This window comes from Planobispora longispora, from assembly GCF_016863135.1.
Classification (GTDB): Bacteria; Actinomycetota; Actinomycetes; order Streptosporangiales; family Streptosporangiaceae; genus Planobispora; species Planobispora longispora.
Map to the genome: position 1 here is coordinate 1 of NZ_BOOH01000068.1, position 57,179 is coordinate 57,179.

A 57,179-nucleotide genomic window follows, 5' to 3' on the forward strand; every position below is an offset into this window, starting at 1 on the left:
ATCTCTCCGCTGGAGGTCGACGACCTGCTCCGGGTCACCCCGTGGCCGCAGGCCGTCTGACCGTCCGCTCCCGGGGCCGCCCGATCAGGGGCGGAACGCTCCGGCGTGCTCCGCGGCCCACTGCGCGAAGCTGCGCGCCTCCCGGCCGGTGATCTCCTTCACGGTCGGGACCACCGTGTAGCCGGCCTCCGGCGTGTCGCCCAGGGCGCCGACGAGGAACTCGACGGTCTCCTCGCCCATGCCGTCGGCACGCCACTTGGCCCGAGCCTCGTCCACGCTCAGCTCCACGAACCGCACCTCCCTGCCGACGGCGGCGCTCAAGATCGCGATCTTCTCCCTGAGCGTGATCGCCTCGGGGCCGGTCAGCGTGTACGTCCTGCCTCCGTGTCCCCCCTCGGCCAGCACGGTCGCGGCCACGGCGGCGATGTCGCGCTCGTGCACCAGCGCGCTCAGCCGGTCGCCGAACGGCTCCTTGATGACGCCTTCCGTCTTGATCGTCTGAGACCACCAGCGCAGCGTGTTGGACATGAACTCGACCGGCTCCAGCAGCGTCCACTCGACGTCCGCGGCGGCGAGCGCCTGCTCCAGATCGCCCTCGGCGCGTCCGCCGAGCACCGTGACCCGGCGCACGCCCGCCTCGGTGATCAGCTTCACCAGACCGGCGCCGTCCGGCAGGGGCCGGTAGTCGTCACCGGCGAAGTTGATGAGGTGCGCGGCCTCGACGCCGTCGAAGACCCCGGCCAGCGAGTCGAGCCGGGCGAGGTCGCCGGCGACGACCTCGACGCCCTCGGGCAGGCCCGCCTCGGCGGGGTTCCTGGTCAGGGCCCGCACCGGCCGTCCGGCGGCGAGGAGCTCCTCGACGACGAGACGGCCGACGGTCCCGGTGGCACCGGTGACGAGGAAGGTCATGGCGAACCCCTTATCTGTTCGGAACGGAACGTTCTGATCTCAGAGTATCAGAACAGAATGCTTCATTCCACTTATTTCACGGACGAATCGGGGGCCGTCTCCGAACGGTGATCGCAAACGTTAACCGCGGCCTCACCCCGGCCGCGCTAGGAAGGAGGCATGCGGATTCTGGTGGCCGAGGACGAGCGGGTCCTCGCGGACCTCATCGGCGAAGGGCTCCGGCGCGAGTCGATGGTGGTCGACGTGGTCTACGACGGCGGGGCGGCCCTGGAACGGCTCGCGGCCGACGAGTACGAGGTGCTCGTGCTGGACCGCGACCTGCCGGTGGTCCACGGCGACGACGTCTGCCGGGAACTGGCGGAGCGGGAGATTCCGGTGCGCATCCTCATGCTGACGGCGGCGGTCACGGTCGGCGACCGGGTCGCCGGCCTGGGCCTGGGCGCCGACGACTACCTCACCAAACCCTTCGCCAGCGCCGAGCTGATCGCGCGGGTCATGGCGCTCGGACGGCGCACCGCCCCGCGGCTGCCACCGGTGCTCGAACGCCACGGCGTCGTGCTCGACACCCCGTACCGGCAGGCGTTCCGCGACGGCGTCCGCCTGTCGCTCTCCCGCAAGGAGTACGCGGTGCTGGAGGTGCTCATGCGCGCCAGAGGCGCCGTCGTCACCACCGAGGAACTGCTGGACCGGGCATGGGACGAGCAGACCGACCCGTTCACCACCGTGGTCAAGGTGACGGTGAGCAAGCTGCGGGTCAAGCTCGGCGACCCGCCCCTGATCAGGACCGTGCCGGGCGGGTACGCGCTGTGATGCGCATGACGATCCGGACCCGGCTGACGCTGGTGTTCGGCGGGCTCTTCCTGCTCACCTCCGCCATCGTGCTGATCGCCGCGGACTACATGGTGGAGCGGGCCTTCGATGGGAGCGTCACCATGCGGTCGGGAGAGCTTCGTGACACCTCCCGGTCGTCCGCGCAGCCGCCCGAACGGACAGGGCCCAAGCAACCGACTGAACAGACAGGACCCGAGCAACCGGCCGAGCGGACAGGACCCGAGCAACCGGCCGAGCGGTCCGCGGTCGCTCCGCGCCTCCCGCCCGACGGCGACGCCCCCCACCCCGACGTACCCGCCGAGGTCATCGTGAGAGGTCTGCGCGCGGACGTTCTCAGCTCGCAGTGGCGGACCACCCTGGCCTCGATCGCGGTCATGGGAACGGCCGCGTTCGCCCTGTGCTGGTGGTTGTCGGGCCGGGTGATGCGCCCCGTCCACCGGATCACCGACACGGCGCGGCGGTTGTCCCTGTCCAATCTCGACCAGCGCATCGGCATGAAGGGGCCCCGCGACGAGCTCAAGGAGCTCGCCGACACCTTCGACGCCATGCTGGAGCGGCTCGCCCGCGCCGCCGACGACCAGCGCCGCTTCGTCGCCAACGCCTCGCACGAGCTGCGGACGCCCCTGGCCGTGCAGAGGGCCGCGATCGAGATCGGCCTGGCCGACCCGTCGCCGGAGCGCGTCGCCGCCATGCGCGCCGAGCTGCTCCGCATCACCGAACGCTCCCAGCGGCTCATCGACGGCCTGCTGGCCCTCGCCCAGGGCGAGCGGGGCCCGCAGTCGCGGGTCCCGGTCGACCTCGCCGCGGTGGTGCGCCGCTCGGCCGACCCGCACGCCTCCCCCGACATCACCCTCGACCTGGACGTGCGTCCGGTCACGGTCCTCGGTGACGAGGTGCTGCTGGCCCGCCTCGTCGAGAACCTGATCGAGAACGCGGTCCGCCACAACCGCCCCGGCGGCCGTGTCACCGTACGGCTGGCGCCGCGCACCGGCCTGGTCGTCTCCAACACCGGGCCGCCCGTCGATCCGGAGCGGGTGGACGAGCTGTTCCAGCCGTTCCGCCGCCTGTCCCCCGACCGGACCGGCTCCGCGGCGGGCGCCGGTCTCGGCCTGTCCATCGTCGCCGCGATCGCCCGCGCCCACGACCTCGAGGTCTCCGCCGCCGCCAATCCCGACGGCGGGCTCACGGTACGGCTGGCGCTGTGAGCCCCGGTTCGCGGACCCGGCGGGCGGTTCGCGGACCCGGTGGGCGAACCCCCGGCCCGGTGGACGGGGCGACCGACACGATGGACGAGGCCGCCGACACGGTGGACGGGGTCACCGGCACAGCGAACGAGGGCACCGGAACGGCAGAGGTCAGAGGTCCAGCGCCGAGCGGCCGAAGCGGTCCCGCAGGAAGTGTCCCTGGTCGCGCAGGGCCTGCTCGTCGCCCCGGTGGACGGCCTGGGCGACCTGCCGCATGCCGGCCTCCAGCAGGTCGAGCTGGGCCAGGAGCTCCTCGTGGGCGCTGCGCTCGCGGTCGCCGCGCCGGGCGATCGCGTAGGCGCGGGGAAGGTTGGCGTAGGCCTCCAGGCTGACCGGCAGGTAGTCGCGGATCGTCTGGGAGACGACGTGCAGGTGGTCCGGGGAGGCCGCCAGCACCTCCGCCCGCTCCAGCACTCCCCCGATCACCTCGGACAGGGCGGTCACCCGTGCCACCACGTCGTCGGGGAAGCGCCGGGAGTCCCGCACCCGGCGCAGCAGCGCGTCGAGGTCCTCCCGGAGCGGGCCCGCCTCGATCTCGGCGTGCGAGACGGCCAGCCGGACCCGGTCCGGCGGGGACAGCAGCGCGCCCACGCCGTACAGCCCCGCCACGACCACCGGCCAGAGCGTGCCCGCCAGACCGAGGAAGTGGGCCAGGAGACCGGCCAGGGCCAGCGCGCAGCCGACGATGTTCCTGGTCGAGCCGAGGTAGCGGAGCACCGGCCCCGCCGTGCCCGCCTCCCCGGCCGGGACCGGGGACCGCCGGCGCCGCGGGCCCGGCCCGTCACTGGTAGCCACGGATCTCCTTGAACGCCGCGGCCAGCGAACTGTCGCGGGCGTCGAAGACGGCGCCCCCGGTCAGCTCGGCGACCTTGTTCATCTCCGCCACGTCGCTCTCCCCGAACAGCACGACGAACGCGCGGGGGCGGATGTCCGCCGGCAGCATCTCGTAGAGCCGCCGGAAGTCCTCGAACGAGGCCCCGTCGGTGTTCTCGCCGTCGGTCATGAGCACGACCGAGGTGTAGTGCTCCGGATCGGCCCGGAGACTCTCGCTGTAGGCGGCCCGCAGCCCGTCGTAGATCGCGGTCCCGCCGTTGGCGTCGAGCCCCTCGGCGTATCCCTTGATCTGCTCCAGCACCGGTCCGGGGTCGCCCTCGGGCAGTTTGAAGGTGCGCGGCGTCCCGACGCCGTCGCTGAACGGGACCATGGTCACGGTCTCGCGGCTGCGGAACCGGGAGAACGTCCCGGAGGCCGAGCGGTCGGCGCCGGTCAGCATGACCAGGGCCTCGCGCAGCGCCTCGATCCGATCGCCGCGCATCGAGCCGGAGGTGTCCAGCACGAACAGGGCGTGCGCGGGCACGCGCGCCTCGTCGAGGTAGGCGGTGATCAGCTGGTCGGCGGCGGCCCTGCGGTTGGGGAAGGGCAGCTCCAGCAGCGGCGCCGAACCGAACTCCGGCCCCGGCCTGACCTCGGGGACGACGGGCCGCCGGTGGGTCGTGGTCATGATCTCCCGCTGGGTGTCCGGCGTGCGCAGCCAGGCGGTCAGCTTTCCGTACAGCTCCCGCTTCTCCGGCGGCGCGGAGGCCAGCAGGGTCAGCGGGTAGTCGGCGGTGATCACGCCGTCGCCCGGGTAGACGAGCGTCAGGTCCTTCATGCCCAGCAGCACCGACTCGTAGTTCACGATGCCGTCCACGCCGCCCTGCCGGGCGTAGACGTCGGCCAGCCAGCCCGACGACCCGGCGGTCAGCCGCTGGGCGGAGAAGAACTCCTTCAGCTCCGGCGTGACCGCCGACACCTGCGCGGCGTCCAGCGCCTCCCCGGCGTCCGACAGCGCGGCGGCCACGCCGACCAGCGCGGAGAAGCCCGAGTTGGAGGAGGCCGGGTTCGCCATGCCGAAGGTGAACTTCCCCTCCCGGGCGGCGGTGGCGATCTGCTTCCAGGTGGCCTTCCCGTCCTGCCAGCCGAGCTCCCGGGCCTTGGCGCCGCTCAGGCCGAGCAGCACGGGAGAGACCATGATCTTGGTCTGGGTGGACAGCCGGGCGGACGCCCCGTCGATCAGCGACAGGTAGCGGTTGGAGGAGAACCAGACGGCGTCGTACTCGCCGTCGGCGCTGCCCCCGGCCACCTGCTCGGCCCCGTCCAGGGTGCCGGTGTAGGAGATCTTCACCTTGACCCCGGAGCGGGCCAGCATCGGCTCGAGGTCCTTGACCTCGCTCCCGGCCAGGATCCGCAGGGTGTCGGGGTCGTCGGCGACGTCCTCGCCGGGCCCGCACCCGGCCAGGCCGAGCACGAGGGCCAGGGCCAGCACCGGCGCCAGGACCGCCCGCAGGACCGGCCCCGGCGGCCGGGCGGCCGCCGTCGCGGGAAGGAGCCCGCAAGGCGGGGCGGTCACCGGCCCGCCTCCGCGGCCCGGTCCAGGTAGGTCTTGGCGTGCTCCAGCTCGCCGCTGAGGCTCTGGACGGTGACGGCCATGCTCTCCACGGCCTGGGCGCGGAAGGAGTCGATCATGTCCATGGTGGCGTAGACGTTGTCGAAGGCCCTGCGCAGGGCGTCCATGTCCACCGTGGTCGAGGCCGCCTGGTTCTGGATGACGCCCGCCTGGGTGCGCAGCATCTCACTGGTGGCCAGGATCAGGTCGCTCGTCGTGGCGTTGAGCGCGCTGATCTGGTCGAGCACCAGCTTCTGGTTGGCCAGCGCCTGCGCCACCGTGACCGCGGTGCGCAGCGCGGCGACCGTCGTGGTGGTCGCCCGGTCCACACCCTTGCTGAGCTCCATGTTGTTCTTGCGGACCAGGTCCAGGGCGAGGTAGCTCTGGGCGGAGACGGCCAGCTGGGTGAGGATGTCCTGGTGCTTCTGCCGTACGGTGAACAGGGCGTCGGAGCGCAGCGCGGTCGCCTTGTCCGGGTCGGCCGCGTCCAGGTGGAGCAGGCGGTCCTCGATCGCGGCGTCGAGCGCGGCGGCCATCACCGCGTACTCCTGCAGGCGGGTCATCGCCTCCCACAGGTTCGCCTTCTCGCCCTCGATCGCGGCGTTGTCCTTCAGCAGCTCGTCCTGGCCGGACTTCAGCGCCCGGATGATGTCGTCGATGTGCTTCTGCGCGCTCCGGTACTTGGCGAAGTAGTCGCGGAGCCGGTCGCCGAACGGGATCAGCCCGAGCAGCTTGCGCGTCCCGGCGGCGGCCTGCTTCGGATCGAGGTCCACCACCGTACGGCGCAGCGCCACCAGCTGCCCGGCCACCCGGCCCTGGGCGTCGGCCGCCTCCCCCTTGGCCGAGGCCAGCGCGGCGACGGGGCGTTTGAGCATGCGGTTGGCCACCTGGGAGGCGGCGCGGATCTCCGAGTCGCCCATCGAGGAGATGTCGTGGACCCTCCGGGTGAACTCCGGCGCCCGCGGGTCCAGGCCGGTCAGCTCCGCGGCGAAGTCCCGCGCCTTGGCGGCCAGCTCCTCGGCGCGGCCCTCGGGCAGCGGCAGCATGGTCGCGGCGCGCTCGGCGGGTACGGCGGTCACCGGGGCCGGCGGGGTGAGCGTCAGGGAGGGCGGGGTGAGCGTCAGGTCGCCGCCGGTCGTGCTCCCGGCCGGGTTCCCCGCCGCGCCGCCGCTCGCGCGCCCCGTCATGTCTCCGGTCGCGTTTCCGGCCGTGTCGTGGGCCACGGTCAGGATCCTCCTTCGGCCTGCGGTACGGAACCGTCGGCGTAGAGCCGTTCGATGGTGGTGATCAGCTGCTCCAGGCGGTCGTAGGCGGGCGGCTCGACCACGTCCACCAGATCGCGGGCGATCGGCGCGCCGGTCTTGGCGGCCAGGTCGGTGAAGGCCGCCGGATCCGCCGTGCGGAAGCCGTGCCGGGCGGCCAGGGCGCGCAGCTCGGGGTCCTCGGTCAGCAACCGCCCGACCTCTCCCGCCTGCTCGGTGAAGGGCACCAGCGTGTGCTTGCTGAGCACCGTCGGCGCGGGGTAGAGCAGGCGCATCTCGGGAGTGATCGAGCCGTCCCGGGCGAACAGGCGCGACAGGTACTGGGCCTCGTAGACGATCACCATCGGCGTCTTGCCCGAGCCCATCACCAGGTAGTCCTCGAAGGGGGCCTCGGTCGAGGACTGCGAGTAGCCCTGGTCGAGGAAGACCGGCGCGACCTTCCCGGCCGCCTCCGGCACCTGACCGGCGGCGGTGACCACGTCCTCGCCGTTGGCGACGTAGCTGGTCATCGCCAGGTACATGGCGGCGGAGTTGGAGGTCCTGACGTCGGTGGTGGTCAGCAGCACCCGCTTGCGCGCCGGGTAGGCGGTGTTGCCGGGCAGCTCGTCCCACCGGGTCCCCTTGGCCACCAGCTCCATGTACGCGGCGACGTCCAGCACCTGGTAGCCGCGGCCGGAGTCGCGCACCAGCCCGGCCTCGGCCAGCACGCCGGCGATCGGCTCGAAGGTGGCCACCGCCATGGGCGAGTAGAACGGGGAGAAGACCCGGGTGACCCCCCGGTCCTTCCTGATCTTCTCCGCCGCGGGGACGCTGGAGGGGAAAGCGAAGGCGTAGCCGTCGAGGTCCACCTCGGTGGCGATCTGCCGGGATCCGGCGGTGTCCACCTCGACGCGCAGTCCGTGCTTTTCGAAGGCCGCACGCACCCGGGGGTCGTCGAAGAACGGTTTCTTCTCCGAACCGATCACGCCCCGCACGACCGTGGGTCCGCCGGCCCCGTTGCCGAGCACGACCGCCACCACGACCGCGGCGCCGAGCAGCAGCGCCAGGGCGATGCCGATCGACCGTCTCATCACACCCCTTTTCATGGAATAACTCCTTTAACCGGGATTATGTGAGGTTGAGAAAAGGGGTGCGTGCCTCATATGGGGGTACATCGGAGAATTCAGCGGCTGTTCACTCTCTCGTCATTCTTCGACATATAAGTGCCTTTGTAGCGGTTACAGGGCTTTATGGGGGTTTTCTGCTGGCACCCGGCCCCCGCGCCGCGGGGTGCGGCCCCCCGGGCTCCCGACCCGGGAAGCCCGGCGCACAAGGGGTTCGCGGGATGCCGGCAAGGCTTTGTCTTGCGGGGGGACGCCGCGGCCCCCAGGGTGGGAGGAGGCCGCCGGATGATCCGCCGGCCGATGCGTGGCGTACGGCCTCGCGTGACATGGGGCCGTGCGTGACGTGAGGTCGACGCCCGGCCGCGAGGCGGGAGAAGGGACGACGATGCGCGCCGTACGGATGACCGCATGGCAGAGCGAGCCGGAGATCCTCGACGTCCCGGTGCCGGAGCCGGGCCCCGGCCAGGTGCTGATCAAGGTGGCGGGAGCCGGCGTCTGCCACTCCGACCTGCACATCATGGACCTGCCGGAGGGGCTGCTCCCGTACGAGCTGCCCTTCACCCTCGGGCACGAGGCCACCGGGTGGATCGAGCGGACCGGGCCCGGCGTGCGGGACTGGACCGCCGGGGAGGCGGTGGCCGTGTACGGCGCCTGGGGCTGCGGGCGCTGCCACCGCTGCGCCCAGGGCATCGAGAACTACTGCGAGAAGGCGTCCCAGGTCAGCCCCTCCGGGGGCGGGCTCGGCCTGGACGGCGGGATGGCCGAGTACATGCTCGTTCCCTCGGCCCGCTTCCTCGTCCCGCTGGGCGATCTCGACCCGCGTGCGGCCGCCCCGCTCACCGACGCCGGCCTGACCTCCTACCACGCGATCAAGCGCTCCCTGCACCGGCTGGTCCCCGGGAGCACGGCGCTGGTCATCGGAGTCGGCGGCCTCGGGCACATGGCGGTGGAGCTGCTCAAGGCGCTCAGCCCGGCCACCGTGATCGCGATCGACGTCGCGGCCGACAAGCTGGACCTGGCCAAGCGGCTCGGCGCCGACCACGTGCTCCCCGGCGAGCAGGGCGTCGCGTTCCAGGTCCGCGACCTGACCGGCGGCCGGGGCGCCGACCTCGTGCTGGACTTCGTGGGCGAGCAGCAGACCCTCGCCCTGGCCGCGGCCGGCGCCGCCACGCTCGGCGAGGTGGCCGTCGTCGGCATGGGCGGCGGCGAACTCCCGGTGGGCGTGGGCCGGCTGCCCTTCGCGTGCTCCGTCAGCATGCTGTACTGGGGATCGCGTCCCGAGCTGATGGAGCTCGTCACGCTGGCACGGCAGCGCCGCATCACGCCCCGGGTCGAGACCTTCCCCCTGGAGCAGGCGGCGGAGGTCTACCGCAGGCTGCGCGAGGGGCGGCTCACCGGCCGGGCCGTGCTCCTGCCGCACGGCTGACGCCGCGTCCGGCCCCGCGCGGCGGCGCGACCGGCGCCACGCGGAGGGCGCCAGGACGCGAGGCGGGTCAGGGCCGCGGCCGGAACGCGCCGCCGTACATCGGCAGCTCGATCCGGTCGCCGTACCGCTCCAGCTGGGCCCAGGGGCGGTTGATGCCCGAGGAGCCGTAGGCGCGGACCCGGGTGACGGCGTCGAGGTCCAGGACGTCGACCAGGATCTCCTCTCCCGGGCCCGCCTGCTGGCGGACGATGCCCTCCGGGTCGACGATCGCGCTCGCGCCCACACCGGCCGGATCGGCGGCGTTGAGGTTGACCACGTACACCTGGTTCGTCCAGGCGTTGGCCCGCGCGCAGATCAGCTCCATCTCGCGGTCGCGGGTGGTGGTCAGCGTCGGCTGGATGACCACCTCGGCGCCGAGCCAGGCCAGCTGGCGCACGGTCTCCGGGAAGGAGCCGTCGTAGCAGATCGCCAGGCCCGCGCGGCCGATGCCGGGCAGGTCGAACACGACGAACTCGCGGCCGGGCTCGGTCCTCTCGTACGGCTGCCAGGGGAAGACCTTGCGGTAGGCCGCGACGATCCGCCCCTCTGGCGAGACGGCGATCGCGGTGTTGTAGATCAGCCCGTCACCGGCCCGCTCGTACAGGGTGCCCGGCACCAGCCACAGGCCGAGCTCGCGCGCGAGCGCGCAGACGCGGTCGGTCAGCGGCCCGGGAACGGTGACGGCGACCTGCTCCATCCAGTCCGGGCGCGCCGCCAGGAGCGGGGCCTCGGCGGCCAGCATCAGCTCGGGCGCGATCACGAGCTGCACGTGCGGGAAGGTGTCGCGCACCGCGCGCACCTGGGAGGCATAGCGCTGCCAGGTGGCTTCGAGATCGTGCGGGACGGGGGTGGTCTGCACGGCGGCGACGGCGAGTGTGCGCACGGGGCTGCTCCGGGGGTGGCTCGAATCATTTGAACGGGATTCAAATCATGCCACCGGCCCGCCTCCCGATCGATCCCCGCGCATGCCGCCGTCCGGCTCCCGCGCATGCCGAGGCCGGCTCCCGGCCCGGAAGACGGTTTCCGGGCCGGGAACCGGCCGCCGTACGCGATCAGGCTCGCGGCCCGGTCAGTTCGTCAGCGGGCCGAACTCCTTACGGGTGTCGATCACCTCGCCGAAGAGCTCCCACCGCTCGCCCTTGAACCTCATGAGCTGCATCGACTCGATGGGGAAGCCGTCGTCCGCCCCCGTGGTCATCGTCACCCCCGGCAGCAGCATGCCGATCTCGACGTTGTTCAGCGAGCGCACGGCGTCGCGCAGCCCCTCGCGCGTCGGGCACTTCACCGCCTCCATCGCCTTGTGGAAGCTGCTGGCCACCGCCCAGCCGAAGGTGTGGTACGGAACGGCCGGGTCGGCCTCGGGGACGTACTGCTTCATCTTCTCGAAGTAGAGCTTCATCTCCGGGTCGTCCTTCCACTGCGGGTCGTTGGGGTCCTTGTAGTACGCGGCGGACACCACGCCCTGCACGTTCTCGAAGCCGACCGGCTTGAGGACGGTGATCGAGGAAGAGACGTTGTTGACGATGTGCAGCGGGTTCCACGCCCCGTTCCTGGCGTCGGACGCCAGCGCCTGGGAGCCGAACTTGGGCGTCGTGATGTTGAGGAGCACATCGGCCCCGGACTCGGCGAGGTTGCGCATCTGGGGGTCGATGCTCGGATCGGTGACCTCGTAGCTCTGCTCGGCGACGATCTTGATCTGGCTGCCGTCGACGGCCCGCTGGAACCCGCCGAACAGGTCCTTGCCGAAGTCGTCGTTCTGGTACAGCACCGCCACCTTGGCGTCGGGGCGCTCCTGCTTGAGGTACTGCGCGTAGACCCGGGCCTCGGAGACGTAGTTCGGCTGCCAGCCGATGGTCCACGGGTGCGCGGTGTCGGTGCCCCACTTCGAGGCGCCGGTCGCGACGAAGATCTGGGGCACCTTGCGCTGGTTGGCGTAGTCCCAGGTCGCCGTCGTCGAGGGCGTGCCCAGCGTCTGGAAGAGCGCGAACACCTGCTCCTGCTCGACGAGCCGGCGCGCCTCCTCCACGGCCTTGGGCGGCTGGTAGCCGTCGTCGCGCACCACGAACTCGACCTTGCGCCCGCCGATGCCGCCCTTCTCGGCGTTGACGTAGTCGAAGTACGCCTTGATGCCCTTGGGGATGTCGCCGTAGGCGGAGGCTGGTCCCGACAGCGGGTAGATGCCGCCGAGCTTGATGCTCGTGTCCGTGATGCCGGTGGTCTGCTGGCCCGGGCACTGGCCCGCGGCCGTCGTCGCGCCCGTCCCGGCCTCCTCGCGTCCCCCGCAGGCCGCCGTGGCCAGCAGCAGGGTCGCCGTCACGGCCGCACAGCCGATCGGAGATAGCCGCATTTCCCTTACTCCTTCCGGAGGATGTTCTTGGTCGAGCGCGTCACGCGCCCCGCCAGCCCGGCCAGACCGGTCGGCGCGACGTACATCACCACGATGATCAGCAAGCCGAAGATGACGCCGGGAGCCGCGTCGTTGACGTCCTGGGAGATGCTCGGCACGAACATCACGAACAGGCCGCCCAGCAGCGGCCCGGAGAACGAGCCCAGGCCGCCGATGACGATGCCCGCCAGCATGGTGATCGAGAGCGTGACGACGAACGAGTCCGGGGAGACGAACCCGATGACCCAGGTGTAGGCGCAGCCCGCCGCCCCGGCGAACATCGCGCTCCAGGCGAAGGCGAGCGTCTTGTAGAACGGCAGCCGCACGCCCATGACCTCGGCCGCCGCCTCGTTGTCCCGGACGGCGTGCAGGGCCCGGCCGACGCGCGAGCGCAGCAGGCCGTAGGCCAGCAGGAAGGCGAGGACGGCCACGGCCAGCGTCAGGAAGTACAGCCACTGGTCCTCGGCCAGCCCCGTCCAGGCCGGCGGCGCCGGCTTGGCGAGCGTCAGCCCCATGGAACCGCCGGTCACCGACTCGAACCGCTTGAGCAGCGGCACCAGGAAGATCGCGATGGCCAGCGTCACGAGGGCCAGGTAGAGCCCCCGCAGGCGTACGGCGGGCAGGCCGAACGCCAGGCCGAGCGCGAACGCCACCGCGGCGGCGATCGGCAGGGTCGCCAGGTGGGGCAGGTCCCACCGGTCGAGCATGATCGCGGTCGTGTAGGCGCCGACGGCGAAGAAGGCGCCGTGGCCGAGGGAGATCTGACCGGCGTGGCCGACGAGGAGGTTCAGGCCGAGCAGCGCCACCGCGTAGACCATCACCATGGTGAACTGGAAGACGCGGAAGGGCACGAGCTGGAACGGCAGGTAGCAGGCCACCGCCAGCAGCGCCGCCACCGCGATCCACCCCCGCCGTCCGGGGGTGACGCGCGCCAGGGCCGGCGCCAGGACCCGTCCCCGGGAGGGCGTGCCCGCGCGCGGGGGCGTGTCCGCCGCCTTCGCCGGCTCTCTCGTGCGGTCCTCACCCGGCGGCTCGGAGCCCGCGTTCGCGAACGCCCCGCGCTCGTTGGTCCGCTCGCTCATGCCCGCTCCACCACCGCTCGGCCGAACAGGCCCTGGGGCCGCAGCAGCAGGACGAAGAGGATGATGACCAACGGCACGCCCACCTTGAGATCGGATCCGATGAAGCCGACGTACGCGCCGGCGAGCGTCTCCGCGACGCCGACGATCAGGCCGCCCGCCACCGCGCCCCCGGGGCTGTCGAACCCGCCGAGGGTCGCCGCGGCGAAGGCGTAGATGAGGACGCCGCCCATCATGTTGGGCTCCAGGAACAGCAGCGGGGCCACCAGGGTCCCCGAGACCGCGCCGACGGTGGCGGCCAGTCCCCAGCCGAGGGCGAGCATCCAGCCCACCCGGATGCCGACGAGCCGGGCCGAGGCGGGGTTGGCCGCCACGGCGCGCATCCCCAGGCCGATCTTCGTGTGCTGGAACAGCAGGTACAGCAGGCCCATCACCACGCCGACCACGGCGAGGACGCCCAGCGTCGAGTAGCCCACGCTGAGCCCGCCGGCCTCGAGCGCCCCGCCGGGGAACGGGTTGGGGAAGTCCTTGATGAGGAACGTCCAGATCCACCCGGCGGCGGCGTTGACGAAGATGAACAGCCCCACGGTGACGATCACCACGGTCAGCTCGGGAGCGCCCTCCACCGGTCGGATGACGACCCGCTCGATCAGCATGCCCCCCGCGAAGGACACCGCCAGCGCGAGCGCCAGGGCCAGCCAGAACGGCAGGCCCGCGGCCGTGAACTGCCAGGCGATGTAGGTGGAGAACATCGCCAGCTCCCCCTGGGCGAAGTTGACGATCCCGGTGAACTGGTAGATCAGCACCAGGGCCAGGGCCAGGCTGGCGTAGATGGCGCCCGCGCCGAGCCCCTCGATGACCTGCTGCAGGAAACCGGTCATGGCTAGACCCGGTATCCGAGGTAGGACTGGACGACCTTCTCGTCCTGCAGGATCCTGTCCGCCGTGCCCGACAGGACGATCCGGCCGCTCTCCAGGACGTGGGCCTGCTGGGCGATGCCGAGGGCGAGATGGGCGTTCTGCTCGACGACGACCACGGTGGTGCGCTCCTGTTCGTTGACCGTCCGCACGATGCGGAACAGCTCCCGGGTGACCAGCGGGGCGAGCCCGAGGGACGGCTCGTCCAGCAGCAGCAGCCGCGGCCTCGACATGAGCGCCCGGCCGATCGCCAGCATCTGCTGCTCGCCGCCGCTGAGACTGCCCGCGACCTGCCGCAGCCGTGTCTTCAGCACCGGGAAGTAGGTGTAGATCCGTTCGAGGTCGGCCTCCACCGTGCCGCGCCCCCGCCGGGTGAAGGCGCCCAGGCGCAGGTTCTCCTCGACGGTCAGCGGCATGAAGGTGCCGCGTCCCTCCGGCACGTGCGCGACTCCGCGCCGGGCGATCGTGTCCGGCGAGCGCCGGGCCAGGTCGGCGCCGTCGAACCCGATGCTCCCGCGCACCCAGACCATGCCGGACAGCGCCCGCATCAGGGTCGTCTTGCCCGCCCCGTTGGGCCCGAGGATCGCGCAGATCTCCCCCCGGCCCACCGACAGGTTCACCCCGTGCAGCACGCGGGCGTCGCCGTACCCGGCGTTCAGGTCCGAGATCGTCAGGAAGCCCTCGGCACTCATACGGCTGTCCCCAGGTACGCCTCGATGACCGCGGGATCGCGCTGGACCTCCGCGGGAGCCCCCTCGGCGATCTTGCGGCCGAAGTCCAGGCACACGACCCGGTCGCAGACGCCCATGACGAAGCCCATGTGGTGCTCGACCACGACCACCGTCACGTCGAACTCCTCGCGGATCGCGCGGAGGGTGCCGGAGAACTCCGCGACCTCGCCGGAACTGAGCCCGTTGACGGGTTCGTCGAGCAGCAGCAGCCGGGGCCGCCCGGCCAGCGCCCGGGCCAGCTCCACCCGCTTGAGCGTGCCGAACGGCAGCCCGGTCGCCGGGTGGTCCGCGACCCGGGCCAGCGCCAGCCGTTCCAGCGTCCGGTCCGCCTCGGCGCGGAGCCGGGCCTCCTCGCGGCGGACCCGGGGCAGCCACAACGACGCGGTCAGGAACCCGGCCCCGCCGCGGTGGTGCGCCCCGACCAGCACGTTGTCGCGCACCGACATGTGCGGGAACAGGCCGAGGTTCTGGAAGGTCCGCGCGATGCCCGCCGACGCGATCGCGTACGGCGGCACGGTCAGCAGGTCCCTCCCCTCGTACCGGACGGTTCCCGCGTCGGCGTCGTAGCGCCGGGTCAGGCAGTTGAACAGCGTGGTCTTGCCGGCGCCGTTCGGCCCGATGAGCCCCACCATCTCCCCGCGCTCCACGGAGAACCCCACGCCGTCCAGCGCGGTGATGCCGCCGAAGCGGACGGTGAGGTCGCGCACTTCCAGCATCCGGCCTCCCGATGGCGGCGAGCGAAGACACCTCGGCAGAAGAACAATGTTCTGAGGGTGTGGTCAGCGTAGGTTCCGCCCGTCGCGGACCGCATTGGGCGCGGACACCCAAGATGTTCCGGGGGTGTTGTCCGCCGCGCACAGCGTCCGTCTCGGACCGGTTACGGGTCGTTGACCGCCCGGCGGCCAGCGGGGAACATCCGGGCATGTCCAGTGGTTTCAGCACGGGAACCTCCGCCGCGGCGTCCGCGACGGCGGGAGCGGTCCGCGCGGAACGCGCGCGCATCCTCTCCGAGATCCTCGACGACCTGGACGAGCTGGCCGGAACCGCCGTCAGGACCATGCGGGCCGAGATCCCCGCGTACGCGGCCCAGGACGCGGCCTTCCACGCGGACGTGCGCGACCAGGTGATCCGGCACTACCGCAGCAAGCTGGCCGTCCTGTTCGAGGAGCGCACGGTGACGCTCGACGACATCGCCTTCACCCGCCGGGCGGCGATGCGGCGGGCGCGGGCCGGGGTCGCCCTGGCCGACTACATCAACGCCTTCCGCGTCGGCCAGCAGGTCTTCTGGGAGTCGGTGCTCGAACGCGCCGGCTCCTCGTTCGCCGGCCACGACGCCGCGCTCTCGCTGGCGGCCCCGCTGATGCGCTACTGCGACTTCGCCAGCACGCACGCCGCCAACGCGTACATGGAGTTCCAGCAGTACGCCGCCGCCGAGGCGGTGCGCGAGAGCAGGGACCTGCTGGAGACCTTCCTGGCCGGGGGCGCGCCCACCCGGGGCCGCCAGCTCGCCGCGGCGCAGGCGCACGGCCTCGGGCCCGACAGCTCGGCGCCGCTGCTCGTCGTGGTCGCGGTCCTGCTGCCGCGCGTTCCCGGGCCGCACGGGCAGGCCGTGCCGGCCGGCCCGGACCAGGGCGCCGACGCGCGCCACGCGGCCTGCGCGGCGATCGCCCGGACCTGGGGGAACGGCGCCAGGACGCTGTCGGTCGTGCGGCACTCGGAGATCGTGGCCGTTCCCGTGCTCGGCCCGGGGGCCGGTCCCGGGGAGCTGTGCGACCGGCTGCAGGCCGTACGGGAGAGCCTGCTCAGCGAGCAGATCGTCCTGGCGATGGGGGTCAGCACCGTGATCGCCGAGGCCGCCCAGATCCCGCAGGCCTACCAGGAGGCCCGCACCGCGCTGGAATTCCTGCCCGAGGAGGGCGGGGTGGCGGCGCTGCCCAGGATCACGCCCTTCCAGTACCTGGCGCTGAAGGCCGACGACACCGCCCGGCACCTGATCGATCCGCGGGTCGCGTCCCTCCTGGCCGAGGACCGGGCGCGCGGCGGCGTGCTCACCGCCACGATCCGGGCCTTCGCCGTCGCCGACCTGAACCTGCGCGCCGCCGCGGAACGGTTGCAGATCCACCCCAACACCGCCCAGTACCGCCTGCGGCGGATCCGGGAGCGCACCGGGCGCAACCTGCGCCGGATCAACGATCTCGTCGACCTGCTCGTCGCGATCGCGCTCCACGACTCCCTGCCGCCGGACACCGATCCCGAGCGGACAACACCGGTGACCGCGACCGATGATCGCCGTGCCGGCCGGACGTACGGTCGTTCCCATGAATCTCGCTGACCGGCTTCTCCACGCCGCAGAGCGGCTCGCCGGCAGAGCGGCCGTCACACTCGACGGGGTGGAGATCACCTACGGCGCGCTGGAGCGGATGAGCGGGCGCGTCGCGACGCTGCTGCGCCGGCGCGGGATCCGCGCCGGCGACCGGGTGGCGGTCATGCTGCCGAACGTCCCGGAGTTCGCCGTCGTCTACTACGGGGTCCTGCGGATCGGGGCCGTGGTCGTCCCGCTCGACCCGCTGCTGAGGAGACGGGAGATCGCCGCGTACGTCGGCGGCAGCGGGGCCCGGCTGCTCATCGCCTGGCACGCCCTGGCCGAGACCGCGGAGGCCGGGGCGGTGGGCACCGGCGCCGACTGCTTCTTCGTGGTCCCCGAGGAGTTCCCCCGGCTGCTGCGCGGCCTGGCGGCCGAGTCCGGGACCACCCCGCGGGCGGCCGGCGACACCGCCGTCATCCACTACACCTCCGGGACGACCGGCCGGGCCAGGGGCATCGAGCTCACCCACGCCAACCTCGGGAGCAACGCCGCGACGGTCGCCCGGATGCAGGCGCTCGGGGTGGACGACGTCCTCCTCGGCGCGCTGCCGCTCTACCACTCCTTCGGGCAGACGTGCTCGCTCAACGCGGCCGTCCACGCCGGCGCGCGCCTGACGCTGCTGCCGCGCTTCGAGCCGGGCCGCGCGCTGGAGGTGATCCGGCGCGACGGCGTCACGGTCTTCCAGGGCGTGCCCACGATGTACATCGCGCTGCTCGACCACCCCGGGGCCTCCGACATGTCGCTGCTGCGGGTCTGCGTCTCCGGCGGCGCCGCCATGCCCCTCGACGTGCTGCGGGCCTACGAGACCCGGTTCGGCTGCGTGATCGTGGAGGGGTACGGCCTCAGCGAGACCTCCCCGGTCGCCGCGACCAACCGCACCGGCCCCGGCCGCAGGGCCGGGTCGATCGGCTGGCCGGTCAAGGACGTCGAGATGAAGGTGGTCGGCGAGGACGGCCGCGAGGTGCCGTGCGGCCAGGTCGGTGAGATCGTCGTGCGGGGCCCCAACGTGATGAAGGGCTACTGGAACGACCCGGCCGCGACCGCGGAGGCCGTCCGCGACGGCTGGTTCCACACCGGCGACCTCGGCCGGGTCGACGCCGACGGGTTCTTCTTCCTGGTCGACCGCCGCCGCGATGTGATCATCCGGGGCGGTTACACCGTCTATCCCCGCGAGGTGGAGGAGGTCCTGTACGAGCACCCCGCCGTACGGCAGGCGGTGGTCGTCGGCCTCCCCCACCCGGAGCTCGGCGAGGAGATCGCGGCCGTGGTGACGCTGCGCGCCCCGGTCGATCCCGACGAGCTGCGCGCCTTCGCCAAGGAGCGGGTGGCGGCCTACAAGTACCCCCGCCACATCTCCTTCACCGACGAGCTGCCCGTGAGCCCCACCGGAAAGGTCCTCAAACGCACCATCACCCTGTCGCTGGAGTGACGGCCGCGGGGTCAGCCGAAGACGGTGCGGGCGGCGACGAGTTCGCCGTCCTGGAAGCCCTCGATCCGGATCACCCGCGCGGAACCGATGCCGGGGACGGGAACGGTCATCACCTCCTGCGTCACGTCCGCCGACAGGCGCGGCCGGCCGTCCAGATAGACGTCGGCCCGGTCCAGGAGCCGGGTCCGGAGCGTCAGCTCGCCGGCCGCCCCGGCGATCTCGGCGTCGAGCCGCCGCACCGGCATGCCGGCGAGCAGCCGCCCGGCGCGTTCGAGCAGGTCCCTGTTGTCGTGGAGGAGGTCGTCACGGGTCATGCGGTGCTGGTGGTCGGGCACGACCCCGAGGTCCTCCACCGGCGTGCCCGCCAGGTCGTGGACGCGCAGGGTGCGCCGTATCGACACCCGCATGCCCGCCTGCCCGGGGAGCGGCCGGTAGGGGCTGTCGGCCGCGGGGGCGGGCAGCTCGAGGAGGAGCTTGAGCAGCTCGTGAGTCCACACGTTGGCGCCGCCCGCGCCGGTGTTGCCGTCCACGCCGAGGACGGGGCCGATCCTGTGGTCCTGGAATCCGGCGGCGAAGATGTCCGTCGCCGAGTAGCAGCGCGCATCCGTGATCAGCACGACCGGGCCGTGATACCGCTGGCCGATGGCGTTGGCCCGGTCGGCGGGGGTGATGGAGAAACCGCCCGAGTAGACGGCGCCCGTCTCCAGTGCCTGGCTCATGGAGGGACACCAGGATCCGAGGTCGATCGAGCCGGTCGGGTTCTCCTCGTGCTGCCGGCAGATCCGCGCGTTCAGCGGCGTCGTGATGAACTGCGTCGGTTCGGGGGAGATCGGGCGGGGCGTGAGCGTCTGCAGGAGGAACTCGGAGGCGAAGATGTGCCCGCCGCCGTTGCCCCGCATGTCGAGGACGAGCCCCTCCTGCGGCAGCAGCCCGATGAGGCGGACGAACTCCCGCACGAACCCGTCGGGGTCGTTGACGTTGAAGGTGAACACGCGGATGTGACCGAAGACTCCGGAGGCGGTGGCGACGCTCCTGGCCCGGAACACCGCCGGCATGGACGTCGGGACGTCCGCGCCCGGCTGCGCGGGCTCGGTCGTGAGCTCCGCGGCGTCCACCGTCTCGTGCGGCGTGACGGCCTGCGGGACGAAGAGCATCTTGACCGCGCGGCCGATCTCGTCCGTGCCGAGGTCGAGACCCTGGGCCAGGGCGGCGGTGCTGAGCTCGTCGGCGTCGACGAAGGGCGGCAGGTTGTCGGTGACGCGCCAGCCCTCCCGCAGTTCCCTGGCGGCCCCGTCGGCGCCGATGTAGCCGAGCGCCACCCACGCCTCGTCGGGCGGCACGTGGAGGCGGAGCGGCCGGATGGTCAGCGACTGCAGCCCGCGCGAGTGCCGCGCCGCCGCGTTGCCGCCCGCGAACCTCGCCGCGTTGACGGCCACCGCCCTGTCGATCGGGACCCCGTTCCAGTGGGTCACCTCCGCGCCCGGGCCGAAGGACGGGGCGGAGAAGCCCTGCACGATCCTGGTCACCGCGTAGTGACGCTCCCCGTCCCGGTAGTACTCCTCGATCTGGTACGGCAAATAGGCGATCTTGCCGGTGAAGGGCTGCGGGAGCAGGTAGTTGGTGTGCAGGTCGCGCAGCGAGTGGAAGATCTCCGACAGCTCCGCGTGGAACACCTGTTCCGGGTCCATGAGCGCCTCGGTCTGCCGGCTGAGCCTCAGGGCCAGCAGCCGGAGCCGCTGCACCGGGTTCACCGCGTGCATCGCGGCCTTCAGCGGCAGATGCACGTAGTTCTGCTCGATGAGCACCAGCGCCTGCTGGACCAGCGTGCGCCGGTCGTCGAGCGTCAGCGTGCCCGCCGTGCGCAGGAAATCCTGAAGGTCCACCGCTCCGGCGAGTCGTTTCGCCATCCGCTCCGATGCCTCGGTCATGATTTCGCCCCTCCCGCTCGTCTGCCTGACGATTGCGAGCGGCCCGCCCCGTCGCCGTACGGACGGATCATCCGTACGCGAGGCGGCCTCACACCGAGCCGGGCCCCGAGCTCCTCAGTGCGGCCGCTCACACGTGACACGTCCGGCGGCCGCCGTCCCGCGGCCATCGGCGCGTCTCACGCTTTCGGCATAGACGGAATATCCCAGGACGTCACTATCCTCCAGCGCTGTATCTCCGGTCCCCTCCGCCCGGAGATCGCAGCTCCGGCGCCACGGGCCTCACCGGTCGAGGACGGACGGCGGCCCCACTCCGCGGGCCGTCGCGCCGGTGGACGGGTTCACGCGCCGATCCGTCAGCGCAGGAACCCGGCCACCGTCTCGGTGAACCGCCCGGGGTCGTCGAGCCAGGGATAGTGCCCGCCGCCCGGCTGCACGGACAGCCCGGCGTGCGGGAACAGGGCGGCGTACTCGGCGGCGTGCTCCGGGGGGAGGGCGACGTCGTACTCTCCCGCGACGAGCAGGACCGGCGCCCGGAGGCGGGCGAGGGCGGATCTGACGGCTTCCGGGTCGAAGGCGCCGGCCGAGTAGTAGACGGCCGCCGCGTCCGCGTTCTTCTGGCTCGCCCCCTGGGCGACGTGCGCCTGGCTGACGGCGTCCCACCGGCCGTGGAAGAACGGGGTGATCGCCTCCCAGTCGGCGTCCGCGGCCGCGCCCGACCAGATCCGTTCGAACGCGGCGAAGGCATCGGGGAACCAGGGCTCTCCCCGGCGCAGTTCGGCGCATTCCCGCCGGTCCGGGTCGGCGATCTCCAGGCCGACCACCCGCGGGCTGGGGGTGATCAGGACGAGGCGGCCGACGCGGTCGGGGCGGCGGGCGGCGTACAGCAGGGCGACGGCCGCACCGGCGGAGTGCCCGGCCAGGTCGAGCCGGTCCAGCCCGAGGTGGACGCGCAGTGCTTCGAGGTCCTCCACCTGCCGGTCGCACCGGTAACTCGCCGGGTCCGCCGGAACGGCCGACTCCCCGGTCCCGCGCAGGTCCAGCAGCGCCAGCGGGTGACGCGCGGACAGCCCGCCCAGATCTCCGAGATAGGCCGACGCCTGCATGGGACCGCCGGGGACGCAGACCAGCGGGCGGCCTTCGCCGGTCCGGTGGTATGCGAGCCGCGTGCCGTCGGCGCCGTCGAAGGTGGTCATGCGGAGATCATATGCACCGGAAGATCGTCGCGAGATCGCCGCCGTTCCCGGCCGCGTCGAGGCCGCCGGCTTCCCCGGGGCGGCGACGCGACCGCGTCCCCGACAGCCCGGGCCGGGGTGGCGCTGGTCATGGGGGTCTGACGCTGGTCATGGGAATGGCGGGTCTTCCTGTCGGCGGCAGCACAAAGGACAGCACAAATAGAAGCGGGCCATACTCCGCAAATGGTGCATAAACCGGCGCGGGAGCGCTCCCACACCCCCGGAAAACGCCCCTAAAACTAGGCATGCAGTAGGGGGGTGTCAAGAAATCGGGAAGGCGCCGTATCCACATCCGCCGCAACTCTCAGTGTAATCCTGGTGAAACACCAGGCCAGGCGAGTAACGCGCCGGCAATGCCGAAGTAACGCCTTGACGCGTTCGATCACGTCTCCCTACCCTGCTCCGCAGTGGGAGCGTTCCCACGCTTTTCCGGCGACCCTCGACGCAGAGATGTCCGCCACCCTCAACCGCCTCGTCTCCGGCGGGTTCATCCCGATATGAGGGAGAAAACCATGCTCGATGAGCTGGACTCGCGCGTTGCCACGCTGAGTCCCGCCAAGCGCGCCCTGCTGCTCCAGCGGTTGCGCGGCGGCGCGGGCACGGCGGTCGCGCCGATCCCGCGCCGTCCCTCCGGCGCGCCCGCGCCCCTCACCTTCGGCCAGGAACGGATCTGGTTCCTCGACCAGCTCGACCCCGGTGACGTGGCGTTCAACATGTGCCTGTCGCAGCGGTGGCGGGGCAGGCTGGACCTGGACGCGCTGCGGGGCGCCGTCACGGCCGTCGTCGAACGGCACGAGAGCCTGCGCACCCGCTTCCGGTCCGAGGACGGCAGGCCGGTGCAGGAGGTCGTCCCGGACGTCGCCGTGCCGGTCGAGTTCCTCGACCACGCCGAGGCGGGACCGGGCGCGCCCCCGCCCGAGGAGTGGGCGCGCGCGGCCGTCGCGGCGCGCACCAACACCCCGTTCGACCTGGAGCGGGCGCCGCTGCTGCGGGTGAGCGCGCTGCGCCTGGGCGAGGACGACCACGTGATCTGCGTGGTCTGCCACCACATCGTGGCCGACGGGGTGTCGCTGAACGTCTTCGCCGACGAGCTGACCGCCCGGTACGGCGCGGGCCCGGCCTACGAGCCGCCCCCGCTGCCCGTGCAGTACCCCGACTTCGCCGCCTGGCAGCGGGAGCGCCTGACGGAGGAGGCGGCCGGGCGGTCCCTGGCGTACTGGGCCGCGCGCCTGGCCGACCCGCCCGTGCTGGAGCTGCCCGCCGACCGGCCCCGGCCGGCCGTGCACTCCTCCCGCGGCGACGTCGTCACGGTGACGCTCGGCGCGGAGCCGGCCGCGGCCCTGGAGGAGTTGGCCGCCCGGCACGGCGCGACGCTGTTCATGACCCTGCTCGCCGCCTACCAGGCGTTGCTCGCGCGGCACACCGGGCAGGACGACATCTGCGTCGGATCCCCTGCCGCGGGCCGGGACCGGGTGGAGCTGGAGCCGCTGATCGGCTTCTTCCTCAACACGCTGGTGCTCCGCGGCGACCTGTCGGGGGACCCGGCCTTCCGCGAACTCCTCGACCGCACCCGCACCGCGGTGCTCGACGCCTTCGACCACCAGGACATCCCCTTCGAGCAGGTGATGGGCGAGCTGCGCGTCGAGCGCGACCTCAGCCGCTCCGCGCTGTTCCAGACGATGTTCGTCCTGCACACCCAGAACGACCTGCGGCGGCGGCCCGCGTTCCCCGGGGCCCGCGAGACCCCTCAAGCCCTCGATGCCGGCGAGACCTCCGAAGCCCCCGGGATCGCTGGAACCGCCGGGACCCCCGGAGCGGCGGGCGGCGGGATCGAGGAGATCACCGGGTTCGACGCCGGGTACACCGCGGCCAAGTTCGACCTGTCCCTCGACGCCTGGCGGACCCCCGACGGGCTGAGCCTGATGTTCGGGTACGCCACCGACCTGTTCGACCGCGACACCGTCGCCGCCCTCGCCGACCGTTTCACCCGGCTGCTCACCGCCGTCGCCGCCGACCCCGGCCTGCGGCTGTCGGAGATCGACCTGCTCTCCGAGGAGGAGCGCCGGCGGATCCTGGACTGGAGTGTCAACACCGCTCCGCCCTCCGCGGCCACGGTCCCCGAGCTGTTCGCCGCCGCGGTGGCGGCCCGCCCCGACGCCCCCGCGGTGACCTGCGCCGGCCGGACGCTCACCTACGCCGAGCTGGACGCGCGCGCCGACGCCCTGGCCCGGGCGCTGCGCGCGGCGGGAGCCGGCCCGGAGTCGGTGGTCGCCGTCTCGATGGACCGCTCGCCCGACCTGCTCGCGGCCCTGCTGGCCGTCTGGAAGGCGGGCGGCGCCTACCTGCCGCTCGACCCGGCCTACCCGCCGTCGCGCCAGACCGCCATGCTCGACGACAGCGGCGCGCGGGTGGTGCTCACCACCGCGGCGCTGCGCGAGCGCCTGCCGGACGGGCCGTACCGGGTGCTCTGCGTGGACGTCGGGCTTTCCGCCGGCACACCGGACCCGCTGCCCGCCGCCGATCCCGGCCGCGCCGCCTACGTGATCTACACCTCCGGCTCCACCGGACGGCCCAAGGGCGTCGTGGTCGAGCACGGGGCGCTGGCGGCCCGCGTGGGCTGGATGCGGGAGGCCTACGGCCTGACCCCGGACGACCGGGTGCTCCAGTTCGCCACGGTCAGCTTCGACACCCATGCCGAGGAGATCTATCCCTGCCTGGCCGCCGGGGCCGCGCTCGTGATGCTGCCCGGCGGCGGGGAGTTCCTGCCGGACTTCCTGGCCACGCCGTACGCCAGGGACCTGACCGTCCTGGACCTGCCCACTCCCTACTGGCACGAGCTGGTCACCGACCTGGACACCGTGGACTGGCCGCCCGGTCTGCGGCTGACGATCCTCGGCGCCGACCAGGCCCAGGCGGCGGCCGTGACGGCGTGGCACCGGCACTTCGGCGGCCGGGTGCGCCTGATGAACACCTACGGCCCCACCGAGGCCACGATCATCGCCAGCGCCGCCGAGCTGCGCGCGGACGACCGGCGCCCGCCGATCGGCAGGCCCATCGCGGCCACCGCCCTCTACGTGCTGGACGAGCGGCGGCGGCTCGCCCCGGTCGGGGTCCCGGGCGAGCTGTACATCGGCGGGTCCGGGCTGGCCCGCGGCTACCTCGGCCGGCCCGATCTCACCGCCGAGCGCTTCGTCCCCGACCCGTACGGCGGCGGCCGCCTCTACCGCAGCGGCGACCGCGCCCGCTGGCGGCCCGACGGGGAGCTGGAGTTCCTCGGCCGCGCCGACGACCAGGTCAAGGTGCGCGGGTACCGGATCGAGCCCGGCGAGATCGAGTCCTGCCTGCTCGCGCACCCCGCCGTCGCCCAGGCCGTGGTCTTCGCCGAGCGGGGCAACCTGCTGGCCTACGTGGTCCCGGCGGCCGACGCCCTGACGGCGGGAACCCCCGCGGCCGACGTCCCGGGTGCCGGGGCTCCGGTGGCCGGTGCCGAGCTGGGACCGGAGCTGCGCGAGCACGTCGCCCGGGCCCTGCCCGCCCACATGGTGCCCGCCGCCGTGACGGTCGTGGACCGCCTGCCGCTGACGCCCAACGGCAAGCTGGACCGGGCCGCGCTGCCCGCCCCCGAGTTCGGCGGCGGCGGCGGTCACGTCGCCCCCTCGACCCCCACCGAGCAGGCGATCGCCGATGTCTGGGCGCAGGTGCTCGGGATCGAGCGGGTCGGCGTCGAGGACGACTTCTTCGATCTGGGCGGCCATTCCCTGCTGGCCACCCAGGTCATCGCCAGGATGCGGCGCGCGCTCGGCGCGGGCGTCTCCCTGATGGACCTGTTCCGGCACCCCACCGTCCGCGAGCTCGCCGCCCTGGCCGACACCCCCGCCGACGCCAGGCGGTCCGGCCGCCTGCTGCACGAGCTCACCCCGCCGATCCCGCAGGACCGGTGCGTGCTCACCTACGTCTGCGTCCCGTACGGCGGCGGCAGCGCGGTGGTCTACCAGCCGCTGGCCGACGCCCTGCCCGAGGGGTACCGGCTGTTCTCGCTGGCCGTGCCGGGGCACGACGTGGGCCTGGCCGAGGACCCGCTGCCCTTCGACGAACTCGCCGCCCGCTGCGTGGCCGAGGTCCTGGAGCGGGTGACGGGCCCCGTGGTGGTCTACGGCCACAGCAGCGTGGGCTCGGCCCTCGCCGTGGAGGTCGCCCGGCTGCTGGAGGCGGCGGGTCGGATACCCGAGGCCGTCTACATCGGGGCGGCCTTCCCGTTCGCGCGGCCCCGCGGCCGCGTGATGAACGCGCTGTCCCGCCTGGCCCGCGCCTCCGCCGTCGCCTCCGACCGGGCCTACGGCAACTGGCTGGCCTCCATGGGCGTGGACCTCAGCGAGCTCACCCCCGAGCAGGCCCTCCACATCGTGCGCACCATGCGCGCCGAGGCCGAGCACGCCGAGCGGTACTTCACCGGCCTGCTCGACGGCGGGATCACACGGCTGCGGGCCCCGCTGGTCACGATCGCCGGCGAGCGCGACCCGGCCACCGAGTACCACGAGGAGCGCTACCGCGAGTGGCACTTCCTGACTCCGACCAGCGTCCTGGTGGTGCTGGAGGAGGCGGGCCACTTCTTCGTCCGCTACCGCGCCCGGGAGCTGGCCGAGATCATCACCACCGCGCACCTCGCCGCGGATCCGGCGACGGATTCGGCGACGGAGCCTGCGCGAGGACCGGCGGCGGAATCCGCGACGGGATCGGCATCGGGTCCGGCGGCGGGGTCGACGGCGGGAGCGGAGGGGCCGCCTGGGGTGAGAGACGCGGCCGCATCGCCGTCGCGGCGCGAGGACGGCGCGACCTGGTGGCTGGAGGGCGTCTCACGCTCCCCGGAGGCCGCGCGATCCGCGGGGGCCGTACGGTCCGCGGAGTCCGCAGAGGTAACGGAGTCTGCGGAGGCCACGGGGCCTGCGAGGGCTGCGGATCGCGCGGAGCCCGCGGGGCCGGAGCCGAGCATGCGGCGCTTCCTCGTGGTCGCCTCCGGCCAGCTCATCTCGATCACCGGTTCCGCGCTCACCGAGTTCGCCGTCCCCATCTGGATCTACCTGACGACCGGCTCCGTGGCCGACTTCGCCCTGTTCGCGGTGCTCGGCCTGGTCCCCGGCCTGCTGGTCGCGCCGCTGGCGGGGGCGGTGGTCGACCGGCTCGACCGCAGGAAGGTCATGCTCTGCGGGGACATCGGGGCCTTCGGCACCCAGCTCGCCCTCGGCGTCCTGCTGTGGACGGGGAACCTGCAGATCTGGCACATCTACCCGCTGCTGGTCTGCCTGTCCATCGCGCTGACCTTCCAGCGCCTGGCCTACGCCTCGGCCATCCCGCAGCTGGTGCCCAAGCGGTACCTGGGCCACGCCAACGGCGTCAACCAGATGGTCACCGGCGTCTCCCAGCTGATCGTGCCGCTGGCCGCCGCCGGGCTGGTGGCGGGCGTCGGGCTGGAGGGCGTCCTCATCCTGGACGTGGTGAGCTACCTGTTCGCCATCGGCGTGCTGCTGGCCGTGCGCTTCCCCCGGACCATGGCCCACCGGCGCAGGGAGACGGTGACCGCCGAGATCGTCGAGGGCTTCCGCTACTCCTGGGGGCACCGCGGCTTCCGGAGCATGCTGATCTTCTTCGCCGTCCTGAACGTCTTCCTCTCCCCGCTGTTCCTGATGATCTCCCCGCTGGTGTTGTCGTCCGGGACGCTCGGCGACGTGGGGCGGGTCTCGTTCGCCTCGGGGATGGGCGTGTTCCTCGGCGGCCTGGTGATGAGCGTGTGGGGCGGGCCGCGACGGCTGCGGGTGCGCGGCATGCTGTTGTTCACACTCGTCCTGGGCCTGTTCTCCCTGGTCACAGGGGTGCAGGAGGATCTGCTCGTCATCGGGGCCGGGGCCTTCGGCATGGGCATGGCGCTCACCCTGGTGAACGGGATCTACGCCACGGTCGTCCAGGTCAAGGTGGCGCAGCGGTTCCACGGGCGGGTGTTCGCGCTCAACACGATGATCGCGTGGTCCACCACGCCGATCGGGATGGGCCTGCTCGCGCCGTACGCGTCGGCCGTCCTGGAACCCCTCATGACGCCGGACGGACCGCTCGCCCCGACCGTGGGGGCGCTCCTGGGCACCGGCCCCGGGCGGGGCATCGGGCTGATGTACGTGATCTGCGCCGTGATGATCCTGGTGATCGCCGGTACGGCGCTGCGCCTGCGCTCGCTGACCCGCTTCGACCGGGAGGCGGTGGACTCCGTCCCCGACGACGTGCTCGGATCCGTCGCCCTGGTCCGCCGGGGCCGCGCGGGCGGCGGCGTGGACAACGCGAACGGCGTGAACCGCGGGGTGAACGGCGCGGGTGACAGCGGCGCGGACGGCGGTGGGAACGGCGGCGGCTCGCAGGAGAACGACCCGCGCCTGGAGAGGGAGCTGCGATGACGGACACGCCGGTGCTGCGGACCGTGCCGGACCTACTGCGACTGCGCGCCGCCGAGGATCCCGGGCGGACCGCGATCGAGGTGGCGGGCGGGGACGCGCTGACCTTCGAGGAGTGGGAGCGGCGTTCGGACGCGGTCGCCCACGGCCTGCTCGGCCTGGGGGTGCGTCCCGGCGACCGGGTCGGGCTGCTGTTCGGGAGCGGGGACTGGACCGGCTTCGCCGTCGCCTTCTGCGCCGCGCAGAAGGCCGGGGCGGTGGCCGTGCCGATCTCCGACCGCCTCGCCCCGCCGGAGGCCGGATACATGCTCGACCACTGCTCGGCCTCCGTCGTGGTGCACGCCGAGGGGCTGACCCCGCCCGCCGGGCCGTACCCGGCCGTCCCCGCCGCCCGGCTGGAGGACGCCGGCGAAGGACCCGTCGGCGTCCGGGTCCGCTCCGGCGACCTGGCGCAGATCCTCTACACCTCGGGCACCACCGGGCGGCCCAAGGGCGTGGGCGCCGCTCACGCCAACCTGGTCCACGGCTGCGAGACCCGCCGGAACCGGCGCCGCTTCCGGCACTCCGAGCACCTGCTGCACGCCTTCCCGATCGGCACCAACGCCGGTCAGACGATGCTGATGAACGCCCTGGACGCGCACCCCACGGTCGTGACCCCCGCCCGGTTCACCCCGGGCAGGTTCACCCGGCTGATCGAGGCGTACCGGGCGGGCACCGTCTTCGTCGTGCCCGCGATGGTGATCGAGCTGCTCGACACGGGACTGCACGAACGCCACGACCTGTCGAGCGTCGTGCTCCTCGGCTCGTCGGCGGCGGCCCTCCCCCCGGCGCTGTCCGCGCGGCTGGCCGCCGCCTTCCCCAACGCCACGGTGACGAACTACTACACCTCCACCGAGGCGGCCCCCGCCCAGACGATCATGATCTACGACCCGGCCAGGCCCGCCGCGCTGGGCCGCCCGGCCTTCGGCGGCGCCCTGCGCGTCGCCGACCGCGAGGGCCGCCCGCTGCCGCCCGGCGAGACGGGCGAGATCTGGCTGCGCTCCCCCGCCGCCGCCCGCAGCTACTACGGCGACGAGCGGGCCAGCGCCGAGACGTTCCGGGACGGCTGGGTGCGGATGGGAGACGTCGGGCACCTCGACGCCGACGGCTACCTCTACCTGGACGACCGGGAGAGCGACGTGGTGAAGACCGGCGCCTTCAAGGTCTCGACGCTCCAGGTGGAGGCCGCGCTGTACGAGCACCCGCAGATCAAGGAGGCGGCGGTGGTCGGCGTCGCGCACCGGGTGCTGGGCTCCGTGCTCGCCGCCGCGGTCGTGCCGCGTTCCCCGGACCTGTCCGCCGGCGAGCTGCGCGCCTTCCTGATGGATCGGCTGGCCCGGCACGAACTGCCCGAACGGGTGCTGGTCATGGACGCCCTGCCCAGAAACCAGACCGGCAAAGTCATCAAGGGGCGACTGCGGGAACTGCTCGACGGCTCCGCGCCCCAGGCACGAACGGAAGGTGCATGACCCCATGCGATCATCGGTAACCGGGGACCGGGCCTCCCTCGCCCAGCACGGGATGTGGCTCACCGAGCGGACGGGCGTGGGCGGGGGCGCCGCGCACCACATGCCGCTCGCCGTCCATCTGGAAGGGCCTCTGGACGAGGCCGCGCTCCGGGACGCCTGCGCCGCCGTCGCCGCCCGCCACCCCGTTCTCGCCTCCGCTCTGGTGGAGGAGGACGGCGAGCTGCGGCTCGTCCCCGGCGCGGCCGGACCGCCCTTCACCGTCGAGGACGTGACCGAGGAGGACGTGCCGGCCGCCCTCGACGAGGCGGCGGCCCGCCCCTTCGACCTGGCCGCGGGACCGCTCGTCCGGTTCACGCTGTTCCGGCTGGGGCTCAAGCGGCACCTCCTGCTGGTCGTCGCCCACCACGCGGCCTTCGACGGCATGTCGAAGGACCTCCTCCTGCGTGACCTCGCCGTCGCCTACGGCGGCTCGCCCCTGGCCCCGCTGGAGACCTCCTACGGCGAGGCGGCGGCCGACGAGCACGACCGCGTGGCGGCGAAGCTGGCGGACGCGGCGCAGTTCTGGCGGCCCCGCTGGAACGACGGGGGCGGACTGCTGCTCCCCGGGCTGCGGCGCGTGTCGCTGCGCGCCGCCCCCGGCGAGACGGTGGACGTCGCCCTCGGCTCCGGCCTGGGCTCCGCGCTCGGCCCGGCCGCCGAGCGGATCGGCGTCACCCGCTTCGAGCTGCTGCTGGCCGCGGTGCACACCCTGCTGTACGGCTACGGCAACGCCCCGGCCACCGTGTCCGTGGACGTCTCGACCCGGACCGGGCAGACGCGGGACCACGTGGGGATGTTCGTCAACGAGCTCCCGGTGACCGCCTCGCCGGCCGGGACCCTCGCACCGGACGGAACCCTCGCACCGGAGGGGACGTTCGGCGCCTTCGCCCGGTCGGTCCGCGACGAGCTGCGCGCGGCCTACCGGTTCAGGGAGGTGCCGGTCGCGCGGGCCCTGGGCGGTGTCTCCCCGCGCGCCTCGCTCACCCCGGTCTCGCTGAGCTACCGCAGGCGCGGCGAGGCCCCCCTCTTCCCCGACCTCGACTCCCGCGTCGAGTGGACGATGTCCAACCACACGGTCCGGGGGACGTTGCACCTGCAGGCCGTGGAGGCCCCGGACGGGGTCACCGCCCACCTGCGGTTCGACCCCGGCTGCCTGGACCGCGCCTCCTGCGAGGCCGTCGCCGGGCACCTGACGGCCCTGCTGCGCGCCGTCGCCGCCCGTCCCGACACGCCGATCGCCGAGCTGCCGCTCCCGCCCCGGCAGCAGGCGGTCACGGCGCCGGCCGCCGCGTCCGGGCCCGGCCTCACCGCCGGATCCGCCGCCGCGAACGGGTCCGCTTCCGCCGCCCCCGCCGCTGAGCCCGCTTCCGGGTCCGCCCCGGGCGGATCCCGCGTCCTGGACGAGGTCCTGGAGATCTGGCGCGAGGTCCTCGGCATGGACGACATCACCCCCGACGACGACCTGTTCGACCTCGGCGGCCACTCGTTGTCCATCACGCAGATCATCGCCAAGGTGCGCGACCGGATGGGTGTGGAGCTCTCCTTCGAGGTGTTCATCGACACCCCGACCGCCGCGGGCGTCGCCGCCGACATCGACCGGCTACGGGAGGAGGCGTGCTGAGGCGGCGCCTGGCCGAGCTGGTCTCCGGCGCGAGCGACGGCGGCCTCGACGTCGAGGAGATCATGGCGGCCTCCGGCTCGCTGACCGCCCTGGGCGTCACCTCCCTCGCCTACCTGCGGCTGATCGACGCGGTGGAGGAGGAGTTCGGCGTCGAGCTGGACGGACCGGCCGTCCTCGACACCCTGGACGGGCTGGCCGCCCACATCGCCGACCGGCGGGCGGCGCCGCGATGACCGGGCGCCCCTTCGCCTGGCTGCGCTCGGCGACGGTGGAGTTCACCGGGGAACGCGGCGGCCAGGCCCCGCTCACCTGGGGGCAGCGGTCGATCTGGCGCATCACCCGGTGGCTGGAGGACGGCGACCCCTACTTCAACACGCCATGGGTGCTGCCCGTCCCCGGCAAGCCGGACCTCGGCACGGTGCTGCGGGCGCTGGGAACGCTGGTCGGGCGGCACGAGTCCCTCCGGACCACCTGCCACCAGACTCCGGAGGGGCCCGTCCAGCGGGTCGCGGCCGGCGGGCGGCTGACCGTCGAGATATTCGACGCGCTGGACGCCGCTCCCCGGCAGGTCGCCGCGGATCTCGCCGACGAGCTCGCCGCCAAGGGCTTCGACTACGCCGCCGAGCTGCCGCTGCGGTGCGCCGTCGTGACGGCGGACGGGCGGCCGAGGGCCCTCGCGCTGGCCCTGTCCCACCTGGCCGTCGACGCCTGGGCGCTCGACCTGATCGCCGCGGAGTGGCGGCGGCTGCTGGCCGGGGAGGACCTGCCGCCGCCCGCCTGGCAGCCGATGGACCAGGCCGCCTTCGAGTGCTCGGACAAGGGCGCCGAGCGCGGCGAACGGGCCCTGCGCCACTGGCGGTCGGTGCTGGAGCGGACGCCCGCGACGCTGTTCGACCACCCGCCCGGCACGCCGGAGGATCCGCGCTTCGTCAGGGTCGGCATGGAATCGGCCGCCGTCGCGGCGGCCGCCCGGGTGCTGGCGGAGCGCTGGGCGGTCAGCACCACCAGCGTGCTGCTGACGGCGAGCGCCGTGCTGCTGACCGCGCTGACCGGCCGCGGCACGGCGGTCATGCAGTTCATCGTGGGCAACCGGCACGACCCGCGGCTCCACGGCATGGTGGGCACCGCCGTACAGGACGGATTGTTCGTGCTCGACCTGCCGGACGGCACGTTCGCCGACGCCGTCCGGGCCGGGCACCGGCAGGCGCTGGTCACCTACCGGCACGCGCACTACGAGCCGTACGCGATGATGGCGCTGCGCGAGGAGACCGGGCCCGCCGATCTGTCGGCCTACTTCAACGACGTGCGCACCGTCCCCGCCTGGCCGAACCTGCCCGCCCACGCCACGCGGGACCCGGCCGCGCTCACCGGCCGGACGAAGACCTTCCACGTCGGCTCCTGGGCCGAGGTGGACGCGAAGGTGTTCTTCGCCACCGGGCCCGCGACCCACACCTGTCAGCTCTACCTGCTGACCGACACCGCCTACCTGCCGCGGTCCACCGCCTACGCGCTGCTGCGGGGCGTGGAGACGCTGCTGGTGCGCTGCGTGACCGAGGAGGTGCCGCTCGGCCGCGTCGCCGGGGTCTGCGGCCTCGTCGGCGCCCTACCCGAGGAGATGAGATGACGGACGGTCCCATGCGCGTGGTCGTCAACGACGAGGAGCAGTACTCCATCTGGTGGTCCGACCGGGAGCTGCCGCCGGGGTGGAGCGCCACCGGGTTCGAGGGTCCCCGGCAGGAGTGCCTGGACCACATCGCGACGGTGTGGACGGACCTGCGGCCGCTCAGCGTCAGGAACCGGACGCCTTGACCGGGGACCCCCTGACCGGGCAGGACCGGCGGCAGGCGCTGCTGCGGCGCCTGGCCGCCCTGCCCCCCGCCCGCCGCGAGGCCCTGCGCCGCGCGATGACCGGGGCGCCCGCCGTCCCCGGCCTGCCGCTCTCCTCGGGCCAGGAGCGGCTCTGGTTCCTCAACCGGTTCGACCCGGCCGACAGCAGCAACCACATCCTGTGGTGCCTGCGGCTGCGCGGCCCGATCGACCCCGGCGGGCTGGCCGCCGCCCTCACCGCGGTCGCCGGGCGGCACGAGGTGCTGCGCGCGCGGTACCGCATGGACGGCGACCGGCCGGTCCAGGTCGTGCCGCCGCCGGAGCCGGTGGTCCTGGAGCTCTCCGACGGCGGCGCCGACCCCGACGCGGCCGTGCTCGCCCTGTTCGACCGGCCCTTCGACCTGGAGAACGATCCCCCCGTCCGGGCGGCGCTGATCGAGCTGGAGGAACGGCACGCGCTGCTGTGCATCGTGCTGCACCACATCGCCGCGGACGGCTGGTCGCTGAACCTCCTCATGCGGGAGCTGGGCGAGTGCTACGCGGCCCACCGGGAGGGCAGGCCGCCCGAGCTGGAGGAACTGCCGGCGCGGTACGCCGACTTCGTGGCCTGGGAACGCAAGCAGGCCGAGCGGGCGGGGGCGGCCAGGCTCGCGTTCTGGACGGAGCGGCTGGCGGGCGTGCCCGTCCTCGACCTGCCGGCCGACCATCCGCGCCCGGCCCGCTGGACGGGACGCGGCGGGAGGGTGGACCTGCACGTGCCGGACGCGGAGGTCACCCGCTTCGAGCAGGTGGCCAGGCAGCGGCGGAGCACCCTGTTCATGGGGCTGCTGGCGGCCTTCCAGGCGACGCTCGGCGCCGTGGCCGGGCAGGACGACTTCTGCGTGGGCGTGCCGGTCGCGGGGCGCGGCCGTACCGAGTTCGCGCCGCTGATCGGCTACTTCTCCAACACCATCGCGCTCCGCGCCGACCTGTCGGGCGACCCCTCCTTCCGGGAGCTGCTCGGCCGGGTCCGCCCGGCGACCCTGCGGGCGCTGCAGCACGCGGAGGAGCCCTTCGAGCGGATCCTCGGCGCGCTCCGGCTCCCGCGCGACCTGAGCAGGCCGCCGCTGTGCCAGGCGATGTTCAACCTGACGCACAACCTGCCCAAGGACGACCTGCTGCGCACGGCGATGGGCGATCTCGCCGTGGAGGTCTACCCGCCGCCGGAGACCGGCCGGACCAGGGCCGAGATCTCGGTGGACCTGTACCGGGGACCGGAGGGACTGGGCGGGTCCCTCGAATACGGCAGCGACCTGTTCTCGGCCGGGACCGCGCGGCGCGTGGCCGCCGCCTTCACCGGCCTGGTGACGCGCGCCGGGGCCGACCCGGACCTGCCGCTTTCTAAACTTTCTGAACTTTCCGGGCTTTCCGGACTGAAAGGTGAATGACCACATGGGGACGACACTGGATCTGATCCGGCGGTGGTGCGAGCGCACGCCCGACGCGGTCGCCGTACGCGCGCCCGACGGCGAGCTGACCTACGGCGAGCTGTGGCGGCGCGCGGACGACCTGGCGGCGGTGCTTCGGGAGCGGGGCGTGGGGCCCGAGATCCCCGTCGGGCTCTGCCTGGAGCGCACGAGCGGGATACTCGTCGCGGTGCTGGCCGTCTGGGCCGCGGGCGGCGCGTACGTCCCGCTCGACCCCGCCTTCCCCGCCGACCGGCTCGCGCTGACGCGCGAGGACGCGGGGGTCGGCCTGGTGCTGACCCAGCCCGGGGTGGACCGCGCCCTGCTGGAGGGCGTGGCCGAGGTGATCGAACTCTCCCCCGGCGGCGTCGCCTCCCTCCCGGCCGGTACGGCCTCCGCCATCACGACCCCCGCCTCCGCCATCACGACCCCCGCCTCCGCCATCACGACCCCCGCCTCCGCCATCACGACCTCGCCCTCCGCCACCGGCACGACCTCGGCCTCCGCCACCGGATCCGCCGCGGACGACCTGGCCTACCTGATGTACACCTCCGGATCCACCGGCCGCCCCAAGGGCGTGGCGGTCCCGCACGGCGCGGTGGTCAACCTGCTGGAGTCCTTCGCGGCCCGCCTGGAGCTGACCCCCGGAGACGTCTGGCTCGCGGTGACCACCCTGTCCTTCGACATCTCGGTCCTGGAACTGCTGCTCCCCCTGACCTGCGGCGCGCGCGTGGTCGTCGCCGCGGGGACCGCGGACGGCCGGGCCCTGCGGGAGCGCGCGATCGCCGAGGGGGTCACGGTCATGCAGGCCACCCCGGCGGGCTGGCGGGTCCTGGTGGAGTCCGGCGGGGTCCCGGAGGGGATCGGCACCCGCCTGTGCGGCGGCGAGGCGCTCCCCCGCGACCTGGCCGACGCCCTGCTCGGCGGCGCACCCCGCAACGGCGTGCCCGGCGGGGACGCCCCGCACGCGGGCGGGGTCCGGCTGTGGAACGTCTACGGGCCGACGGAGACGACCGTGTGGTCCTCGGCGGGCCTCGTCGCTCCGTCGCCCGCGGCCGTCGACCTGGGCGAGCCCATCGCGCGCACCCAGTTGCACGTCCTGGGCCCCGACGGCCTGCCGGTGCCGCCCGGGGAGGTGGGCGAGCTGCACATCGGCGGGGCCGGGGTGGCCCGGGGCTACCACGGCATGCCCGCGATGACCGCCGACCGCTTCCTCCCGGACCCCTTCGCCGACCGGCCCGGGGCCCGCATGTACGCCACCGGCGACCTCGTCCGGATCACGCCCGCAGGCCGCCTGGAGTACCTGGGCCGCGCCGACCAGCAGGTGAAGATCCGGGGGTTCCGGATCGAGCTCGGCGAGATCGAGACCGTCCTGCGCTCCCTGCCCGGCGTACGGCAGGCCGCCGTCAGCGCGTGCGAGGGCCCCGACGGGCTGCCCCGGCTGGTGGCCCACATCGTCCCCGAGACGCTCCCCGTACCCGCCGGACTCTGGCCCGACCTCCGCGGACGGCTGCGTAAGCGCCTGCCCGAGTACATGGTCCCCGCGCACCTGAGCGTGCTGGAGTACCTGCCCCTCACGCCCAACGGCAAGCTCGACCGCGCGGCGCTGCCCCGCCCCAAGTGGACCAGGGCCGCGACCGCCGCCTACCGGGAACCCCGAGGCGCCCTGGAGTCTGACTTAGCCGTCATGTGGGCCGAGGTGCTCGGCATCGCCGAGCCGGTCGGCGCCGACGACGACTTCTTCGACCTCGGCGGGCACTCGCTGACCGCCACCCAGATCATCGCCAGGATCCAGGAGCGCTTCGCGGTCACGGTGCCGATCGCGCTGCTCTTCGAGCACCCCACCGTCGCGGGGCTGGCCCGGGAGATGGACCTCCTCGACCCCGACGACCTGGACCTGGCCGAGGTCGCCGCGCTCCGCGACCAGCTGGACGGCCTCAGCGCCGAGGACCTGGAAGCCCTCTTCGACGAACTGGCGCCGGGCGCATGAGGGCGCCGCTCTCCCCCGCGCAGGAGCGGCTCTGGCTCCTGCACCGGATGGATCCCGACGACGCCTCCTACATCGTGTACCTCGTACGGCGGCTGCGCGGCCCGCTCGAGGAGGACGCGCTGCGCGGGGCGCTCGCCGACCTGGTGGCCCGGCACGAGAGCCTGCGCACCCGCTTCGTGGAGGTGGACGGCGTGCCGTGGGCGGTCGCGGAGCCCGCGGAGCCCGCGGAGGCCGGTGACTCGCCAGGGTCCCCGGGCTCGCCGGGATCACCTGGTTCGCCGGGGTCCCCGGACTCGCTGAACTCATCGGGGTCGCCGGCCCTCGAACGGCTGGCGGCAGACGGGCCGCAGGAGGCCGAGCGGCTGGTGGCCGAGCGGGTCAACGCCCCCTTCGACCTGGCGGCGGGGGCGCCCGCGCGGGTCACCCTGATCAGGCTCGCCGCCGACGACCACGTGCTCTGCTTCACGCTCCACCACATCGTCGCCGACGGGTCGTCGCTGAACGTGCTCCTCGACGACCTGGCCGCCTGCTACACGGCCCGCGTCCGGGGGCGGGAACCGCGGTTGCGGCCGCTGCCCGTCCAGCCGAGCGACTACGCGCGCTGGCAGCGCCGCAGGGTCGAGCGGGCGGTGCCGTACTGGCAGGGGAAACTGGCCGATCCGCCCTCGCCCGAGCTGCCCTTCGACCGCCTCCGCGAGGACGTCCGGCCGGGGCACGGCGCGTTCCACCACATCCGGGTGGACGCCGCGGTGACGGGCGAACTGGACCGGCTGGCCAGGGAGCGGCGGACCACGCTGTTCGCGGTGCTGATGGCGGCCTACCAGGTGCTGCTGTCCCGGCACACCGGCCAGGAGGACGTCCTGGTCGGCACGGCGGTCGCCGGACGCGACCGGGTCGAGCTGGAGCCGCTGGTCGGGTACGTCGCCCAGACCGTCGTCCTCCGCGGCGACCTGAGCGGGAACCCCCCGTTCACCGAGCTGCTCGGCCGGACCCGGGCCGAGGCCCTGGAGGCGCTCGGCCGGCCCGGGGTCCCCTTCGAACGGATCGGGCCCCCGCTGGGCACGCTGATGCCGACCATGTTCATCCTGCACAACCAGAACGCCGGCGCGGCCCCGGCCTTCGGCGACCTGGCGGTGTCGGGGTTCGCCGACGGCTACCGGCAGGTCAAGAACGACCTGCTCACCGAGGCCTGGTGGGACGGCGACGAGCTGATCGTGTCGTTCTGCCACGATCCCGGGATGGTCGCCCCCGCGACGATCCGGCGGCTGGCCGCCCGCTTCGGCCTCCTGCTGGAGTCGATCGCGGCCGGCCCGTCCACGCCGATCGCGGAGCTGCGGATCTGGACCGACGGCGACCACGCGGTGATCCGGGAGCTGGCCGGGAACGGCACGGCGATGCCCGCGGCGCCCCCGAAGCCCGGACAGCTCACGGAGCACGGGCAGTCCGGACAGCCCGGAGATTTCGCGGAGCCCGGAGCGTCCAGGCAGCCCGGAGGGTCGGCGGAGTCCGGGGAGCTGGCGGAGTCCGATCCCTCGGTGCCCGAGCTGATCGCCGCCGCCGTACGGCTGCACCCCGACGCCGTCGCGGTCGTCTGCGGCGACCGGTCCGTCACCTACCGCGAGCTCCACGCCGGGGCGGAGAGGCTCGCCGCCGCCCTGCGCCTGCGCGGGGTACGGCGCGGCGACATCGTCGGCGTCCGCCTGCCCCGCTCGATCGAGGCGATCGTCTCGCTCCTCGCGGTCTGGCTCGCGGGGGCGGCCTACCTGCCGCTCGACCCGGACGATCCGGACGAGCGGCTCGTCTCCGCCCTGGAGAACCTGGCGCGGACGGGTGACAGGCCGCCGTACCTCATCGCCCTGGACGGCCCGGAGTCCGCCGTCGTGATCGACCCCGCCGAGACGGCCCCGGCCGCGGAGACGCCGGAGACGTCCCCTGCGGGTCACGCGACCCCCGTGAGCCACGCGGAGGCCGTCGTGAGCGTGGAGCCGCACCCCGCGGACGCCGCCTACGTCATCTCCACCTCCGGGTCCACGGGCCTGCCCAAGGGTGTGCTGGTGGAGCACCGCAGCGTGGCCGCCCGCGTGCGGTGGATGCGGCGGGAGTACGGCCTGGGCCCCGGCGACCGCGTCACGCAGTTCGCGTCGCTGAGCTTCGACGCGCACGTCGAGGAGGTGTTCCCCACCCTCGTGGCCGGAGCCGCCCTGGTGCTGCTGCCCGACGGCGCCGCGACCCTGCCCGACCTGCTCGCCTCTCCCGCGGGCGCCGGGATCACCGTGCTGGACCTGCCCACCGCCTACTGGCACCGCATGGTGGAGGCGATCGGGACGATCTCCTGGCCGCCCGCCCTCCGCCTGGTGATCCTCGGCGGGGAGCAGGTCTCCTCGGCCGCCGTGGGCCGCTGGCGCGCCCGCTTCGGCGACGGCGTCCGGCTCGTCAACACCTACGGCCCGACCGAGACCACGGTCATCGCCACGACGGCGGACCTCGCGGGCCCGGCGAAGCCCTCCGCCCTCGCGAAGTCCGGGGACCTCGCGGGCCCCGCCGAGTCCGCGCACCTCACGTGGCCTGCCGAGTCTGAGGACCTCGCGGGATCTGGGGAGCTCACGGAACTCGAGCTCCGCGAGCTCCGCGAGCTCCGCGAGCTCCGCGGTTCCGGTGTGGCCGCCGGCAGGGTGCCGATCGGCGTGCCCGTCGGGGCGACCTCCGTCCACGTGCTCGACGCGCGGGGCGAGCCCCTGCCGCCGGGCGCCGTGGGAGAGCTGGTCGTCGGCGGGGCCGGGGTGGCGCGCGGGTACCTCGGCCGTCCCGCGCTCACCGCCGCCGCCTTCGTGCCCGACCCGTACGGCCCGCCGGGCGCGCGCCGCTACCGCACCGGAGACCGGGCCCGCTGGCGCGCCGACGGGCGGCTGGAGTTCCTCGGACGCTTCGACGACCAGGTCAAGGTCCGCGGGTTCCGGATCGAGCCCGGCGAGGTCGAGAGCCACCTGCTCGCCCACCCGGCGGTGGGTCAGGCCCACGTCACCGCCCGGGGCGACGACCTCGTCGCCTACGTCACCGGCACGGCCGCTCCGGACGAGCTCCGCGCCCACCTGGGCGGGCTCCTCCCCCGCCACCTCGTGCCGACCCTCTGGGTGCGCCTCGACGAGCTGCCGCTCACCCCCCGCGGGAAGATCGACCGCGCCGCGCTCCCGGATCCGGGACGGGCCTCCGCCGGGCGGGCGGCGCACGTGCCGCCCCGGACCGACGCGGAGCGCCTGGTGGCGGGCATCTGGTCGGAGCAGCTCGGCGTCACCTCCGTCGGCGCGTTCGACGACTTCTTCGACCTGGGCGGCCACTCGCTGCTGGCGACCAGGATCACGGCCCGGCTGCGCGCCGAGACGGGGCTGGAGGTGCCGATCCGGACGGTGTTCGCCCACCGCACGGTCGCGGCTCTCGCCACGGCGGTGGAGGACCTGCTGGTCGAGGAGTTGTCCGCCCTCACCGACGAGGAGGCGGTCGCCCTGCTCGGCCGGACTCCGTGAGCGGGTACGGCGCGGCCCGCCGTACCCGTTCGGAGACCCTCCTCGCGGCCCGCACTCCTCTCCGGCTCACGCCATGACCTTGTCCAGGAACGCGGACAGCCTGGCCCTGGTGCGATCGATCTGCTGCTCCACCGTGAGGGTCTCCTGGAGGCGTCCTCCCAGCTCCGGGAGCTTCTTGCCGCGCACGTAGAGGGAGCAGGAGAGGTCGGTGCAGATGTACACGCCGACCGAGTTGCTGTCGCGGCCGGCCCGGCCGGCCCGCCGGGCGGCCATCAGGGAGACGCCGCTGCCGGGATGCGTGGTCAGGCACAGGGAGCACATGCCGCGGTGGAGGTATCCGCGCTGCTGGGAGGCCAGGCGGAGCGCCACGCCGACGATCTCGCCGCCGTGTCCGGTGACGAGGTAGCCGCGGTCGGGCGCTCCCGGGTCGCGCCAGCCCAGGAAGTCCAGGTCGTCCCAGGGCTGTCCGGCCAGGTCCCGCGGGAGCGCCAGCCGCGAGGCCTCCCCCTTGGAGCAGTTGACGAACGACGTGCGGATTTCCCGCTCACTCACTGCCTGCATGGCGCGGAACGCTACGCTTCCTAGAGATACTAGGCAACAGCTTTTTCTCTCTAGGAAGCGGAGGCGGCGCATGGCCCGTGCGGGACTGACGGCCGAGAGTGTGACGAGGGCGGCGGCGGACCTCGCGGACACCGTCGGGTTCGAGAACCTGACCGTGTCCGCGCTGGCGCGGAGCCTCAGGGTCAAGGACCCCAGCCTGTACTCGCACATCCGGAGCCTTCAGGACCTGCGGGAACGGGTCGCGCTGCTGGCGGCGGGCGAGCTCGCCGACCGCATCGCCGCGGCGGTCGCGGGGCGGGCCGGATTCGAGGCCCTCGCCGCGTTCGCCGACGCGTACCGGGAGTACGCGCTGGCCTGTCCCGGCCGCTACGCGGCGACCCAGATCCCGCTGGCCCCCGCCGTCCTGGCCGCGTCCGCCGCCTACGCCCGCACCGTCGAACTCACCCACGCGATGCTGCGCGCGTACCGGCTGAGCGAACCGGATCTCACCGACGCGGGCCGCCTGCTGCGCAGCGCCTTCCACGGCTACGTCACCCTGGAGGCCAACGGCGGGTTCAGCCACTCCCGGGACGTGCGCGCCTCCTGGGAGCGGGCCCTCCTGGCGCTCCACACCCTGCTGGAGAACTGGCCCACGGATCCGTCGCCCCACGCGGCGGACGGAGGGGAACCGTGACGTCCGGACGGCGCGGGGCCCGGATCCCGCGCGGAAGATCCGCGCGCTCCGGACGCGTTCGGACGCGTCCCGGTTCCTAGACCGGGCGGGCGAAGTAGCTCACCGTGTAGCTGACCCCGCCGCTCCCGACGGTCTGCACGGCTCCGCCCGGTCCCGTGCCGCCGTCCGAGCAGTCCTCGGTGAACGACCCGAGCACGTCGTTGGCCTTGGGCCAGGGGTCGTCCTCGTGGATCGACACCGTCACCGACGCCTTGGTGGCCCTGGGGTTGTTCAGATCGGAGTTGGTGAGCGTCTGGCCCTCGTTGACGCGGATGGAACGCAGGTAGGTCGGGAACCAGGAACCGGCCACCTTGACCCAGATCTCGTCGAATCCCGCGGCGTCCTCCTGGATGTCGCCGGCGGTCACCGCGATGACGACGACCTCGCACCCGCTCGCCCGGGCGCCGGCGGGCGCGGCCGTACCGGCCGACAGAGCGGCGGTGAGAAATACGACGGACATGAACACGCGGAGCATGTTCGGCTCCCTTCCGTGTGCCGTGATGACGTCCTTGCACCGGACAGGGGACGCCGACCGGCTGGAACGTTCCAGGTATTTCTGCACACATGCCGGACGGGCATCCCGGCCGACCTCCGCCCACGCATACGGGTCGCGGCGCTGCCGCCGCAACCCGTGACGATCAAGCAGGCCCGCCCGGCGGCGTCCGGGCGGCGACGTCTCGCGGGAGCCTCAGGACATGAAGATCACGCGGTCGATCACACCGTTCCTGACCCGGTAGGAGACCAGCAGGTCGAAGTCGCCGCGCGAGGTTCCGACCGCGTGCTCGTGGTCCACCACCCAGTCGCCCTCGGCCACCCGGCCCAGCAGGTCGGCACGGCAGGACTTGGCGCTGAACTGCGGCGTGTACCGCTCGCGCAGGTAGTCGTGGCCCTTGCCCTGCACCTCGTCGCCGCCGAGCACGAGGACGTCCTCCGCGTAGCACGCGAGGAAGGCGTCGAGGTCGTGGGCGTTGTAGGCGTCGAGCTGGCGCTGGGCGAGATCGGAAGGTGTGGCGGTCATGCCGCACAGCATCCCAGACCGTCGTCCGGAGCAGGACACCGCCCGGGGTTGACGGCGACCCGAACGCGTCTGGCAGGCTTCGTGACCATGACCATGGACGTCAGGTACAACCCCGTTCTCGGCTGGATGTTCATCGTCCTGGGCGGCATAGGCGCGGTCCTCCAGATCTGGCTGCTGCTCCTCGGGACCTTCACCGTCTTCATCATCTTCTCGATCTTCTTCCTGATCGTCGGCTTCCTCTCCCTCCGCAGGACGTTCTTCTCCGTCTACCCCGGCGGAGTCACGACGTACGCCATGATCGGCCCCGCCAAGCGCGACTTCCTCGTCGACGACCGGCAGACGCTGGCACTGGAGGGCGGCCGCCTGGTGCTCCGGATGGCGAACGGCAAGCGCAAGTCGGTCGCCAACCGCGCCATGTCGCACCCGGACGACTGGAAGGCGCTGGTCGCGGCCATGGGCCGGTGAGAGCGGGACGCCGAGCAGGACTCCGGACGGGAGTCACGCGGTCCCCGGCGAACGCGTCGGAGACGCCGGACCCGCCGCGATCGCGGGTCGAGTCGTTCTCCGGCGCGGCCTCGGATGGTTGAGAAAGTAAATCGCCTAGTAGAGAATCTCAACCACCTTCGCTAGGCTGGAGTCCGTGCGCTCGTACAACCAGTACTGCTCGATGGCACGCGCCCTGGATCTGGTCGGCGACCGCTGGACCCTGCTGATCGTCCGCGAGCTCCTCACCCAAGGCCCCTGCCGCTTCTCCGACCTGCGGCGCGGCCTGCCCGGCATCGCCAGCAACCTGCTGGCCGATCGCCTGCGCGAGATGGAGTCGGCCGCGCTGATCGCCCGGCACGACCAGCCGCCCCCGGCCGCCGCGACACTGATCGACCTCACCGACCGCGGCCGCGACCTCGTCGGCGTGGTGCGCGAGCTGACCCGCTGGGGCGCGCCCTTGATGATCGGTCCGCCGGACGGCGACGAGTTCCGGGTGCACTGGTTCGCGCTGCCCCTGCGCCATCTGTGCCGCGACGGCGCGCCCGGCGAGCCGGCCGTCACCGTGCGCGTCGGCGACCTGTACGACGGCTGCGACATCATCGCCGAGCACGGCCGGGTCGACGTGCGGCCCTGCGCGGCCGGGCGGCGCCCCGACGCGACGATCACGGCGCCGCCGCAGGTGCTCGTCGCGCTCTTCGCCGGGCAGATGCCCCTGCCGGCGGCCCGGGCCCAGGGGCTGGTCGTCGACGGCTCCGCGGCGGCGCTCCAGCGCCTTCTACCGGACAGAGGACGAACCGATGCCTGACGGCCACGACGCGCTTGGGCTGCTCGAGGAGATCGCCGCGGACTTCGGCCACGAGCCGGACGTCGTCCTGGGGACGATGTTCCGCAACCCGGGGCTCCGCACCGGCGACAAGATCTTCGTATTCCTCGGCCATGGCGGACGGCTCATCGCGAAACTCCCCCGGGATCGGGCCCGGCGGCTCGTCGACGCGGGAATCGCCGAACAGGTGACCATGGGAGAGCGGACCATGCGCGAATGGGTCGCGTTCCCGGCCCGGGAGAGCGATACGGCGACGCTCGCGCTGTGGCGGAACGTGGCACGCGACGCCCACCGGTACGTCGACTCCCTGCGACGATCGAGCTGACCGCCCGTGCGGCCGGTAATCTGGCGGCTGTGAATCACGTCCTGACGACGGAGCGCCTGGTCCTGCGTCCGGTCGCCGCGCGCGACCACGCCGGGCTGCTGGCCCACTGGACCACACCGGAGGTCCGGCGGTTCATGTTCGACGGGACGGTCCTGACCCCCGAGCAGGTCACCTCGGCCATCGAGGACAGCCTCCGGGGCTTCGCCACGGCCGGGCACGGTCTGTGGCTGATCCGGGAGGCGGGCGGGAGCGATCTGGCCGGCACGGCCGGGCTGCGCCCCCTGGACGACCTCGGCCTGGAGATCACCTACAGCCTGGCCCCCGCCGTGTGGGGCAGGGGCTACGCCACCGAGGCCGCCCGCGCGGTGGTCGACCACGCCCTGGGCCCTCTCGGGCTGCCCGAGGTGCTGGCCGAGATCGACGAGGGCAACGCCGCGTCGGTCGCGGTCGTCGTCCGGCTCGGCATGACCCCGTTCGCGGTGGTGCCCGGCGTGCTCGGCCCGCTGGTCCGCTACCGCAGGACGCGCTGAGCCACCCGGCCGGCGGCGTCGCGCCGCGCGCCGGCGGCCCCCGCACCGGAGATCAGCAGGAGAGCCGCAGCAGGACGGCGATCAGCACCGCGCCGAGCAGCGGCGTCATGAGCAGCGCGGCCGTGGCGCTCGCCGATGACCGGCAGGCGCAGGTCCCCCGCTCGAGGCGGGCGATCCGCTGTTCCAGCCGCTGCCGGGGACCGGCGTTCGCCCCCAGGTCGCGGGGCTGGAGCGGGGCGGGGGCGAGCAGGCGCAGCGCGCCGATCACCGGGACCGGGCCGTGGCGGCGGGCGGCGGCGTCGTCGGCGGCCATCTCCACCAGGGCGGGCAGTTCGGCACGGGCCCGCCGTACGGTGCGCGACCAGGGCAGCGCGGTGCCCAGGGCGTCGACCACGGCCAGCAGCAGGTGGTGGCGGTGGCGCAGGTGGGCGCGTTCGTGCTCCAGTACGGCCGCGACCTGCAGCGCGTCGAGCCGTTCCAGGGTCCCGGTGGTCATCACGATCGGCCGGAACCGACCGGGCAGGCAGTAGACGAACGGGGCGGGATGCTCGATCAGGCGGACGTCGGCCGGCTCCTCGGGATGGCGGGCGACCAGGCTGACCATCTCACGGTGCTTCCTGCGGCCGGCGATCGTACGGCTCACGCGGGCCGTCCCCCGGCCCAGCCCCCACGCCACGACCCCCGCCGACAGGGCGGCGACCGCGAGCGTGCCCAGCTCCCCGGTGTGAGCGTGGCCGGGCAGGCAGGAGCGGAGGTGCTCGATCCAGGTGTGCAGCGGTCCCGGCGGCCAGGCCAGCAGCAGGATCAGCAGCGTCAGCAGCACGAGGACGGCGCCGGCCAGGGCGCTGGTCCACAGCGCCACCGCGACGGCCGGATGGCGGCGCGTCCACCTCGCCCGGGCCAGCGCGGGGCCAGTCACGTGCCCGGTCAGATAGGCGAGGACGGCCAGCGCCACGATGTTCCCGGCCACCGGGACTCACCCGTCTTCGCCGGGACGGGAGGACCGGCCGGTCAGCGCGTCGAGGAGCCGCTGCGCGTCACCGGGCTCGACGCTCTCGGCGAATCTCGCCAGGACGGGACCGCGGTCGGGAAGATCGGACAGGGCGGCGAGCATGACGGCGACGACGTGCTCCTCGCGGGTGCGCACCGGCGCGTAGACGAACGCGACGCCGCTGCGGCTGCGCGTCAGGAGGCCTTTGCGGGCGAGCCGGTCGGCGACGGTCTGGACCGTCGTGTAGGCCAGGGGCTGTTCCCTCCCCTCGTTGACCGGCGCCAGCAGCTCACGGACCGAGAGCGGGCGGCCCGCCGCCCACAGCCCATCCATGATCGCCTGTTCGAGTGGCCCGAACCCTCCCATCCCGCCTCACCCTCCTGCGGTTCGTCGGCGCGCCGGATCCCGGAGCGTTGGATCCGCTGCCCGTCACATAATCCGCCGCCTGTCACGAAGTCGCGGCTTTGTCCTCATCCGGACAATATTGGGTCCCGCCTCCCCGCGTCGGGGAAACCGCTGTCAGCCGTGCTCGGCGTGCTCGCCGTGGTCGCTCACCTGGGCGTCGAACCAGGCGTGCAGGGCCGTCACCAGGGCGGGGTCGGAGGTGGTGTAGGTGAGTCCGGCGCCGTCGGCGAGCTCCTCGTAGGAGACCGCGATCCGCCGGTAGCCGGCCGACAGCTCGCGCAGGCCCGGCATCCGCTCGCCGTGGATGGAGGCGGGGTCGCCGAAGTCGCCGCGGCCGAACCGGGCGGCCTCCTCGGTGAGGTGCTCGCGGATCAGGCGGACCTGCGAGGCGTCGGCGGGATCGTCGGCGGTGACGGTCTGCACTCCCCCGTCGCCGGCCTTGGTGAACCGGTGTGTGGTGCGGTCCAGGTCGAACGGCATGACGGTGCGGCCCTTGGCCGCCACCTCCCGCCGGCGGTCCTCGCCGGTCAGCGTGATCAGTGCGATCGCCGCCGCCGCGGCGACGATGACGGCGGTAATGATGATCGCGATGCGGTTACGGTTCATCGACGGCCTCCGTGAGCAGGGCGAGCGCGCGCAGGACCGCGTCGCGTTCGCCGGCGGGGATGCGCTCCAGCGCGGCGCCGAAGCGGGCCCGGCGGGCGGCGGCCAGGTTCTGGGCGGCCTGGTGGCCCTGGGGCGTGAGCCGCACCAGAACGCCGCGGCCGTCGTCGGGGGCGGCGCTCCGTTCGGCCCAGCCCCGCCGGACCAGCTGGGTGACGATGCGGCTGGTGGTGCTCTTCTCCAGCCGCAGCCGCTGCACGAGCTCGACCTGCCGCAGCTCCCCCTCGTGGGCGAGCTCGCCCAGCGCGTGGGCCTCGGAGGTCGGGACCGGCGTGCCGCACGGGGTGCGGTCCGGCTGGTGCAGGCCGAAGACGCGGACGAACCGGGCCACGGCCTCCTGAAGATCTGACGCCTCATCGGACATGGTTCGACCATACAACCATCTGGTTCAGCTAAACAACCATCTGGTTCGACTACGCAACCATCTGGATCGACCATACGATCACTCGCCGGAGTTTCCCCGCGTCCGGGCGGTCCTCCCCCGGAGTCCCCCTGCGAATCGAGCACGAACGGCCTTCAAGATCCCGGTTTTCGGTCCGGGCGCACTATACTTCGCGGCATGTCGGGTGATCTGGTGCCGGAACGCCGTGACCTCCGCGTCTCACACGAGGAGCGCGATCAGGTCGTGGAGCAGCTCAGAGTCGCCGCCGGCGACGGCCGTCTCACGATGGACGAGCTCGGCGAGCGACTCGAGGTGGCACTGGCCGCGCGCACGTACGGCGAGCTCGAAGTGGTCCTGCGGGACCTGCCGGCCGCTTCCGGCGCCGCCGCCCGGACCCCCGTCCCGGTCTCCAAGGAGCTCATCCAGCTGAAGACCGGCAGCGGCCACATCCGGCGGGACGGGGTGTGGACGGTGCCGCGCCGCATGGAGGTGGAGATCGGCAGCGGGCATGCGGTTCTCGACCTCACCCAGGCCGTCATCGCGCAGCCGGCCCTGGATCTCTCGGTCACGATCGGCAGCGGCCAGCTGCTGGTGATCGTGCCGCCCGGCGTGGCGGCGGACGTCGACAGCGTCACGGTCCGCAGCGGCACCGTCCGGCAGCGCGTGCGGCTCGACCCCGGCACGCCGGTCAAGCTGCTGATCACTGTGTCGGGCTCGGTGAAGAGCGGAAACGTCGTCGTCCGGCGGCCGCGCCGCAGTTTCTGGGACTGGCTGCGCCGCCGCCCGCTCCCCTGAGGGCTCACGCCGCGACCGCCCCTGACCGGGATCGCCGCCTGTCGCCCGCCGGCCGGAGGAGCGGCTCTCCCGCATCCCGGACCGAGCCGAAACCCGTAGGGCTCACCCCCAGGCCGCACAGACCGGCCGGATGCGGCCGCCTCCCGCGCCTCGGCACGGACGGTCAGGCATACCCCCTCCCCGTACGGACGTCCCGCCGATAGCGGATTCCCGGATGACGCCGCCCTCCGAAAGTTCGTTTGCCTCATACCCCCAGGGGGTATATCTTGGGCATGTCAGTTCCGATCGACGGAGGAGGCGACCGCCATGGCGGAACCGATACAGCGCACCGAGCACCCGGGGCACGGGGCACACCCCGGCCACGGGCGGCACGAGGGGCAGCACCACGATCACGGGCAGCACGACCACGCGCGGCACGGCGGACAGGACGAGCACCGCAGCCACGACGAGCACCGCGGACACGAAGGACACGGGCACGGGGAGCACGGGCACCACGCGCACGCGGACCACCCCGCGAAGACGACCTGGCGGATGGCCGCCTCGGCCACCCTGCACTGCCTCACCGGATGCGCCATCGGCGAGGTCCTCGGCCTGGTCATCGGCACCGCGCTGGGCTGGTCCACCGCGCCCACCATCGCCACGGCCGTCGCGCTGGCCTTCTTCTTCGGCTACCTGCTCACCCTGATCCCGCTGCGCCGCGCCGGGGTGGCCTGGGGCGCCGCCGTCAAGCTCGCCCTGGCCGCCGACACCGTCTCCATCATCGTGATGGAGATCGTCGACAACGGCGTCATGCTGGTCATCCCCGGCGCGATGGACGCCGGTCTGACCAGCGGCCTGTTCTGGGGGGCGCTGGCCTTCGCCTTCCTGGTGGCCTTCCTGGTCACCACCCCGGTCAACAAGTGGATCATCGGCCGGGGCAAGGGCCACGCCGTCGTCCACGCCTACCACCACTGATCGCCACCGGCTCCTCCCCCGTCGCGGGGCGGAGCCGAGTTGCGCATCCGCAGCCCAGAGGGCGTCGCCGCGCGACTCCCCCGCTGCCGCCGCACGGCTCCGTCCCCGCTGCGGCCCCTGCCGCTGCGCGGTCCCGCTGCCGCCTCTCAGGCCAGGGCGTACATGCGGATGGCGACGACGTCCTCTCTCTCCGCGCGGGCGAGACCGACGAAGACGGTCTCGGCGAGCCACCGGTGCGCCGGCGCGTCGGTGCGGAAGGTGGGCGAGGTGCGGTAGTACACGCCGGCCGCGGAGACCTGCAGGTCGCCGTCGTACTGGTCGGGGCTCTGCCCGCCCTCGTGGTAGTACCCGCGGTTGACGATGTCGATGACGGCGCCGTCCTCCGCCCGGAGAAGGTAGCGGGCGTCCAGTTCGCAGACGCGGCCGCGGGTGTTCGACCAGTCACCGCCACCGGGCAGGACGGTCCCGCGCAGCATCGGGCCGTCCACCGTTCCGCCGATGATCGGGGTGAACTCGGTCTTCTCGCCGTCTCCGTGCCCGACGTGCAGGGTGGGAGAGAGCTCGGCGCGGATCTCGAACGCGAAGGTCAGGGCGGGGGTGAATGAGGCGTGGCCCTCAGGCATGTTCGGCTCCTTGGAAATGGTGTCAGGCATGTTCGGCTCCATGGGACTGGTGTCAGGGATTGTCACCGCGGCGCCCGTGCGCCTGCCGCAGCTGTTCGGGCTGCCACGCGCCGATGCGCAGGCAGGAGGGGCGAGGGCCGCCCAGGGCGATCTCCCTGGTGACCGGCTCGCCGGGCAGGCTGTCCCACGGGTCGGTTCCGTCGGGGGCTTCGGGCACGTAGTCGGGGAAGTCGCTGCTCATGATGTCGAGCGCGAGACGGTGCCCGGCGCGCAGCCGGTAGGCGATGCTCTGCAGGTCCACGACGGTTTCCTCCCCCGCCGCGGGAACGTCGAGCCGTACCTGCCCCTTCGCGATGAGGAACGCGGCCCCGTCGGGCGCCGTGTCCAGCAGACGCGCGTGGACGTGCGCGCCGGCGGGGGCGGTGAGCCGCAGCAGCAGGGTGACCGTGCCGATCAGGTCGGTGTCCTGCCCGGCGGCGGGACCGGTGAAGCGGAGCACGTCCTCGCGCTGACCAACGGGGCTCAGGTCCGACCGGTCGAACAGGGAGGCGAAGGGGTTCACCCCGGCCGAGGGGACCGGGTCGGACGGGTCGTGGGTCCACCGCAGCAGGCTCTCTTCCGGCGCCGCCTCGGTGGTCAGGCGCGGGGAGAGGCCCGGGGACAGGTAGTACTCGAGGTCGGACGCCTGCCGGGGCGGCCAGGTGTCGCTCTCGTTCCACTCTCCGTGGCAGACCTCGTAGCGCACGCGGGGCAGCGCCGCCAGGTCGCCGGAGCGGCCGAGGACGGCGTCGAAGAACTCGATCGCGGGGTCGAGGTACCGGGGCAGCATCCGGTCGAGGGCGGCGGGGTCGGCGCCGTGGTCGTCGCCCGGGGCGACGGGGGCGTGGCCCAGCCAGTAGTTCTCGTGGTCGATGGCCTCCAGGCGGAGGTAGAGGCGCTCGGCCCACTCCGGGTCCCGTGCCAGGGCGCGGACGTCGTGCCAGGACCAGATCGCGCAGTTGTCGAACCAGCCGATCGTGTACAGGGCCGGGACGGGACGGCTCTCGACCAGCGCCTTCACCGGGGGCGGGACGAACCGGGACCCGCCCGTGAACTCGGCGTCGAAGTTGGCCGAGCGCTTCCCGATCTGCTCGAAGAACCGCTCGAACGTCGCCCGCAGCGGGCGCCCGCTCCAGTCGGGCGCCCATTCGTAGCGGTCGGCGTCCACGTAGTGGGAGGCGAAGTAGAACTTCCGGGCCGTCTGCTCGACGTCCCGCGTGCCGTCGCCGTACTCCAGCACCATCGACAGCTGCGACCCCGTGACGCGGGGCGCGATGGCCTTGAGCGCGGGGTGGCCGCCGATCGCCGCGGCGATGGTCGTGTAGCCGTAGTAGGAGTCCCCCCACATGACGACGTCCCCGTCGCACCACGGCTGCTCGGTGATCCACCGGATCGTGTCGTGCCCGTCCTCGACCTCGTGGAGACCGAACTCGGTCGCCCCCTCCGAGCGGTACTTGCCCCGGACGTCCTGGACGACGACGTGGTAGCCCCTGTCCAGGAAGTAACGGCTGATGACGGGCATGAAGCAGTAGACGCCGTTCTTGTCGTACGGCAGGCGGACCAGCACGACGGCCTGCGGGCGCGCCGCGGCCGGATCCGCCGCGCCGGCGAGGTAGACGTCGGCGGCCAGCCGGACCCCGTCCCGCATGGGGATCATGACCTGCTCGGCGTCCTGGGGCACGGCGCCCGGACCTACCTTGTTGATGGTCAGCACGTGATGTCTCCGTGGTTCGGAAAGCGAGGGAAGCGAGAGGGAACGAGGAGGGGCGAGGAGGACGGCGGGAGCGGCGCGGCGGGGTCTCAGCGCAGGTCGAGCGCGCGGCGGTCCTGAACCACCCGGTCGAGGTCCCAGTCCGGCGAGGGGATCGAGTCGAGCAGCAGGCGGGTGTAGGGATGCTGGGGACCGCGCAGGATCTGCTCGGTCTCGCCGCGCTCGACGATGCGGCCGTGCCGCATCACGATGGACGTGTCGGTGATGTAGCGCACGACCGCCAGGTCGTGGCTGACGAAGACGTACGAGATGCCGGTGTCCCGGCGCAGCTGGTCGAGCAGGGTGAGGATCTGGGCCTGGATCGAGACGTCGAGCGCGGCGACCGCCTCGTCCAGCACCAGGACGCGCGGCGCGATGCCGAGCGCGCGGGCGATCGCGGCCCGCTGCCGCTGCCCGCCGGACAGGTCGCGCGGGAGCGACTCCCCCGCGCGGCGGCTCAGCCCGACCTGGTCCAGGAGCTCGTCGACGCGGGCCTGGTGCTCCTTCCTGGAGCCCGGCGCGTGCAGCCGCAGGGGTTCCGCGATGGACCGGGCTATGGTCTGACGGGGGTCGAAGGAGCTGTACGGGTCCTGAAAGATCATCTGAAGCCGGCGGGCGTGCCGGAGACGCGCGCGGCGTGAATGTCCCTCGATGACCTCGCCGTCGAGGGCGACGGTCCCCGAGGTCGGCTGCTCGAGCCCGGCGAGGATGCGGGCCGTGGTCGTCTTGCCCGATCCCGACTCGCCGACGATCCCGAGCGAGGCGCCGGGCATCAGCTCGAAGCTCACGTCGTCCACCGCGGTGAAGTGCCCGAACTTCTTCACCAGGGACGTCACACTCAGCACGGGCGCGTTCACGGAGCCGCCCGCGTTCACGGAGCCGCCCGTGTCCACGAGGTCGCCTGCGTTCATGGAGTCACCTGCGTTCACGGGGTCACCTGTTCCGGGCGGACGCACGCGACGAGGGACGTCCCGTGCGGGCGGTGGGCGGGCACGGTCCCGGCGCACTCGTCGCCGGCGAGCGGGCAGCGGTCGCGGAACGAGCAGCCGGACGGCGATTCGGCGAGCGCCCTCGGGCGTCCCGTGATGGCCTTGATCTCCGCCTTCTCGCCGTGCACCGACGGGCTCGCCTCCAGCAGCGCCCTGGTGTACGGGTGCGCGGGCGCGGCGAAGAGGGAGGCGCTGGCGGCCTCCTCCACGATGCGCCCGGCGTACATGACGTAGACGCGGTCGCAGATGGCCGCGGCCAGGTCGAGGTCGTGCGTCACGAAGAGCATGCCGGTGCCGTGGACCCGCTGCATGTCCTTCAGCAGCCCGACCACCTCGGCCTGGGTGGTGACATCGAGGGCGGTGGTGGGTTCGTCGGCCAGGAGCAGCTCCGGTTCCGTCGACAGCGCCCCGGCGATCACGACACGCTGCAGCATTCCGCCGGAGAACTCGTGCGGGAAGCGCCGCATCGCGCCCTTCGGGTCACGGATGCCGACCTGGTCGAGCAGGTCCCGCGCCCGCTCGGCGGCGGCGCGCGCGGGCACGCCGCGGGCCCGTAGCCCCTCGGTGAGGTAGTCGCCGATGCGGCGCACCGGGTTGATCGACGCCCGCGGGTCCTGGAAGATCATCGAGGCTCGGGTGCGCCGCAGGTCGCGCAGCTGCCTGCGCCCGGCGGCGAGCACGTCGACGTCCGCAACCGTGACGCCGCCGGTGGCGCGCGCGCCGCGGGGCAGCATGCCCAGGGCGGCCCTGGCGGTCAGCGACTTGCCCGAGCCGGACTCGCCGACCAGGCCGACGGTCTCCCCCCGGCCCACCCGGACGGTGACGTCGGCGAGCAGGGGGATCGCCCTCTCGCCCGTGCCGACGGCCAGGCTCAAGCCCGAGATGCCGAGGGCGTCCCGCCGGTCCTCGGCTCTCCCGTCCGGGGTCCCCTTGCGCGCCAGCGTCTTCTTCGCGAGCACCTTCACGCTCCCTCACTCTGCTTGCGGCCGATGGACCCGCCGATGTGCTCGCCCAGCACGTTGACGCTCACGACGGTCAACAGGACCACGAGGCCGGGCAGCAGCCCGCTCCACGGCTCCCCCTGGAGAATGGCGCTGCGCGCCTGGCTGATCATCGAGCCCCAGTCCGCGTCCGGCGGCCGTACGCCGAGGCCCAGGTAGGACAGGGCGGCCAGGTCCACCAGCGCGTAGCCGAAGGCCAGGGTGCTCTGCGCGACGAGGACCGGCACCACGTTGGGCAGCAGGTGGCGGAGCGTCACCCACAGCTCGCCGAAGCCCATGACGCGGTAGCTCTCCATGTACGGCCGCGTCCCCTCCTGGATCGCCACGCTGCGCACGACGCGGCCCACGAAGGGCGTGTAGCTGACGGCCAGGGCGCAGATCGGAGCGGTGAGCCCCGGTCCGAACACCGCCACGACGAGCATCGCCAGCAGCATGCTGGGGAAGGCGAAGACGATGTCCATGCCGCGCGAGAGCACGGCGTCGGCCCAGCCCCCCGCGCGGGCGGCGAGCAGGCCGATCGCGGTCCCGAGCAGCCCCGACAGCAGCACCACGCCCAGGGGCGCGAGCAGCGAGAGCCGGGCTCCGTACATGATCCGGGACAGCACGTCCCGGCCGGTGGAGTCGGTGCCCAGCCAGTGCCCCTCGGCGCCCGGGGGCAGCAGGGAGTTCAGCAGGCTCGTGGCGTCCGGGGAGTGCGGCGCGAGCACGGGGGCCAGCAGCCCCATGGCGGCGACGAGGATCAGGAACGCCACCGCGAGCGAGACGATGAGCGGCCGCCGCCGGCGCCTCTTGGCGCTCCGCGCCCGGAGCGCGGGAATCGTCAGGGTCATCGGCCGGGTCCTCCCACCGTCACGCGCGGGTCGATGAACGGCATCGCCAGGTCCACCAGCGTGTTGACGACCACGAACAGCAGGACCGCGATGAGGGCGATGCCCTGCACGACGGGGAAGTCGCGCCGCGACACGGAGCTGACCAGCAGGGAACCGACGCCGTCCAGGCCGAACGCGGTCTCGACGACGGCGGTGCCGACGAACAGGCTCGCGAACAGCAGCCCGATGATCGTGAGGATCGGCGCGAGCGCGTTGCGCACCACGTGCCTGCGGATCACGGCGGCGGTGCTCACCCCGCGGCTGCGCGCCACCTCCACGTGCTCGCGGCGCAGTTCCTCGGCGAACGCCGCGTTGCCGACCCGGGCCAGGACGCCGAAGGCGACGATCGCCATGGCGACCGCGGGCAGGGTCAGGTGCCAGAGCCGGTCGGCCAGGCCGGTGCCCGCGCCGGTGGCGGGGAACCAGCCGAGGCCGACCGAGAAGAGCGCCAGGAGCCCGATGGCCGACACGAACGTCGGCGTGGCGGTGGTGACCGCCGCCACGATGCCCGCCACCCGGTTGACCAGGCCGCCCTTGACCGCGGACGCCAGCGCCACCGCGAAGCCGAACACGATCGCCAGGACCGCCGAGTACAGGATCAGCACGCCGGACACGCCGAGCCGGTTCGTGATGAGGGAGGTGACGCTGGTCTGGTAGTTCATCGACGTCCCGAAGTCCAGGCGGAGCGCGTCGCCGATCCAGGCCAGGTACCCCTGCATGAAGCCCTGGTCGAGCCCGTAACGGTGGCGCAGTGCCTCGACCTGGTCCGGGGTGAGGCGGCGGCCGCCGGTCATCGCCAGGACCGGGTCTCCGGGGGCCAGCCGGAGCGCGCCGTAGATGAGGATCGACGCGAGCAGGACGGTGAGGACTCCGCCGAGAGCACGTTTGCCGATCCAGCCCGCGAACGTGCGCTTCCTGTTCCGGTCCGCGAGTGTGCGCTTCATCGTCACTCACCGCCGAGGGTGGTCGCCCACGGAGTGACGAGGTAGCTCTGCCGCGGGACGAGACCGGTCAGCTCCGGCCCGTAGTAGACGTTGACGTACTGCGTCGCGATCGGGATGTTGACCAGGTCCTTGGCCATGAGGGCCTGTGCCTTGGCCACCTCGCGGGCGCGGGCGGCGGGGTCCTCCGTGACCATCGCGGTGAAGACCGCGGTGTCGTAGTCCTTGTTCTTGTATCCGGGGAAGTTGTAGAAACTGCTGCTGGTGAAGAACTGGTAGTACGAGAGCGGCTCGGGGAAGTCGAGGTAGCCGGTCACCAGGAAGAGGTCCAGGCCCGCGCGCGCCTGCGGGGCGGCGAAGATCGCGCCGAACTGCTCGCCGGTGAGGGGCTTCAGCTCGATGTCCATGCCCACCTGGGTGGCCGCGTCGGCGATCGCGGTGGCGATCCGGGTCTCCTCCTCGCTGGCCGTCGTGTAGGCCAGGACGATCTTCTCCTTGGCCTTGGCGGACTGGCCGACGAGAGTCTTGGCCTTCTCCAGGTCCTGGACCGGCTCGGGCAGCTTGTCGTACTCCGCCTGGAAGACCTCCTTGCCGTAGCCCCAGGCCGCCGGCGGGACCAGAGCCCGCAGCGGCTGCGCCGTACCCTGGTAGACCGAGCCGATGATGCCCTTGTAGTCGATCAGGGCCTGCAGGGCCTGACGGGTGGCGGGGTCGGAGAGCGCGCCGTCCGGGTTGAGCACCGCCAGGAACGTGGGCGACAGGCTCGTGCCGAACAGCATGTTGCCCTTGGCCGCGAGCTGCTCGTGGGCGGCGCGCGGGACGATGAACTGGCCGTCCACGTCACCGCTGGCCAGCGCCGCGGTCTGGGCGGAGGGGTCGGCGACGAAGGTGAAGCGCAGATCCTTGATCTTGGGCTTGACCTCGGTGTTCCACCAGGCGTCGTTGCGGGTCAACTTGACGTCCTGACCCTGGGTCCAGGAGCCGTACGTGTAGGGGCCGGTGCACATCACGCCGCTTTTGGCGGTGCCGAAGTCGCGGCCGGCGGCCTCGGTGAAGTCCTTCTGCACGACGTAGAAGGCGGGCATGGCGAAGAAGTTCGGGATCATGACGTCCGGCTTCTTCAGCTTGACGGTGATCTCGTTGCCGCCGGTGGCCTCGATGGTGTCCAGGTTCACCGCCCAGCCGATCCACGACGAGCCGAGCTCGGGGTCGAGGATGCGCTTGACGCTGTAGAGAACGTCCTCGGCGGTGACCGGCTTGCCGTCCCAGAACGTCACGCCCTCGCGCAGGCTGATCACGTAGGTGAGCGGATCCGGGTGGGTGAACCCGGTGGCCAGGGCGGGCTGGAGCCGGTAGTCCGGGCCGAGGGTGAACAGGCCCTCGCACATGTTGGCCACGACCGTGCTGATCGACTCGACGCCGGCCATGGCGGGGTCCAGTGTGGCGGGCTCGCCCGTGGCGAGGTTCCAGGTGACGGCCTCGACGTTCTTGGTCGGGGCCGGGACGGACGTGGTGACCACCGGGGCGGTGGCCTGCTCGGCGGCCGGGCCGCCGCTGCCGGCGTTGTTCGAGCACGCGGCGAGCGTGCAGGCGCCGGCGAGGACCGCGGTGAGGGCGGCCAGGCGGGGACGTGTCATGGGGGGACCCTTCGTGATGCGGATGCGGGCCGAGACGATCTGCGTCGCCGAATGAAAGAGGGGCTGATCCCCGGCTGCGGCGCGGTGCGGCGCGAGGCGATCAACCTGCCGCGTCTGCGCGGTGGAGGTGAGCGGACCCGATACCCAGGTCGTGCCACTTAGCGTGGTTGTTCATCAATTGATTGTCAATACTGCAAAACAAAAATAGGCGGCCGGGAAGAGTGCGGTGAACACCGGACCTCGGCGGGCGGGGTGCCGCCGCCACCGGGATTGCGAATGGCGACGTCGGGCCCCGGGACCGACACCCCGGGCACCCTGCATGAGCAGGCCGTTCGGGGCGGGTCGCGGCGCCGGCGGGACCGGCCGGATTCGCGAACTCCCCCGAATGGATCACGGTGCTACGCTGGAAAGTAAGTTGATTGTTATAAGTGCAAAACTATTGAGGTGAAGGGGATCAGGTGGGGAGACCCAGCCTCGCCGAGGAGCGGCGCGAGCAGATCCTGCGGGCGGCCGCCCAGTCAGTGGCCAGGTACGGCCTGGCCGGGAGCACGCAGGAGCGGATCGCCGCCGCGGCCGGCATGAGCCGCTCGCACATCCGGCACTACGTGGGCAACCGCGACGAGCTCATCGACGCCCTGTGGGACCACGTCATCACGCCGTACTTCGAGGCGACGCACGCCGCCCTGACCGGTCTCGCGCCGGACGCGCAGCTGCGCGCGCTCGTGGACTTCCTCTTCGGGCCGCAGATGGCGCGCAACGAGGACGATCTCGTCATCGAGGCGCTCATCAGCGGGGCGATGCACGACGTCCGGCTCCGCGGCCGGATCTACGACAGCTACAGCCGGCTGGAGCGCGAGATCGCCAAGACGATCCGCGAGGCGGTGCCCGGCTGCGAGTCGGCCGAGAGCCTGCAGCTCGCCTATGCCCTCATCTGCATGGCCTTCGGCCACTCCACCCTGGCGCCGCTGCCGTTTCCCGCATCGCGCCCCGCGGG

49 protein-coding genes (1 of these 49 running past the window's edge) are annotated in these 57,179 nt (G+C 73.0%); 22 read left to right on the top strand and 27 right to left on the bottom strand.

The window, feature by feature from the left end; genetic code table 11:
• Positions 1–84 precede the first annotated feature (84 nt).
• Positions 85–909, bottom strand: coding sequence for an NmrA family NAD(P)-binding protein (locus Plo01_RS37075; RefSeq protein ID WP_203895464.1), 825 nt, complete (start codon positions 907–909; stop codon positions 85–87).
• A 159-nt stretch (positions 910–1,068) separates the two neighbouring features.
• On the opposite strand from Plo01_RS37075, the gene Plo01_RS37080 reads away from it, so the two are divergent.
• Together Plo01_RS37080 and Plo01_RS37085 are read left to right on the top strand one after the other, a co-directional pair.
• Complete coding sequence (locus tag Plo01_RS37080) at positions 1,069–1,719, top strand: response regulator transcription factor (RefSeq protein WP_203895465.1); 651 nt, start codon at positions 1,069–1,071, stop codon at positions 1,717–1,719.
• Positions 1,720–1,724: 5 nt separating this feature from the next.
• Positions 1,725–2,945: a sensor histidine kinase gene (locus Plo01_RS37085; RefSeq protein WP_203895466.1), complete on the top strand. Its 1,221-nt coding sequence runs from the start codon at positions 1,725–1,727 to the stop codon at positions 2,943–2,945.
• Positions 2,946–3,095: 150 nt separating this feature from the next.
• Here Plo01_RS37085 and Plo01_RS37090 read toward each other — a convergent pair whose 3' ends face one another.
• From Plo01_RS37090 to Plo01_RS37105, 4 genes are read right to left on the bottom strand one after another with little or no spacing between them, the layout of a single operon-like run.
• Positions 3,096–3,779, bottom strand: a complete 684-nt coding sequence (locus tag Plo01_RS37090; RefSeq protein ID WP_203895467.1) for a hypothetical protein — start codon at positions 3,777–3,779, stop codon at positions 3,096–3,098.
• Positions 3,766–5,373 carry a vWA domain-containing protein gene (locus Plo01_RS37095; protein WP_239317821.1) on the bottom strand — a complete coding sequence of 536 codons (1,608 nt, stop codon included), beginning with the start codon at positions 5,371–5,373 and terminating at the stop codon, positions 3,766–3,768. Before Plo01_RS37095 ends, Plo01_RS37090 begins: the two co-directional genes overlap by 14 nt.
• The gene (locus Plo01_RS37100; RefSeq protein WP_239317823.1) at positions 5,370–6,632 is read right to left on the bottom strand and encodes a toxic anion resistance protein; all 1,263 of its coding nucleotides are present in this window, start codon (positions 6,630–6,632) and stop codon (positions 5,370–5,372) included. Before Plo01_RS37100 ends, Plo01_RS37095 begins: the two co-directional genes overlap by 4 nt.
• A 2-nt stretch (positions 6,633–6,634) precedes the next feature.
• Positions 6,635–7,741 (bottom strand): hypothetical protein, encoded by a 1,107-nt coding sequence (locus Plo01_RS37105; RefSeq protein ID WP_203895468.1) that lies wholly within the window; start codon positions 7,739–7,741, stop codon positions 6,635–6,637.
• 367 nt (positions 7,742–8,108) lie between these two features.
• Between Plo01_RS37105 and Plo01_RS37110 the strand changes: the two genes are divergently transcribed.
• On the top strand, positions 8,109–9,200 hold the full coding sequence (locus tag Plo01_RS37110) for an NAD(P)-dependent alcohol dehydrogenase (protein WP_307837425.1): 1,092 nt from the start codon (positions 8,109–8,111) through the stop codon (positions 9,198–9,200).
• Positions 9,201–9,267: 67 nt separating this feature from the next.
• Here the strand turns inward: Plo01_RS37110 and Plo01_RS37115 are convergent, their stop codons facing one another.
• From Plo01_RS37115 to Plo01_RS37140, 6 genes are all read right to left on the bottom strand, one after another.
• Entirely contained in the window at positions 9,268–10,122 is an 855-nt protein-coding gene (locus tag Plo01_RS37115; protein ID WP_203895469.1) for a carbon-nitrogen hydrolase family protein, read from the bottom strand.
• Between the two features lie 186 nt (positions 10,123–10,308).
• On the bottom strand, positions 10,309–11,586 hold the full coding sequence (locus Plo01_RS37120; protein WP_203895470.1) for an ABC transporter substrate-binding protein: 1,278 nt from the start codon (positions 11,584–11,586) through the stop codon (positions 10,309–10,311).
• Positions 11,587–11,591: 5 nt separating this feature from the next.
• On the bottom strand, positions 11,592–12,707 hold the full coding sequence (locus Plo01_RS37125; protein ID WP_239317826.1) for a branched-chain amino acid ABC transporter permease: 1,116 nt from the start codon (positions 12,705–12,707) through the stop codon (positions 11,592–11,594).
• Positions 12,704–13,585 carry a branched-chain amino acid ABC transporter permease gene (locus Plo01_RS37130; protein ID WP_203895471.1) on the bottom strand — a complete coding sequence of 294 codons (882 nt, stop codon included), beginning with the start codon at positions 13,583–13,585 and terminating at the stop codon, positions 12,704–12,706. Before Plo01_RS37130 ends, Plo01_RS37125 begins: the two co-directional genes overlap by 4 nt.
• A 2-nt stretch (positions 13,586–13,587) precedes the next feature.
• Positions 13,588–14,313 (bottom strand): ABC transporter ATP-binding protein, encoded by a 726-nt coding sequence (locus Plo01_RS37135; protein WP_203895472.1) that lies wholly within the window; start codon positions 14,311–14,313, stop codon positions 13,588–13,590.
• Positions 14,310–15,068, bottom strand: coding sequence for an ABC transporter ATP-binding protein (locus Plo01_RS37140; RefSeq protein WP_203895473.1), 759 nt, complete (start codon positions 15,066–15,068; stop codon positions 14,310–14,312). Before Plo01_RS37140 ends, Plo01_RS37135 begins: the two co-directional genes overlap by 4 nt.
• Positions 15,069–15,274: 206 nt before the next feature.
• On the opposite strand from Plo01_RS37140, the gene Plo01_RS37145 reads away from it, so the two are divergent.
• Positions 15,275–16,684: a PucR family transcriptional regulator gene (locus Plo01_RS37145; RefSeq protein WP_203895474.1), complete on the top strand. Its 1,410-nt coding sequence runs from the start codon at positions 15,275–15,277 to the stop codon at positions 16,682–16,684.
• On the top strand, positions 16,671–18,146 hold the full coding sequence (locus tag Plo01_RS37150; protein ID WP_203895475.1) for a long-chain-fatty-acid--CoA ligase: 1,476 nt from the start codon (positions 16,671–16,673) through the stop codon (positions 18,144–18,146). Before Plo01_RS37145 ends, Plo01_RS37150 begins: the two co-directional genes overlap by 14 nt.
• An 11-nt stretch (positions 18,147–18,157) precedes the next feature.
• Here Plo01_RS37150 and Plo01_RS37155 read toward each other — a convergent pair whose 3' ends face one another.
• Positions 18,158–20,074, bottom strand: a complete 1,917-nt coding sequence (locus Plo01_RS37155; RefSeq protein ID WP_203895476.1) for a S41 family peptidase — start codon at positions 20,072–20,074, stop codon at positions 18,158–18,160.
• 353 nt (positions 20,075–20,427) lie between these two features.
• Positions 20,428–21,267: an alpha/beta fold hydrolase gene (locus Plo01_RS37160; protein WP_203895477.1), complete on the bottom strand. Its 840-nt coding sequence runs from the start codon at positions 21,265–21,267 to the stop codon at positions 20,428–20,430.
• A gap of 551 nt (positions 21,268–21,818) precedes the next feature.
• Between Plo01_RS37160 and Plo01_RS37165 the strand changes: the two genes are divergently transcribed.
• From Plo01_RS37165 to Plo01_RS37205, 9 genes are read left to right on the top strand one after another with little or no spacing between them, the layout of a single operon-like run.
• Positions 21,819–27,743: a non-ribosomal peptide synthetase/MFS transporter gene (locus tag Plo01_RS37165; RefSeq protein WP_203895478.1), complete on the top strand. Its 5,925-nt coding sequence runs from the start codon at positions 21,819–21,821 to the stop codon at positions 27,741–27,743.
• Entirely contained in the window at positions 27,740–29,248 is a 1,509-nt protein-coding gene (locus Plo01_RS37170; protein ID WP_203895479.1) for a class I adenylate-forming enzyme family protein, read from the top strand. Before Plo01_RS37165 ends, Plo01_RS37170 begins: the two co-directional genes overlap by 4 nt.
• A gap of 4 nt (positions 29,249–29,252) precedes the next feature.
• On the top strand, positions 29,253–30,908 hold the full coding sequence (locus tag Plo01_RS37175; protein WP_203895480.1) for a condensation domain-containing protein: 1,656 nt from the start codon (positions 29,253–29,255) through the stop codon (positions 30,906–30,908).
• Positions 30,902–31,141: an acyl carrier protein gene (locus Plo01_RS37180; RefSeq protein ID WP_239317828.1), complete on the top strand. Its 240-nt coding sequence runs from the start codon at positions 30,902–30,904 to the stop codon at positions 31,139–31,141. Before Plo01_RS37175 ends, Plo01_RS37180 begins: the two co-directional genes overlap by 7 nt.
• Positions 31,138–32,532, top strand: a complete 1,395-nt coding sequence (locus tag Plo01_RS37185; RefSeq protein ID WP_203895481.1) for a condensation domain-containing protein — start codon at positions 31,138–31,140, stop codon at positions 32,530–32,532. The genes Plo01_RS37180 and Plo01_RS37185 overlap by 4 nt, the downstream gene beginning before the upstream one ends.
• Positions 32,529–32,717 (top strand): MbtH family protein, encoded by a 189-nt coding sequence (locus Plo01_RS37190; protein ID WP_203895482.1) that lies wholly within the window; start codon positions 32,529–32,531, stop codon positions 32,715–32,717. The genes Plo01_RS37185 and Plo01_RS37190 overlap by 4 nt, the downstream gene beginning before the upstream one ends.
• Positions 32,714–34,162 carry a condensation domain-containing protein gene (locus tag Plo01_RS37195; RefSeq protein WP_203895483.1) on the top strand — a complete coding sequence of 483 codons (1,449 nt, stop codon included), beginning with the start codon at positions 32,714–32,716 and terminating at the stop codon, positions 34,160–34,162. The genes Plo01_RS37190 and Plo01_RS37195 overlap by 4 nt, the downstream gene beginning before the upstream one ends.
• Positions 34,163–34,166: 4 nt before the next feature.
• Positions 34,167–36,170, top strand: a complete 2,004-nt coding sequence (locus Plo01_RS37200; protein ID WP_203895484.1) for a non-ribosomal peptide synthetase — start codon at positions 34,167–34,169, stop codon at positions 36,168–36,170.
• Positions 36,167–39,691, top strand: coding sequence for an AMP-binding protein (locus tag Plo01_RS37205; RefSeq protein ID WP_203895485.1), 3,525 nt, complete (start codon positions 36,167–36,169; stop codon positions 39,689–39,691). The genes Plo01_RS37200 and Plo01_RS37205 overlap by 4 nt, the downstream gene beginning before the upstream one ends.
• A 66-nt stretch (positions 39,692–39,757) precedes the next feature.
• On the opposite strand, the gene Plo01_RS37210 is transcribed toward Plo01_RS37205, so the two are convergent.
• Positions 39,758–40,252 carry an FBP domain-containing protein gene (locus tag Plo01_RS37210; protein ID WP_203895486.1) on the bottom strand — a complete coding sequence of 165 codons (495 nt, stop codon included), beginning with the start codon at positions 40,250–40,252 and terminating at the stop codon, positions 39,758–39,760.
• A gap of 70 nt (positions 40,253–40,322) precedes the next feature.
• Between Plo01_RS37210 and Plo01_RS37215 the strand changes: the two genes are divergently transcribed.
• Positions 40,323–40,925 (top strand): TetR/AcrR family transcriptional regulator, encoded by a 603-nt coding sequence (locus Plo01_RS37215; RefSeq protein ID WP_203895487.1) that lies wholly within the window; start codon positions 40,323–40,325, stop codon positions 40,923–40,925.
• 76 nt (positions 40,926–41,001) lie between these two features.
• Here the strand turns inward: Plo01_RS37215 and Plo01_RS37220 are convergent, their stop codons facing one another.
• Entirely contained in the window at positions 41,002–41,439 is a 438-nt protein-coding gene (locus Plo01_RS37220) for a hypothetical protein (protein WP_203895488.1), read from the bottom strand.
• Positions 41,440–41,652: 213 nt separating this feature from the next.
• The gene (locus Plo01_RS37225; protein WP_203895489.1) at positions 41,653–41,982 is read right to left on the bottom strand and encodes a nuclear transport factor 2 family protein; all 330 of its coding nucleotides are present in this window, start codon (positions 41,980–41,982) and stop codon (positions 41,653–41,655) included.
• Positions 41,983–42,069: 87 nt separating this feature from the next.
• Here Plo01_RS37225 and Plo01_RS37230 point away from each other — a divergent pair, with 87 nt between their 5' ends.
• The 4 genes from Plo01_RS37230 (at position 42,070) to Plo01_RS37245 (ending at position 44,146) form a co-directional block, all read left to right on the top strand.
• A complete protein-coding gene (locus Plo01_RS37230) occupies positions 42,070–42,447 on the top strand; it encodes a hypothetical protein (protein WP_203895490.1) in 378 nt (125 codons plus the stop codon).
• A gap of 175 nt (positions 42,448–42,622) precedes the next feature.
• Entirely contained in the window at positions 42,623–43,273 is a 651-nt protein-coding gene (locus tag Plo01_RS37235; protein WP_203895491.1) for a winged helix-turn-helix transcriptional regulator, read from the top strand.
• A complete protein-coding gene (locus tag Plo01_RS37240; RefSeq protein WP_203895492.1) occupies positions 43,266–43,616 on the top strand; it encodes a hypothetical protein in 351 nt (116 codons plus the stop codon). The genes Plo01_RS37235 and Plo01_RS37240 overlap by 8 nt, the downstream gene beginning before the upstream one ends.
• A 29-nt stretch (positions 43,617–43,645) precedes the next feature.
• A complete protein-coding gene (locus tag Plo01_RS37245; RefSeq protein WP_203895493.1) occupies positions 43,646–44,146 on the top strand; it encodes a GNAT family N-acetyltransferase in 501 nt (166 codons plus the stop codon).
• A 52-nt stretch (positions 44,147–44,198) separates the two neighbouring features.
• On the opposite strand, the gene Plo01_RS37250 is transcribed toward Plo01_RS37245, so the two are convergent.
• The 4 genes from Plo01_RS37250 to Plo01_RS37265 form a co-directional block, all read right to left on the bottom strand.
• A complete protein-coding gene (locus tag Plo01_RS37250) occupies positions 44,199–45,116 on the bottom strand; it encodes a M48 family metalloprotease (RefSeq protein ID WP_203895494.1) in 918 nt (305 codons plus the stop codon).
• Positions 45,117–45,122: 6 nt separating this feature from the next.
• Positions 45,123–45,503 (bottom strand): BlaI/MecI/CopY family transcriptional regulator, encoded by a 381-nt coding sequence (locus Plo01_RS37255; RefSeq protein WP_275415455.1) that lies wholly within the window; start codon positions 45,501–45,503, stop codon positions 45,123–45,125.
• Positions 45,504–45,656: 153 nt separating this feature from the next.
• Positions 45,657–46,148 carry a hypothetical protein gene (locus Plo01_RS37260; protein WP_203895496.1) on the bottom strand — a complete coding sequence of 164 codons (492 nt, stop codon included), beginning with the start codon at positions 46,146–46,148 and terminating at the stop codon, positions 45,657–45,659.
• On the bottom strand, positions 46,138–46,569 hold the full coding sequence (locus Plo01_RS37265) for a MarR family winged helix-turn-helix transcriptional regulator (RefSeq protein ID WP_203895497.1): 432 nt from the start codon (positions 46,567–46,569) through the stop codon (positions 46,138–46,140). Before Plo01_RS37265 ends, Plo01_RS37260 begins: the two co-directional genes overlap by 11 nt.
• A 195-nt stretch (positions 46,570–46,764) precedes the next feature.
• Here Plo01_RS37265 and Plo01_RS37270 point away from each other — a divergent pair, with 195 nt between their 5' ends.
• A complete protein-coding gene (locus tag Plo01_RS37270; protein ID WP_203895498.1) occupies positions 46,765–47,382 on the top strand; it encodes a DUF1707 SHOCT-like domain-containing protein in 618 nt (205 codons plus the stop codon).
• Positions 47,383–47,688: 306 nt separating this feature from the next.
• Complete coding sequence (locus Plo01_RS37275; RefSeq protein WP_203895499.1) at positions 47,689–48,336, top strand: DUF4396 domain-containing protein; 648 nt, start codon at positions 47,689–47,691, stop codon at positions 48,334–48,336.
• Positions 48,337–48,482: 146 nt separating this feature from the next.
• Here the strand turns inward: Plo01_RS37275 and Plo01_RS37280 are convergent, their stop codons facing one another.
• The 7 genes from Plo01_RS37280 to Plo01_RS37310 form a co-directional block, all read right to left on the bottom strand.
• Positions 48,483–48,989, bottom strand: coding sequence for a DUF3237 domain-containing protein (locus Plo01_RS37280; RefSeq protein WP_203895500.1), 507 nt, complete (start codon positions 48,987–48,989; stop codon positions 48,483–48,485).
• 22 nt (positions 48,990–49,011) lie between these two features.
• On the bottom strand, positions 49,012–50,712 hold the full coding sequence (locus tag Plo01_RS37285; RefSeq protein WP_203895501.1) for a CocE/NonD family hydrolase: 1,701 nt from the start codon (positions 50,710–50,712) through the stop codon (positions 49,012–49,014).
• 86 nt (positions 50,713–50,798) lie between these two features.
• The gene (locus tag Plo01_RS37290; RefSeq protein WP_203895502.1) at positions 50,799–51,659 is read right to left on the bottom strand and encodes an ABC transporter ATP-binding protein; all 861 of its coding nucleotides are present in this window, start codon (positions 51,657–51,659) and stop codon (positions 50,799–50,801) included.
• A 14-nt stretch (positions 51,660–51,673) separates the two neighbouring features.
• Positions 51,674–52,702, bottom strand: a complete 1,029-nt coding sequence (locus Plo01_RS37295) for an ABC transporter ATP-binding protein (protein ID WP_203895503.1) — start codon at positions 52,700–52,702, stop codon at positions 51,674–51,676.
• Complete coding sequence (locus Plo01_RS37300; RefSeq protein WP_203895504.1) at positions 52,699–53,568, bottom strand: ABC transporter permease; 870 nt, start codon at positions 53,566–53,568, stop codon at positions 52,699–52,701. The genes Plo01_RS37295 and Plo01_RS37300 overlap by 4 nt, the downstream gene beginning before the upstream one ends.
• Complete coding sequence (locus tag Plo01_RS37305) at positions 53,565–54,551, bottom strand: ABC transporter permease (protein ID WP_203895505.1); 987 nt, start codon at positions 54,549–54,551, stop codon at positions 53,565–53,567. Before Plo01_RS37305 ends, Plo01_RS37300 begins: the two co-directional genes overlap by 4 nt.
• 2 nt (positions 54,552–54,553) lie before the next feature.
• Positions 54,554–56,185, bottom strand: a complete 1,632-nt coding sequence (locus tag Plo01_RS37310; protein ID WP_203895506.1) for an ABC transporter substrate-binding protein — start codon at positions 56,183–56,185, stop codon at positions 54,554–54,556.
• Between the two features lie 458 nt (positions 56,186–56,643).
• On the opposite strand from Plo01_RS37310, the gene Plo01_RS37315 reads away from it, so the two are divergent.
• Positions 56,644–57,179 carry the 5' portion of a TetR/AcrR family transcriptional regulator gene (locus Plo01_RS37315; RefSeq protein ID WP_203895507.1) on the top strand. 73 nt of this gene lie beyond the right edge of the window, so only the first 536 of its 609 coding nucleotides appear in the window; the start codon lies at positions 56,644–56,646; the stop codon falls past the right edge of the window.

Coding starts and splice junctions, on each gene's coding strand:
- Plo01_RS37080 (WP_203895465.1), top strand. CDS start 1,069: ATGCGGATTCTGGTGGCCGAGGACGAGCGGGTCCTCGCGGACCTCATC.
- Plo01_RS37270 (WP_203895498.1), top strand. CDS start 46,765: ATGTCGGGTGATCTGGTGCCGGAACGCCGTGACCTCCGCGTCTCACAC.
- Plo01_RS37230 (WP_203895490.1), top strand. CDS start 42,070: ATGACCATGGACGTCAGGTACAACCCCGTTCTCGGCTGGATGTTCATC.
- Plo01_RS37175 (WP_203895480.1), top strand. CDS start 29,253: ATGCGATCATCGGTAACCGGGGACCGGGCCTCCCTCGCCCAGCACGGG.
- Plo01_RS37185 (WP_203895481.1), top strand. CDS start 31,138: ATGACCGGGCGCCCCTTCGCCTGGCTGCGCTCGGCGACGGTGGAGTTC.
- Plo01_RS37075 (WP_203895464.1), bottom strand. CDS start 909: ATGACCTTCCTCGTCACCGGTGCCACCGGGACCGTCGGCCGTCTCGTC.
- Plo01_RS37240 (WP_203895492.1), top strand. CDS start 43,266: ATGCCTGACGGCCACGACGCGCTTGGGCTGCTCGAGGAGATCGCCGCG.
- Plo01_RS37265 (WP_203895497.1), bottom strand. CDS start 46,569: ATGTCCGATGAGGCGTCAGATCTTCAGGAGGCCGTGGCCCGGTTCGTC.
- Plo01_RS37150 (WP_203895475.1), top strand. CDS start 16,671: ATGAATCTCGCTGACCGGCTTCTCCACGCCGCAGAGCGGCTCGCCGGC.
- Plo01_RS37105 (WP_203895468.1), bottom strand. CDS start 7,741: ATGAGACGGTCGATCGGCATCGCCCTGGCGCTGCTGCTCGGCGCCGCG.
- Plo01_RS37160 (WP_203895477.1), bottom strand. CDS start 21,267: ATGACCACCTTCGACGGCGCCGACGGCACGCGGCTCGCATACCACCGG.
- Plo01_RS37120 (WP_203895470.1), bottom strand. CDS start 11,586: ATGCGGCTATCTCCGATCGGCTGTGCGGCCGTGACGGCGACCCTGCTG.
- Plo01_RS37290 (WP_203895502.1), bottom strand. CDS start 51,659: ATGAACGCAGGCGACCTCGTGGACACGGGCGGCTCCGTGAACGCGGGC.
- Plo01_RS37200 (WP_203895484.1), top strand. CDS start 34,167: ATGGGGACGACACTGGATCTGATCCGGCGGTGGTGCGAGCGCACGCCC.
- Plo01_RS37255 (WP_275415455.1), bottom strand. CDS start 45,503: ATGGGAGGGTTCGGGCCACTCGAACAGGCGATCATGGATGGGCTGTGG.
- Plo01_RS37135 (WP_203895472.1), bottom strand. CDS start 14,313: ATGAGTGCCGAGGGCTTCCTGACGATCTCGGACCTGAACGCCGGGTAC.
- Plo01_RS37300 (WP_203895504.1), bottom strand. CDS start 53,568: ATGACCCTGACGATTCCCGCGCTCCGGGCGCGGAGCGCCAAGAGGCGC.
- Plo01_RS37145 (WP_203895474.1), top strand. CDS start 15,275: ATGTCCAGTGGTTTCAGCACGGGAACCTCCGCCGCGGCGTCCGCGACG.
- Plo01_RS37130 (WP_203895471.1), bottom strand. CDS start 13,585: ATGACCGGTTTCCTGCAGCAGGTCATCGAGGGGCTCGGCGCGGGCGCC.
- Plo01_RS37280 (WP_203895500.1), bottom strand. CDS start 48,989: ATGCCTGACACCATTTCCAAGGAGCCGAACATGCCTGAGGGCCACGCC.
- Plo01_RS37125 (WP_239317826.1), bottom strand. CDS start 12,707: ATGAGCGAGCGGACCAACGAGCGCGGGGCGTTCGCGAACGCGGGCTCC.
- Plo01_RS37085 (WP_203895466.1), top strand. CDS start 1,725: ATGACGATCCGGACCCGGCTGACGCTGGTGTTCGGCGGGCTCTTCCTG.
- Plo01_RS37215 (WP_203895487.1), top strand. CDS start 40,323: ATGGCCCGTGCGGGACTGACGGCCGAGAGTGTGACGAGGGCGGCGGCG.
- Plo01_RS37205 (WP_203895485.1), top strand. CDS start 36,167: ATGAGGGCGCCGCTCTCCCCCGCGCAGGAGCGGCTCTGGCTCCTGCAC.
- Plo01_RS37210 (WP_203895486.1), bottom strand. CDS start 40,252: ATGCAGGCAGTGAGTGAGCGGGAAATCCGCACGTCGTTCGTCAACTGC.
- Plo01_RS37275 (WP_203895499.1), top strand. CDS start 47,689: ATGGCGGAACCGATACAGCGCACCGAGCACCCGGGGCACGGGGCACAC.
- Plo01_RS37190 (WP_203895482.1), top strand. CDS start 32,529: ATGACGGACGGTCCCATGCGCGTGGTCGTCAACGACGAGGAGCAGTAC.
- Plo01_RS37170 (WP_203895479.1), top strand. CDS start 27,740: ATGACGGACACGCCGGTGCTGCGGACCGTGCCGGACCTACTGCGACTG.
- Plo01_RS37140 (WP_203895473.1), bottom strand. CDS start 15,068: ATGCTGGAAGTGCGCGACCTCACCGTCCGCTTCGGCGGCATCACCGCG.
- Plo01_RS37155 (WP_203895476.1), bottom strand. CDS start 20,074: ATGACCGAGGCATCGGAGCGGATGGCGAAACGACTCGCCGGAGCGGTG.
- Plo01_RS37305 (WP_203895505.1), bottom strand. CDS start 54,551: ATGAAGCGCACACTCGCGGACCGGAACAGGAAGCGCACGTTCGCGGGC.
- Plo01_RS37260 (WP_203895496.1), bottom strand. CDS start 46,148: ATGAACCGTAACCGCATCGCGATCATCATTACCGCCGTCATCGTCGCC.
- Plo01_RS37225 (WP_203895489.1), bottom strand. CDS start 41,982: ATGACCGCCACACCTTCCGATCTCGCCCAGCGCCAGCTCGACGCCTAC.
- Plo01_RS37165 (WP_203895478.1), top strand. CDS start 21,819: ATGCTCGATGAGCTGGACTCGCGCGTTGCCACGCTGAGTCCCGCCAAG.
- Plo01_RS37310 (WP_203895506.1), bottom strand. CDS start 56,185: ATGACACGTCCCCGCCTGGCCGCCCTCACCGCGGTCCTCGCCGGCGCC.
- Plo01_RS37220 (WP_203895488.1), bottom strand. CDS start 41,439: ATGCTCCGCGTGTTCATGTCCGTCGTATTTCTCACCGCCGCTCTGTCG.